Source organism: Bradyrhizobium sp. RP6, from assembly GCF_003837805.1.
Classification (GTDB): Bacteria; Pseudomonadota; Alphaproteobacteria; order Rhizobiales; family Xanthobacteraceae; genus Bradyrhizobium.
In genome coordinates this window covers 166938-223091 of record NZ_RQIT01000001.1, presented here as the reverse complement: position 1 = coordinate 223091, position 56154 = coordinate 166938, and the positions used below count along the sequence as shown (strand labels likewise).

Below are 56154 nucleotides of genomic sequence, written 5' to 3'. Positions count from 1 at the left end.
AGCGCTGCAGCAGCGAGCTCGGGCGATGTTGCCTGACGAAATTGGCGGCGGCTGCATCGACCGATTGGCCGTTCTGCCGGGCAAGATCCTTGACGAACGTCTCGACGCCCTCCGACATGGTCGGGCCCGGCAGCACGGAGTTGACGGTCACACCGGTACCGCGGGTGAGCTGCGCCAGGCCGCGCGCGACGGAAAGTTGGGCCGTCTTGGTCATGCCGTAATGGATCATCTCGACGGGAATGTTGAGCCCGGACTCCGATGAGATGAAGACGATGCGACCCCAGTTGCGCTCGAGCATGCCCTTCATGTACGCGCGCGACAGCCGCACGCCGCTCATCACGTTGACCTCGAAGAAGCGGGTCCAGTCCTCGTCCGGGATATCGAAGAAATCCTTGGGCTCGAAGATGCCGGCATTGTTGATGAGAATGTCGACCTCAGGCAGCGCAGAGACGAGCGCCTTGCAGCCCGAAGCGGTCGAGACGTCGGCGGCGATGCCGCGCGCCTTGGCCCCCGTCCCTTCCAGCTTGCGCACGGCGGCCTCGACCTTGTCCTGACCGCGGCCGTTGATCACGACGCTCGCGCCCGAGCCGGCGAGGCCCTTGGCGATGGCGTAGCCGATGCCGGCGGTCGAGCCGGTCACGAGGACGGTCTTTCCGGAAAGGTCGATGTTCATGCGATGTCTCCATGGATGCAAGTGGAGATATCGGGAGCGGCCTGTGACGCCGCAATCGGTCTCACTGAGCCGTGAGGAAGCGCATCTACAGGGCGAAGCCGCCCCTGCGCATCCAAACAAAAACGGCGCCCGCAAAGGCGCCGTCTTCAATTCATATCCGCTGACTGGCTTACGCCGCCTCGGCTTCCTTTTCCTGCACCGGGCCGGAATCCTGGCCCTTGGCATCGACGTCGCGATCGACGAACTCGATCACGGCCATCGCGGCGTTGTCGCCGTAGCGGAAGCCGGCCTTGATGATGCGGGTGTAGCCGCCCTGACGGTCCTTGTAGCGGGGCGCGAGCACGTCGAACAGCTTCTTGACCTGGTCCTTGTCGCGCATCTCGGAGATCGCCTGGCGGCGCATCGAGAGGCCGCCCTTCTTGCCGAGGGTGACCAGCTTCTCCACGATCGGGCGCAATTCCTTCGCCTTCGGCAGCGTGGTGACGATCTGCTCGTGCTTGATCAGCGCGGCCGCCATGTTTGCGAACATCGCGCGGCGATGCTCGGCCGTGCGGTTGAGCTTGCGATGAACCTTGCCGTGACGCATGTGTGTAGTCCTTCTTCGATTGTGTCGCGGTGGTTCAGCGACTGGTTTTCAGGTGGGCTTCCTGCGTTCGCCCTGGGTCGCGAGTGGCGAATGGTGAGTAGCGAATAGTTCTTCCCTATTCGCCACTCCCTACTCGCCATTCGCTCAGTAATGATCCTCGAAGCGCTTGGCGAGCTCGTCGATGTTCTCCGGCGGCCAGCCCGGCACTTCCATGCCGAGGTGCAGACCCATCTGAGCCAGCACTTCCTTGATCTCGTTCAGCGACTTGCGGCCGAAATTCGGGGTGCGGAGCATTTCCGCTTCGCTCTTCTGCACGAGGTCGCCGATGTAGACGATGTTGTCGTTCTTCAGGCAGTTGGCCGAACGCACCGACAGCTCGAGCTCGTCCACCTTCTTGAGGAAGGCCGGGTTGAAGGCGAGGTCCGGAATGATCTCCTGGGCGACTTCCTTGCGCGGCTCTTCGAAGTTGACGAACACGTTGAGCTGATCCTGCAGGATGCGCGCAGCGTAGGCCACCGAATCGTCCGGCGTGAGCGCGCCGTTGGTCTCGATCGTCATGGTCAGCTTGTCGTAGTCGAGTATCTGGCCCTCGCGGGTGTTCTCGACCTTGTAGGAGACCTTGCGGACCGGCGAGTACAGGCTGTCGACCGGGATCAGACCGATCGGAGCATCTTCGGGACGGTTGCGCTCGGCAGGCACGTAGCCCTTGCCGGTCGATACCGTGAACTCCATGCGGATCTCGGCGCCCTCGTCGAGGGTGCAGATCTGCAGGTCGGGGTTGAGCACGACCACATCGCCGACAGTCTGGATGTCGCCGGCGGTGACGACGCCCGGACCCTGCTTCTTCACGACCATGCGCTTGGGGCCTTCGCCCTGCATCTTGATCGAGATGTCCTTGATGTTGAGCACGATGTCGGTGACGTCCTCACGGACGCCCGCAATCGAGGAGAACTCGTGCAGCACGCCGTCGATGTGCACCGACTGCACCGCCGCGCCCTGGAGCGAGGAGAGCAGGATGCGGCGCAGCGCGTTGCCGAGGGTCTGGCCGAAGCCACGTTCGAGCGGCTCGGCGACGATGGTCGCGAAACGCGAGGGATCGCTGCCGGGCGTGACCTGGAGCTTGTTCGGCCGAATCAGTTCTTGCCAATTTTTCTGGATCGTCACTGTTTCACCCATACAGGCCAGTCAATTTGACAGTTCAAATACTGGCGTTGGAGAAAGGCCGCAGATCATTCCCGCGGCTTCTTAGTAAAGTCGTCGCGGGCGCCGATGCGCCCGCAACTTGGTATCAAACGCGCCGACGCTTACGGGGACGGCAACCGTTGTGCGGAATCGTGGTCACGTCACGGATCGAAGTGACGGTGAAGCCCGCGGCCTGGAGCGCACGGAGCGCCGACTCGCGTCCCGAACCGGGACCAGCGACTTCGACCTCCAGCGTGCGCATGCCGTGCTCCTGCGCCTTCTTGGAGACGTCTTCGGCGGCGACCTGCGCGGCGTAAGGGGTCGATTTGCGCGAGCCCTTGAAGCCCATCGTGCCGGCCGAGGACCAGGCAATCGTGTTGCCCTGCGCGTCGGTGATGGTGATGGTCGTGTTGTTGAACGACGAATTCACATGCGCAACGCCGGAGGCGATGTTCTTGCGTTCACGACGACGAACGCGAGTGGCTTCCTTGCCCATTGGGTCCCTTTCCTGAAGATCTCAAACGCCGCCGTAGTGCCAGCGGCTACACCTGTGGAACGAAAAGCGCGTGGCGAACGGGTCATCCCCTCTTCGCCACACGCCGTGACTGGATTCGAAAACTTATTTCTTCTTGCCGGCGATGGCCTTGGCCGGGCCCTTGCGCGTGCGCGCATTGGTGTGGGTGCGCTGACCGCGCACCGGCAGACCGCGACGATGACGCAGACCGCGATAGCAGCCGAGGTCCATCAGACGCTTGATGTTGATACCGACCTCGCGACGCAGATCGCCCTCGACGAGGTAGTCGCGGTCGATGACTTCGCGGATCTGGAGCACTTCGGCGTCGCTGAGCTGATTGACGCGACGGTCCTCGGGGATCTTCACCTTCTCCATGATCTCGCCGGCGATCTTCGCGCCGATGCCATGGATGTACTGGAGCGCGATCAGCACGCGCTTGTTGGTGGGAATGTTCACGCCGGCAATACGGGCCACGGCCTTCTCTCCTGTCGCCGATCCTCGTCAGGATCGGGCTTTAAGTGCTTGTGTTCTCGGGCAGGTGTTCACAAACGCGAACACGACGCCCACCCCCGGTCTTCCTGGGGCCCGGCATCGTCTGAAACTATCCGACTTGGATGCGGGGCTTATTAGGGGATTCCAGGGGCTTTCGTCAACCGCTGCTAGCGCTTGGCTCGCTTTTTCGTGACCTTTTTTGCCGACTTTTTGGCACCCTTTTTGACGGCCTTCCTGGCGGTCGTTTTGGCTGCCTTTTTGGCCGTTTTCTTGGCCGCCTTCTTCGGGCCCTTCACGGCTTTCTTGACCGTCTTTTTGGCGGCTTTGGCCGATTTGGTCGCCTTTTTGGCTGCCTTCGCCGGTTTTTCGGCAGATTTCTTCGCCGCCTTGGCCTTTTTGGCCGGCGCCGTCTTGGCCGCGCTTCTGGAGTGGGTCTTGGGCTCGACCGCGCCGAGCGCCAGAAGCTGGCGGTGGATGGCGCGGGTGACCTCGTCGATGGCCATCATGCCGTCGATGGTCGAGAGCTTCCGACGCTCGGAATAATAGTGAATCAGCGGTTCCGTCTGGCTGCGATAGCTGGCAAGCCGCTTGGTCAGGACCTCCGGGGTGTCGTCCACCCGAACCTCCTCGCCACGCTCGCGCATCTGGGCGACGCGGGTCTCGACCCTGTTCAGCAACGCGCTCTCGTTGACGCGGAGTTCGATCACGGCGTCGAGCTTGAGATGCTTCTGCTTGAGCAACTCATCCAGCGCCTCGGCCTGCGGCACGGTACGCGGGAAACCATCGAGGATGAAACCGTTCCTGGCGTCCGGCTGGTCGATCCGGTCGGAGATGATTCCGACCACGACCTCGTCCGGCACGAGGCCGCCGCTGGCCATGATCTCCTTGGCCTTCAGCCCGACCGGCGTGCCGGCCGCAACCGCTGCACGCAGCATCTCGCCGGTCGAGAGCTGGACGATGCCATAGCGCTGCACCAAGAGCTGCGCCTGGGTCCCCTTGCCCGACCCCGGCGGTCCCAGAAGTATAATTCTCATCGGCGTACGCCCCCCGGATTGGTGAGCGATACGTCGCGCACCTGCGTTTGAAGATCAAGAACAGTGCAAACCATAATCGGCGCCGCACCGCTACCCATATCATAGGGGAGCGAATGCCCGGACGCCAAGAAGGCCTTTGAAATCAGTGATTGCATCGACGTGGGAGCGTCTCTGCCCATGCGACCGAGCCGCTGACTGATCGGCTCTGCGGCGCCGCACGTTGCTCGTGCGGCGAATCGGCGGCACGTTCGCGCCGCCTCTCGAGCGACTCCGTACTTAGCGGCGGCGGCCCCGGAGCTTGGACTTCCGGATCAGGCCTTCGTACTGGTGCGCCAGCAGATAGCCCTGGACCTGCGCCACCGTGTCCATGGTGACGCTGACGACAATCAGCAGCGAGGTGCCGCCGAAATAGAACGGCACCGACGCGTAGGAGATCAGGATCTCGGGAATCAGACAGACGATCGCCAGATAAATCGCGCCGAGCACCGTAATGCGGGACAGCACGTAGTCGATATATTCCGCCGTGCGCTCGCCCGGACGGATGCCCGGAATGAAGCCGCCGTGCTTCTTCAGATTGTCCGCGGTCTCGGTCGGGTTGAACACGATAGCGGTGTAGAAGAAGGCGAAGAACACGATCAGCGCGAGATACATGATCAGGAACAGCGGACGGCCGTGGCCGAGCTGGGTTGTGATCCACTGAAACCACTCCGGCCCACTGCCCGCGTTGAAGTTCGCAACCGTGGTCGGCAGCAAGAGCAGCGACGACGCGAAGATCGGCGGAATTACGCCCGAGGTGTTGAGCTTGAGCGGCAGATGCGAGGACTGGCCCTCGAACATCTTGTTGCCGACCTGGCGCTTTGGATACTGGATCAAGAGGCGGCGCTGCGCGCGCTCCATGAACACGATGAAGGCGATCACGGCAACGGCCATGATGATGACGACCAGGATCAGGCCGGTCGACATCGCGCCCTGACGGCCGAGCTCGAGCATGTTGGCGAGCGCCGCGGGCAGCTCGGCGACGATGCCGGCGAGAATGATCAGCGAAATGCCGTTGCCGATGCCGCGCGAGGTGATCTGCTCGCCGAGCCACATCAGGAACATGGTGCCCCCGGTCAGCGTGATCGCCGTGGACAGGCGGAAGAACATGCCGGGCTCGCTGACGACGTTGCCGGCGCCTTCGAGGCCTACTGCGATTCCGTAGGACTGGAATGCGGCCAGGATGACCGTCAGATAGCGGGTGTACTGATTCAGCGTCTTGCGGCCGGCCTCGCCTTCCTTCTTCAGCGCTTCCAGCTGTGGCGAGACGGTGGTGAGCAGCTGGATGATGATCGAGGCCGAGATGTACGGCATGATGTTCAACGCGAAGATCGCCATGCGGTGGATACCTCCGCCGGCGAACATGTTGAACATGCCGAGGATGCCCCCCGCCTGGGACCGGAACACCTGCTCCCAGATGTTCGGATCGATACCGGGCAGCGGGATGTAGGTCCCGAGCCGATAAACGAGCAGCGCACCCAGAGTGAACCAGATGCGCTTCTTCAGTTCGTCGGCCTTGGCAAACGCGCCGAAATTGAGATTGGCTGCCAGTTGTTCCGCTGCTGAGACCATCTTGGACTTTCTCCCGCCGCCTGTTGCGCCGTCATGCCCGCGGCCGGGCTAGTTTAGCGGACGCCGGACATTATCTGGGGCTCGGCTTCGATAAGTCCACGTCCCGCATGCGTAAAGGCCCGCAAGCCGCGGGCCAATGACGCAGTTGTTACGCCGCCTCGCCTTCTTCCTTGGCAGGGGCGAGGATCTTCACCGAGCCGCCGGCCTTCTCCACCGCCGCAATTGCGGTCTTGGTGGCGCCATGCACTTCGATGTTGAGCTTGGACTTGAGCTCGCCGCGGCCGAGCAGCCGCAGGCCGCCCTTGGCGCGGCGCAGCACGCCGCCCTTCACCAGGGCCTCGACGTTCACGACGCTGCCGGCGTCGATCTTCTTGGCATCGACCGCTTCCTGGAGCCGGTCGAGATTGATCTCGGCGAACTCGATGCGGAAGATGTTGTTGAAGCCACGCTTGGGCAGACGGCGATGCATCGGCATCTGGCCGCCTTCGAAACCCTTGATGCGCACGCCCGAACGCGCGGTCTGGCCCTTGCCGCCGCGGCCGGACTGCTTGCCCTTGCCGGAACCGATGCCGCGGCCGACGCGCATACGCTTTTTGCGCGAGCCGGCGTTGTCGGCGATATCGCTGAGCTTCATCGCCCTTCTCCTTGTGTCTTGCGCACGATCTTCACCGAAAACCGCTTCCCGCTCTTCGGGATCGTGCGCCTTTGCTTACTTCTCGTCCACGATGCGGACGAGATGGTGAACCTTCTCGATCATGCCGCGCACCGCCGGGGTATCAGGCAGTTCGCTGGTGCGGCCGATCTTGTTGAGCTTGAGCCCGATCAGCGTCGAACGCTGCGAGTGATGGCGGCGGATCGCGCTGCCGGTCTGCTCGAGCTTGATCGTCTTTGCGGCCTTGGCCATGGGAGTCTACTCCGAAGCTTCCGTTAGTCGGCAGCCGCCTCGGCATCGCCACCGATGCGGCGCGACTGCAGAGTGGACACCTTGATGTTGCGGCGGGCTGCGACCGAACGCGGCGAATCCTGATGCTTCAGCGCGTCGAAAGTTGCGCGAACCATGTTGTACGGGTTCGACGAGCCGATCGACTTCGCCACCACGTCCTGGACGCCCAGCGTCTCGAACACGGCGCGCATCGGGCCGCCGGCGATGATGCCGGTACCGGCGGGAGCTGCACGCAGGTAGACACGGCCCGCGCCATGACGGCCGGCGATATCGTGATGGAGCGTGCGGCCCTCGCGCAGCGACACGCGCGTCAGGTTGCGCTTGGCGGACTCGGTCGCCTTGCGGATCGCCTCGGGCACTTCGCGCGCCTTGCCGTGACCGAAGCCGGCACGACCCTTCTGGTCGCCGATCACGACGAGCGCTGCGAAACCGAAGCGCTTGCCGCCCTTGACGACCTTGGCCACGCGGTTGATGTGGACGAGCTTGTCCACGAACTCGCTGTCGCGCTCCTCGCGCTCCCTGCGTTCACGTCCGCCGCCGCGTTGATCGCGTCCACCACGTTGTTCGCGTTCAGCTGCCATGGTTTTTCCAATCCTTCAGAGGCTTACGCCCCAATCTTCAAATTCTGTTAGAAGCTCAGCCCACTCTCACGCGCCGCGTCGGCCAGAGCCTTGACACGCCCGTGATAGAGATAGCTGCCGCGATCAAACACGACTTCCTTGACGCCCTTCTCGGCGGCGCGCTCGGCCAGCAACTTGCCAACCGCCTTCGCCGCATCGATGTCGGCACCGGTCTTGCCGCCGTCGCGCATCGACTTCTCGAGCGACGAGGCGGAGGCCAGTGTCTCGCCTTTCAGGTCGTCGATGACCTGGGCGTAGATGTGCTTCGACGAACGGAACACTGACAGGCGCGGACGGCCGCCGGCGGAACGGCGCAGCTTCAGCCGCACGCTCCGCTTGCGCCGGGCATTCGTAACCTTGGCTTTCGACATGACCGGCTCCGTTACTTCTTCTTGCCTTCCTTGCGGAAGATGAATTCGCCCACATACTTCACACCCTTGCCCTTGTAGGGCTCCGGCGGACGGTAGGAGCGGATCTCGGCGGCGACCTGGCCGACGCGCTGGACGTCGCTGCCCGCCACCGTGATCTCGGTCGGCTTCGGCACCGTGATCGTGATCCCCTCGGGGATCGGATAGATCACGTCGTGGCTGTAGCCGAGCGCGAGCTGCAGGTTCTTGCCCTGCATCGCGGCGCGATAGCCGACGCCGGTGATCTCGAGCTTCTTCTCGAAGCCCTTGGTGACACCCTCGACCAGATTCGCGACCTGGGCGCGAGCGGTACCGTACAGCGCGCGCGCGCGGTTGGTCTCGGCCCGCGGCTTGACCTTGACCTGGCCGTTCTCGAGCTTCACCTCGACGTCGTCATGAACGATGAACTGAAGCTGGCCCTTCGGCCCCTTCATCTTGACGGTCTGCCCATCGACGGTCGCGGTAACGCCCGACGGCACCGGGACAGGCTTTTTGCCAACACGTGACATGGATCGAAAATCCTTCTCAGAACACCGTGAAGAGGACTTCACCGCCCACATTCGCGTCGCGCGCGCTGTGGTCGGCCATGATCCCCTTCGGCGTCGACAACACCGAAATGCCGAGTCCGTTGTTCACCCGCGGCAGGTTCTTCACCGAGGCGTAGACGCGACGCCCGGGCTTGGAAACGCGCTCAATCTCGCGGATGACGGGCTCGCCGTCGAAATACTTCAGCTCGATCTCGATCTCGCTGCGCCCCGAGGAATGCTCGAGCGTGGCGTAACCGCGGATGTAGCCTTCGGTCTTCAGAACCTCGAGCACGTTCTCGCGCATCTTCGAGCCAGGCGTGGAGACCTTGGTCTTCGAACGCATCTGCGCGTTGCGGATACGGGTGATCAGATCGCTGATTGGATCGTGCGTTGACATCTAAACGACCCTCCTTACCAGCTGGACTTCACGAGGCCCGGGACCATGCCCTTGGAGCCAAGGTCGCGCAGCGCGATACGGGACAGCTTGTTCTTGCGGTAGTTCGAGCGCGGGCGGCCCGACAGCTCGCAGCGCAGGCGGATGCGGGTCGCCGACGAATTGCGCGGCATCTCCGCCAGCTTCAGGGTCGCGGCGAACCGCTCCTCCATCGGCAGCGTTTTGTCGGCGATGATCGCCTTCAACCGCTCGCGCTTGGCGGCGGCGTTCTTCACCATCCGCTTGCGCCTGTTGTTCTTCTCGACTGAACTCTTCTTTGCCATGCTTGGCTCCTGGGTATCCGCGTTTGAGAGGCTTTAGGTCAGCGTCTCACTGCCGGAACGGGAAATTGAAAGCGGTCAACAAGGCCCTCGCCTCTTCGTCGGTCTTGGCCGTGGTGCAGACGGTGATGTCCATACCGCGGGCTTCCGTGACCTTGTCGAAGTCGATCTCGGGGAAAATGATGTGCTCCTTGATGCCGAGCGAGTAGTTGCCGCGGCCGTCGAAGCTCTTCGGATTCAGGCCGCGGAAGTCGCGGACGCGCGGCAGCGCGACCGTCACCAGGCGATCGATGAACTCGTACATGCGGGCCTTGCGCAGCGTGACCTTGCAGCCGATCGGCTGGTTCTCACGCAGCTTGAACGTCGCGATAGCGATACGCGAATAGGTCACGATCGCCTTCTGGCCGGCGATCTGGGTCAGCTCGGCAGCAGCGGTCTCGGCCTTCTTGCGGTCGTTGACGGAATCGCCGACGCCCATGTTCAGCACGACCTTGTCCAGGCGCGGAACCTGCATGACGTTCTCGTAACCGAACTTCTCGGTCAGAGCCGTGCGGATCTTCGCATCATATTCCGCGCGCAGGCGCGGCGTGTAAGCGGCCTCAGCCATCGATCTCAGCTCCCGAGCTCTTGGCGATGCGGACCTTCTTGCCGTCCGCCAGAATCTTGAATCCGATGCGGGTCGGCTTTCCGTCCTTGCCGACATACGCGATATTGGACAGTTGGATCGGCGCCTCTTTCGAGATGATGCCGCCCTCCTGGGCCTGCGTCTGCTTCTGGTGACGCTTGACCACATTGATGCCGCGCACGAGCGCGGTGCCGGCGTCGGGACGCACCTCGAACACTTCGCCGGTACGGCCTTTGTCGCGGCCCGTCAGCACGACGACCTTGTCGCCCTTGCGGATCTTCGCAGCCATCACAGCACCTCCGGCGCGAGCGAGATGATCTTCATGTGGTTCTTGGCGCGCAGCTCGCGCGGCACGGGCCCGAAGATACGGGTGCCGACCGGCTCGGACTGGTTGTTGATCAGCACGGCAGCGTTGCGGTCGAAGCGGATGACCGAACCGTCGGCGCGGCGGATGTCCTTGCGGACGCGCACCACGACGGCCTTCATCACGTCGCCCTTCTTCACCTTGCCACGCGGAATGGCTTCCTTGATCGACACGACGATGATGTCGCCGATCGTGGCGTAGCGGCGCTTGGAGCCTCCGAGCACCTTGATACACATGACACGGCGTGCGCCAGAATTGTCGGCCACGTCGAGGTTGGTCTGCATCTGAATCATTGATGCACCTCGTCCTCTTTCTCTTTGCGCCAGCCCAGCCGGCGCTCAACATTTACCTGAAATCGGTCGGCTAGAGCCAACAAATCAGGCGCTTTTCTTGTGTTCGCCCCGGATCACGACCCAGCGCTTCAACTTCGAAATCGGCTTGGTTTCCTCGATCCACACCATGTCGCCCGGCTTGAACTGGTTGCTCTCGTCGTGCGCGTGGTAATTCTTGGAACGGCGGATGGTCTTCTTGTAGATCGGGTGCGTGAAGCGGCGATCAACACGCACCACGATGGTCTTGGCTTGCTTGTCGCTAACGACCACGCCCTGCAAAGTACGTTTCGGCATCTTCGTAAGCCTCTTACTTCTTCTTGGCGCGCGTCTGCGCGGCGACGGTCTTGATCCGGGCGATGTCACGGCGAGCCTCGCGCAGGCGCGAGGTGTTCTCGAGCTGCCCGGTGGCGCGCTGGAAGCGCAGGTTGAAGCGCTCCTTCTTCAGGTTCAGGATGGCGTCATCCTGCTGGTCGGGGCTCATCGCGCGGATGTCTTCGATCTTCATCTGGGCCATGGCCATTACTCCGCAATGCGCTCGACGAAGCGCGTCTTGATCGGCAGCTTGGCTGCCGCCAGGGTCAACGCCTCACGCGCGGTCTGGGTGTTGACGCCGTCAATCTCGAACAGCACCCGGCCCGGCTTGACGCGCGCGACCCACAATTCCGGCGAACCCTTGCCGGAACCCATGCGGACTTCGGCCGGCTTCTTGGACACAGGAACGTCGGGGAACACGCGGATCCAGACGCGGCCGGCGCGCTTCATGTGACGGGTCAGCGCGCGACGGGCGGCTTCGATCTGGCGCGCGGTGACGCGCTCAGGCTCGGTCGCCTTCAGGCCGAACTGGCCGAACGCCAACGTCGCGCCCGAAGACGCAACGCCGTGGATGCGGCCCTTATGCGCCTTCCGGAACTTCGTTTTCTTAGGTTGCATCATGGCTTTAAGCCCTCAAATTCCTGGTGCAGATCAGGCTGCAGCCGTATCGCGGCGCTGACGGCCACCTCGATCGCCACTACCACCGGTCTCGCCTTCGGCCATTCTCTTGTCCTGGGCCATCGGATCGTGCTCGAGGATCTCGCCCTTGAAGATCCAGACCTTGACGCCGCAGGTGCCGAAGGTCGTGAACGCAGTCGCAACGCCGTAGTCGATGTCGGCGCGTAGCGTGTGCAGCGGCACGCGGCCTTCACGGTACCACTCCATGCGCGCGATTTCCGCGCCGCCGAGACGTCCCGAGCAGTTGATGCGGATGCCTTCCGCGCCGAGACGCATCGCCGACTGCACGGCGCGCTTCATGGCACGGCGGAACGCCACGCGGCGCTCGAGCTGCTGCGCGATCGACTCGGCCACCAGCGTCGCGTCGAGTTCCGGCTTGCGGATTTCCACGATGTTGATGACGACGTCGGACGAGGTGATGTCCGCGACCTTCTTGCGCAGCTTGTCGATGTCCGCGCCCTTCTTGCCGATCACCACGCCCGGGCGGGCCGAGTGGATGGTGACGCGGCACTTCTTGTGCGGACGCTCGATCACGATGCGGGCAACGGCCGCCTGCTTGAGCTCCTTGTGCAGGATCTCACGGATCTTGACGTCCTCATGCAGCAGCTTGCCGTACTCCTGCTTACCGGCGAACCAGCGGGAATCCCAGGTCCGGTTGATGCCGAGACGCAGACCGATCGGATTGATCTTTTGACCCATCGTGTTCTCCTGCGCCCTTAAGCGGCTGCTTCGGCTTCGACCTGACGAACGATGATCGTCAGCTGCGAAAATGGTTTGTAGACACGGCCCGAGCGGCCGCGGCCGCGGGCGGCAAAGCGCTTCATCACGAGGCCGTTGCCGACGAAAGCCTGCGCCACGACGAGATCGTCGACGTCGAGGTCATGGTTGTTCTCGGCGTTCGCGATAGCCGATTCCAGACACTTCTTCACATCGACCGCGATCCGCTTGCGCGAGAACTGCAGGTCGGCGAGCGCGGCAGACGCCTTCCGGCCGCGAATGAGCTGGGCGACCAGGTTGAGCTTCTGCGGGCTCACCCGCAGCATCCGGGCGACCGCCTTGGCCTCGTTGTCGGCGAGGCTCCGTTCGCGCTTAGGTTTGCTCATCGTTTAATCCTCAAGCCTTCTTGGCTTTCTTGTCGCCGGAGTGGCCATGGAAGGTCCGGGTCGGCGAGAACTCGCCGAACTTGTGACCGACCATTTCCTCGTTGACGGCCACCGGCACGTGCTTCTGACCGTTGTAGACGCCGAAGGTCAGGCCGACGAATTGCGGCAGGATCGTCGAGCGACGGCTCCAGATCTTGATGACGTCATGACGGCCGGACGCGCGCGCGGCATCTGCCTTCTTGAGCAGAGAACCCTCGACGAACGGGCCTTTCCAGACTGAACGAACCATGTCCGGCGTTCCTTACTTCTTCCGCTTGTGGCGGCTTAGGAGAATGAATTTGTTGGTCGATTTGTTGGTGCGGGTCTTCTTGCCCTTGGTCGGCTTGCCCCACGGAGTGACCGGGTGGCGACCGCCCGAGGTACGACCTTCACCACCGCCGTGCGGATGGTCGATCGGGTTCATCGCGACACCGCGGTTGTGCGGGCGACGGCCCATCCAACGCTTGCGACCGGCCTTGCCGATCGAGGTGTTCATGTGATCCGGGTTCGACACCGCGCCGATCGTGCCGCGGCAACGGCCGTGAACCAGGCGCTGCTCGCCCGAGTTCAGGCGGATGATGACGTAGTCCTGGTCGCGGCCAACGAGCTGGGCATAGGTGCCCGCGGAACGCGCGAGCTGACCGCCCTTCCCGATCTTGACTTCGATGTTGTGGATGATCGTGCCGACCGGCATGTTGCCGAGCGGCATGACGTTGCCGGGCTTCACGTCGACGTAGTTGCCGGCGACGATCGTGTCACCCACGGCCAGGCGCTGCGGCGCCAGGATGTAGGCCTGCTCGCCGTCCTGATACTTGATCAGGGCGATGAAGCCGGTGCGGTTCGGATCATACTCCAGCCGCTCGACGGTCGCGGGGACGTCGATCTTCTCACGCTTGAAGTCGACCGTGCGCAGCGTCTGCTTGTGACCGCCACCGCGAAAGCGCACGGTGATGCGGCCGGTGTTGTTGCGGCCGCCCGAGGACTTCTTGCCCTCGGTGAGCGCCTTGACCGGCTTGCCCTTGTACAGGGCCGAACGATCGACCATGACCAGCTGGCGCTGGCCCGGCGTCGTGGGATTGAATGTCTTCAGTGCCATCGTCGTACGACCTTACAGACCGGTGGTGACGTCGATCCGGTGACCCTCTTCGAGGGTCACGATCGCGCGCTTGCTGTTCGACTGAGAACCGAGATTACCGCGGAAGACCTTGACCTTGCCCTTGCGGACCAGCGTGTTGACGCTCTTGACCTTGACGTCGAACAGCTTCTCGATCGCTTCCTTGATCTGCGGCTTGGTCGCCTTCGCGGCCACCTTGAACAGCACCTTGTTGTGCTCCGAGGCGATCGTCGCCTTTTCGGTCACGACCGGCGACAGGATCACGTCGTAGTGGCGAGGCTCGATGTTCTTCGTCATTTGAAGCGCGCCTCCAGCGCATCGATGGCGGCCTTGGTCAGAACCAGCTTCTGACGGCGCAGGATGTCATAGACGTTGATGCCCTGGATCGGCAGCACGTCCATGTTCGGGATGTTGCGGGCCGCAGCGGCAAAACCGTTGTTGAGCTCGGCGCCGTCGATGATCAGCGCGTTGGTGAGCCCGAGGCCCGAGAAGTGACCGAGCAGCGCCTTGGTCTTGGCGGCCTCGAGCGCGGCCTTCTCGATCACGACGAGATCGCCATCCTTGGCCTTGGCCGAGAGCGCATGCTTCAGAGCGAGCGCGCGGACCTTCTTCGGCAGGTCGGTGGCGTGCGAACGCACCACCGGACCGAAGGCACGACCACCGCCGCGGAACTGCGGCACGCGAGCCGAACCGTGACGAGCACCGCCGGTGCCCTTCTGCTTGTACATCTTCTTGCCGGTGCGCCAGATCTCGGCGCGGCCTTTGGCCTTGTGCGTGCCGGCCTGGCGCTTGTTGAGCTGCCACTGCACGCAGCGCGCGATGATGTCTTCGCGCGGCTCGAGGCCGAAAATGGCGTCGGAGAGCTGGACCGAGCCGGCTTCCTTACCTTCGAGGGTGGTGACCTTCAATTCCATCTCACGCCTCCTGCGCAGCCGGAGCGGCTTCCGCGTCGCCAGCAACCTTGAACTTGCCGGGCTTCGGAGCTTCCTTCGGCAGCGGCTTCTTGACGGCGTCGCGCACGCGGATCCAGCCGCCCTTGGAGCCGGGAACGGCACCTTCGACGAGGATCAGGCCGCGCTCGACATCGGTCTGAACGACGCGAAGGTTGAGCGTGGTGATGCGGTCGACACCCATGTGGCCGGGCATCTTCTTGTTCTTCCAGGTCTTGCCGGGGTCCTGACGGCCACCGGTCGAACCGATCGAGCGGTGCGAGATCGACACACCGTGCGTGGCGCGCAGACCGCCGAAGTTCCAGCGCTTCATGCCGCCGGCGAAGCCCTTACCGACCGAGGTGCCGGTGACGTCGACGAACTGACCGACGACGAAGTGATCCGCCTGGATTTCGGCGCCGACCGGGATCATCGCATCCGCGCTGACCCGGAACTCCTCGACCCGCCGCTTCGGCTCGACCTTGGCGACCGCGAACTGGCCGCGCTCGGCCTTCGGCATGTAAACGGTCTTGCGGCTGCCAGAACCGAGCTGGAGCGCGACGTAACCGTTCTTCTCTTCGGTACGGTGGCCTACGACCTGGCAATTGCCGAGCTTCAGCACGGTCACGGGGATATGTTCGCCGGCCTCCGTGAAGACCCGCGTCATCCCGACCTTTTGTGCGATCACTCCGGAGCGCATCGGCTTGCTTCCTGTTCTTTCTGTCCGCTTTGAGCGAACGGGATCCAAAATCTTAGAGCTTGATCTCGACGTCGACACCGGCGGCCAGGTCGAGCTTCATCAAAGCATCGACGGTCTGCGGGGTCGGATCGACGATGTCGAGCAGGCGCTTGTGTGTGCGCATCTCGAACTGTTCGCGGCTCTTCTTGTCGACGTGGGGCGAACGGTTGACGGTGAACTTCTCGATGCGGGTGGGCAGCGGAATGGGTCCGCGGACCTGCGCGCCGGTGCGCTTCGCCGTGTTCACGATCTCACGGGTCGACGTATCGAGGATACGATGGTCGAACGCCTTGAGACGGATACGAATGTTTTGGCCGTTCATTGCCGTGTCTCTCTTCAGTGGGTGGCGAATAGCGAATAGCGAATGTCACCATTCGCTACTCGCCGTCCCTTTTCTCGTAATTACTCGATGATCGAGGCGACGACGCCGGCGCCGACGGTGCGGCCGCCCTCGCGGATCGCGAAGCGGAGCTTCTCTTCCATCGCGATCGGCACGATCAGGTGCACTTCCATCGCGATGTTGTCGCCCGGCATCACCATCTCGGTGCCTTCCGGCAGGTGCACGACACCGGTCACGTCGGTGGTGCGGAAGTAGAACTGCGGACGGTAGTTGGTGAAGAACGGGGTGTGGCGGCCGCCCTCTTCCTTGGTGAGGATGTAGGCCTCAGCCTTGAACTTGGTGTGCGGCTTGACCGAACCGGGCTTGGCCAGAACCTGGCCGCGCTCGACGTCCTCGCGCTTGGTGCCGCGGAGCAGCGCGCCGATGTTGTCGCCGGCCTGGCCCTGATCGAGCAGCTTGCGGAACATTTCAACGCCGGTGACGGTGGTCTTCTGGGTGGCGCGGAGACCGACGATCTCGATTTCCTCGCCGACCTTGACGACGCCGCGCTCGACACGGCCGGTCACCACGGTGCCGCGGCCCGAGATCGAGAACACGTCTTCAACCGGCATCAGGAACGGCTGGTCGATCGGACGCTCCGGCTGCGGGATGTACTCGTCGACGTTGCGCATCAGCTCGAGGATGGCGTCGTGGCCGAGCTTCTTGTCGGAATCTTCGAGAGCGGCGAGCGCCGAACCCTTGATGATCGGGATCTTGTCGCCGGGGAATTCGTACTTCGACAGCAGCTCGCGGACTTCGAGCTCGACGAGCTCGAGCAGCTCCGGATCGTCGACCATGTCGCACTTGTTGAGGAACACGACCAGCGCGGGCACGCCGACCTGGCGGGCGAGCAGGATGTGCTCGCGGGTCTGCGGCATCGGGCCGTCAGCGGCCGACACGACGAGGATCGCACCGTCCATCTGGGCGGCGCCGGTGATCATGTTCTTCACGTAGTCGGCGTGGCCGGGGCAGTCGACGTGGGCGTAGTGGCGGTTCTGCGTCTCGTACTCGACGTGCGCGGTCGAGATGGTGATGCCGCGGGCCTTCTCTTCAGGCGCCTTGTCGATCTGGTCGTACGCGGTGAACGTCGCACCGCCGGTCTCGGCGAGGATCTTGGTGATCGCCGCGGTCAGCGACGTCTTGCCATGGTCGACGTGACCGATGGTGCCGATGTTGCAGTGCGGCTTGTTACGTTCAAACTTTGCTTTGGCCATTTGACTCTCCGTTCAATCGTCAGCTTGAGACCGACGACAATCAGGCAAACTTCTTCTGGACTTCTGCCGACACGTTGGCCGGCGCTTCTGCGTAGTGGTCGAACTGCATGGTGAAGGTCGCGCGACCCTGGCTCATCGAGCGCAGATTGTTCACGTAACCGAACATGTTCATGAGCGGCACCATCGCGTTGATGACGTTGGCGTTGCCGCGCATGTCCTGACCCTGGATCTGACCGCGCCGGGAATTCAGATCGCCGATGACCGAGCCGGTGTAGTCCTCCGGGGTCACCACTTCGACCTTCATGATCGGCTCGAGCAGGACGGACTTGCCCATCTGCAGCGCTTCGCGGAAGCAGGCGCGCGAGGCGATTTCGAAGGCGAGCGCCGACGAGTCGACGTCGTGATACTTGCCGTCCACGAGCGTCACCTTGACGTCGACCACGGGGAAGCCCGCAACCACGCCGGACGACAGCACGCTCTCCAGACCCTTCTCGACGCCGGGGATGTACTCCTTCGGCACCGCGCCGCCGACGATCTTCGATTCGAACTCGTAGCCCTTGCCGGGCTCGTTCGGCTCGACGATGAACGACACGGCCGCGAACTGGCCAGTACCGCCAGTCTGCTTCTTGTGGGTGTAGCTGTGCTCCACCCGCCTGGTAACGCGCTCACGGAACGCCACCTGCGGCGCACCGATATTGGCGTCGACCTTGTAGGTGCGCTTGAGGATGTCGACCTTGATGTCGAGATGGAGTTCGCCCATGCCCTTGAGGATGGTCTGGCCGGACTCGTGGTCGGTCGACACGCGGAAGGACGGATCCTCCGCAGCGAGCTTGGCCAGCGCCACGCCCAGCTTCTCCTGGTCGGCCTTGGACTTCGGCTCGATCGCGATCTCGATGACCGGCTCGGGGAATTCCATCTTCTCCAGGATCACCTGCTTGTCGGGATCGCACAGCGTGTCGCCGGTGCGCGCTTCCTTCAGGCCGGCCAGCGCGACGATGTCGCCGGCATAGGCTTCCTTGATGTCCTCGCGGTTGTTCGCATGCATCAGGAGCATGCGCCCGATCCGCTCCTTCTTCTCGCGGGTCGAGTTCACGACGCCGGTGCCGCTCTGCAGAATGCCGGAGTAGATGCGGCAGAAGGTGATGGTGCCGACGAACGGGTCGTCCATGATCTTGAACGCGAGCAGCGCCAGGGGCTCCTTGTCGTCCGCCTTGCGCACGACTTCGTTGCCCTTGTCATCGGTGCCCTTGATCGCGGGCACGTCGAGCGGCGACGGCAGATAATCGACGACGGCGTCGAGCAACGGCTGCACGCCCTTGTTCTTGAAGGCCGAGCCGCACAGCACGGGATAGAAGGCGCCGGTCAGCACCGCCTTGCGGATCAGCCTCTTCAGCGTCGCCTCGTCCGGCTCCTTGCCGTCGAGATAGGCGGCCATGGCATCGTCATCGAGCTCGACGGCCGCTTCCACCATCTTCTCGCGGTATTCCTTGGCCTGGTCGACGAGGTCTTCCGGAATGTCGACATAGTCGAACTTGGCGCCGAGCGACTCATCGTTCCAGACCACGCCCTTCATCTTCACGAGGTCAACGAGCCCCTTGAAGTTGTTCTCGGCACCGATCGGAAGCTGGATCGCGACGGGCTTGGCGCCCAGGCGGTCGACGATATCGGACAGACACTTGAAGAAGTCCGCACCGATCTTGTCCATCTTGTTGGCGAAGACGATGCGCGGAACCTTGTACTTGTCGCCCTGGCGCCAGACAGTCTCGGTCTGGGGCTCGACGCCCTGGTTCGAGTCGAGCACACAGACGGCGCCGTCGAGCACACGCAAGCTGCGCTCGACCTCGATGGTGAAGTCGACGTGGCCAGGCGTGTCGATGATGTTCAGGCGCTTGCCGTTCCAGAACGCGGTGGTGGCAGCCGAAGTGATCGTGATGCCACGCTCCTGCTCCTGCTCCATCCAGTCCATCGTCGCGGCACCTTCGTGCACTTCGCCGATCTTGTGGCTCTTGCCGGTGTAATAGAGGATGCGCTCGGTCGTCGTGGTCTTGCCGGCGTCGATATGCGCCATGATACCGAAGTTACGGTAGTCCTCGATGGCATGTTGGCGGGGCATGGGTCGTTCCTTGCGAGTCCGAGTGTGGCGCCGTTACCAGCGGTAGTGCGAGAAGGCGCGGTTGGCTTCCGCCATGCGGTGCACGTCTTCGCGCTTCTTGACGGCGTTCCCCCGGTTATTCGACGCATCCAAGAGCTCCGCCGAGAGCCGCTCGGTCATCGTCTTCTCGTTGCGCTCGCGCGCAGCGGCGATCAGCCAGCGGATGCCCAGGGCCTGACGGCGGGTCGAGCGAACCTCGACCGGAACCTGGTAGGTCGCGCCGCCGACGCGGCGGGAGCGCACCTCGATGGTGGGCATCACGTTCTCAAGCGCCTGCTCGAACACGCCGAGCGGGTTCTGCTTGGTCTTGCTTTCGATGATGCCGAACGCGCCGTAGACGATCCCTTCGGCGACCGACTTCTTGCCGGCGTACATCACCGAGTTCATGAACTTCGTGACGATGATGTTCCCGAACTTCGGATCGGGAAGGACTTCACGCTTTTCAGCAGAATGGCGACGAGACATAGACCTGGTTCCCGCTTACTTCGGACGCTTGGCGCCGTACTTCGAACGACGCTGCTTACGGTTCTTGACGCCCTGGGTATCCAGAACGCCGCGGAGGATGTGGTAGCGCACGCCCGGCAAGTCCTTGACACGGCCGCCGCGGATCATGACCACCGAGTGCTCCTGGAGGTTATGGCCCTCGCCGGGGATGTAGCCGATCACCTCGAAGCCGTTGGTCAGGCGCACCTTGGCGACCTTACGAAGCGCCGAGTTCGGCTTCTTCGGGGTCGTGGTGTAGACGCGGGTGCAAACACCACGCTTCTGCGGCGACTGCTGCAGCGCCGGCACCTTCTTGCGCGACTTCTGCACTTCACGCGGTTGAGCGATCAGCTGGTTGATCGTCGGCATCCTGGCCTTACCCTTTGTTCTGCCGCGGCCCCTTCCGGGTCCGCTGTCTTGCCGCGGCCCGTTGCCGGAACCGCAAATTCTTTCGAGCCACCCGCCCGACGAGGCCGCTTCATGCGGAACAATCCACACAAAGCGAAATTGCGCCAACCGCTCCATTACCGAGCGGAAAGCGCTTCGACGCCACAGAGGACCGCAGTAATGAGGCCATTCGGCGTGAAGCCGCGGCCCGCGCACTGAGGTCATGCATCCGAATTCGATCTCAAGAGAACTTGCTCAAGAGAACTAAAGTCGCACTGGCATTGCCTAGCTATGATCGACAGCGTTTGAGCGGCATTCGTCGAGGTTGGTGCCCGTCTTGCACGATCCCTCGTGGACTTGGTCCTTTGGGATCAACGGGTGGCCCGTTCCGACGCTGGCGATGCTCACCGCCTGTCGTTAAGTGAGGCGCTTTCTATAGGCGAGAATCGGTCCAGTCAAGGCGAAACGAGAGTCAGAAAGCGCTTCATGCGCCTGCAGAAACAAGCCTCTTCGGCGCCTTCACCGCGCCAGCCCGATCGGGGAACAAAGGGCCTGCCCGTCAGCTCCGGCGACATTATACCCGGATTAAATATACTTTTATTGCCAGAATGAAGCTCTTTTCCCAGCTTATGAACGAATCCGCCTTCTGCGCGGGGATCCAGCGCAATCGCCTGTCGTGACGCCAGGTTCGCCAGCGATCTCCGGGCGGCGCGGATCGATCGGCAGAAGTCGATGCCGCCGACCTGAGGAAGCCAATAAATCAGCGGCTCCTCTCCAGCCGAACGATTCTCATCCGGGAATCACTGAGCCGGAGCTGCAATGCACGGCCCCGGGTCACTCCTCGTCCTCTTCGTCATCGAGATCGTCTTCATCGCCTCTGTCGTCGTCGTGAGCCGACGCGCCATGCGGCTGATGGATCTGGTCGTTCCACAGCTTGCGATAGGTGCCGTTCTTGGCGAGCAATGCGGCGTGGGAGCCGCGCTCGATCGCCCTGCCCCCTGAAATCACGATGATCTCGTCCATCTCGACCACCGAGGTCAGACGGTGAGTCGACCAGATCATGGTGCGGCCCTTGGCGATCTTGAGCAGCGTGCGGTTGATCGCGGCCTCCGTGGTCTGGTCGAGCGCCGATGTGGCCTCGTCCAGCAGCAGCACGGACGGGTTACGGATGATTGCGCGCGCGATCGCGATGCGCTGGCGCTGGCCGCCTGACAGCGTGTCTCCACGCTCGCCGACCGGCGTGTCGTATCGCTGCGGCAGGCTCATGATGTAGCGGTGGATCTCGGCCTTCTTGGCCGCCTCCTCCACTTCCTCGTCGGTCGCCCCCTCCTTGCCCAGCCGGATGTTCTCGCGGATCGACATGTTGAACAGCATGTTCTCCTGGAACACCACGGCCATGCTCCGGCGCAGCGAATCCAGCGTCACCTTGCGGACGTCGACGCCATCGATGGTGACGCGGCCTTCGTCGGGCACGTAGAGCCGCAGGATCAGGTTGAGCAGCGTGCTCTTGCCGGAGCCGCTCGGTCCGACGATCGCGATGCGCTTGCCCGCATTGAGCTTGAGACTGAGATTGTCCAGCACCGGGGTCTGACTGCCCTCGTACTGAAAGGTGACGTGATCGAACGTAATGTCGTGGGTGATGCGCGGCAGATCGGGCGCGCCGGGTCGATCGGCGCTCCGCGTCGGCTCGTCGAGCAGTTCCTGGATGTGGCGGATCGCGGCGGCCGAAGAGATCGACACCGGGATGAAATGCATCACATGAGCGATGTTGTAGGAAACCTCCCAGAACGCGCTCTCGAAGGTGACGAAGGTGCCGATGGTAATCTGGCCCTTGGTCGCGAGATACGCGCCGATCGCGAGCACCACGAGGTGCAGGAGGAGCACCGAGATGGTGACCGTCCGCTCCACCATGGTCGAGAGGAACGCGGCCGAGGCGATCTTGTTGCGGGTCTCATCGTTGCGCAAGGTGAAGAAGCCGAACATCTTGCGTTGCAGGCTGAACGCCTTGATCACAGCCTGGGCGGCCACGTTCTCCTGCACCATGCCGAGCAGCGCACTCTCGTTGAGCTTCTGCTCGTAATTGGCCTGCACCGCCTTGGGCGTCAGGATCCGCGGGCCGATCAACGTGATCGGGAACACCAGCAACGCGACCACCGCAAGCTGCCAGTTCAAGAACAACATCAGGATAATGCCTGCGACCAGTTCCAGAAATGGCAGCGCAGCGCTGTTTGCAAAGGTCTTGACCGAGCCTTCGAAAGCCGAGAGGTCGACGGAGAAGCGCGACAGGATCTCGCCGCGCTTGGTGCGCCCGAAATAGGCTGCCGGCAGGTCCTGGACGTGCTCGAACAGGCGCCTGCGGACGTCGGAGATGATGCAGGCGGCAAGCCGCGCGTCCCAGCGCTCGTACCAGACGGCCACGATCGAGGTGAAGATGCCGGCGACCGCAAGCACGCCGAGGATCTTGTACAGCGCCTGGAAATCCTCCTCCCCGAGCGCCTCGTCGATCAGGAACTTGAGGCTGAGCGGCATGATGACGTTGAACAGCGTCTCCACGAAGACGCCGAACGCCACGAATGACAGCATCCGCTTGTAGTTCGTCAGATAAGGTTTGACGAATCCGACGATGGTCGCGAGCGCGCCAGCCGCTTCGCGCGCGGTAAAAACGACGAGGTCCTCGTCCTCATCGTCATCGTCGAGCTCGTCATCCCCCTCGTCTTCGCCGTCCTCGTCATCTTCGAGGTCCGGCCTGGCAGCGGAGGCGAGCTTGTCGTCGAGCTCGGCCGCCTCTTCCGCGGCGAGCTTCTGTTTGTCGGGCGAGTGAGGCTTGGACGCCATGAAACCAACCGATGCTGACGGCCGGCATGACCGCAGAGAATGCAGGAATAGCGGCAACCGCTATTGCACCGATTCTATGCGATCAAGATGAATTCGGCAAAACAATTGGCGAATCCGATGCACGCCGTGCGGCTAATCCTCGTCCTCATCTTCGACCTTGTCGAAGAACGAATAGCGCAAGCTGTCGGCGTCGGCGTACCACTGTCCCGGCCCCTTGTTGGCGGCGAGCGTCGCCTCCCAGAGCGCATCGGTGCAATCCTTGCGGTGCATCGACAGGTCGAAGCCGTTGCCGAAGAACAGTTCGGACCATTCCCACCAGGTGCCGAGTTTCTTGACCCCACGCAGGAGATCGTAGCGATCGATCAACGCGGGCGCCATGTCCGAGGTGATCGAGCCGAACACGAGGCCGGTCTTGACCACGCGGTTGAGCTCGCGGATCGCACGGGCCACCTGCTTCGGGGAAAGATGGCAGAGGCTGGTCTCGAACACGAAGTCGAAGGCACCGTCCTTGAACGGCATGTCCGTGATCGAGCCGAGCTTGTTGTACTTCTTCAGCGCTTTCGGCGTCTTGGCATGGATAGCGCGGTTGTTCTCGATTCCCCATGCATCGATGCCGCGATCGCGCAGCGCGCCGACCAGTTCGCCGCTTGCGGAGCCCGCCACAAGCAGCTTGGCGCCTTCGGCCTTGTTCCAGACGATGCTGATCAGCTTGGCGAGATAGTCGGGATCGGTGAAGTGGCGCCAAGCCTCGTGATAGGGACCGAGGCCGCGGTAGTTCTCGAAGTAATCGCGATCGATCTTGTCGGAGAGCGGCTTGTCCCCCTGCGCGCGCTGCCGGCGCAGACGCATCATCTCGGTGAGGATGATGTCTGTGGCGGCGTCCGAGGAGTCGAGCAGCCCGTTCAGCGTCGAGTCGAACAGGTAGTCGCCGACCACGACGACGCCCGGATGCTCCTTCGGCTCCGGCCGGTGGTTGGTCATGACGTCGCGCACGGGCAAGCCGCCCGGAATCGCATTCACCGACGACAGCCAGCGGTGGATCTTGCCTTCCATGAAATGCAAACGCGCATCGCCGAGAGAAGCGGGCAGCGATTTCAGGGCGGCATCGATTAGCTCCTGATCCGACAGATTGGCAAATGCCAGCGCATCGGATCCGGGAATGAGCCAGTTCAGAACGCCATGCTTGCCGACGTCGTGGCGCGCGCCCTCGTTGTAGACGCAGCAGCCGCCGAAAGCCTCCGACATGAACCAGGCGCCCGGAATCTGCTCGCCCCAGAACGGCTCGTCGAACAGGATTGAGACGCGCAAATAGTGCGCGGGGCGGTCGAAATAGGCAACGTGCTTGACCATCGACTTGCGCAGTTGCTCGCCCTCCCAACTGAGGGTGGCGAGCCAGGAATGCGGCAGGCAGACCAGCACGAGATCGAAGTCTCGGGTCTCCGGCCCCTTGCCGTTCATCATCTTGAGCTGATAGCGGCCGGTCGGCGCCTTGCCGACGGTGAGCACGCGGTGATTGAGCTGGATGTCGGCATTAACCTCCGACTGCAGGCATTCGATCAGCTGCTCGTTGCCGTTCTGGATGGAATAGAGGCCGATATAGCCGTCGACGTCCATGAGATAGTTCTTGAGCGCGTTGAGACCATTGGTGTTGTGGCTCTCGGTCGCGATGTCGGAGCGCGCCATCACCTTGAAGAAGCGCTTTGCCGTCTCGTCCTCGACCTCCTCGTCGAGCACCTGCTCGGCGGTCTTGTAGGCCCAGGGATTCTCGTTGTCGTGCGCGCCGACGCCCTCGTAATATTCGATCGGCGACATCACCTCGGTGCATCGCTTGCGGAATGCCTCGATCGCCGCTGCGGTCTTGGCGCCGTATCTGCGGCGCATGCCCGGCACGTCATTGAGGAGCTCGCCGCCGAACTGCACCTGCTCGGCGTCCATCGGAATGGTCTGGAGGCCGAAATGCTGGATCAGCTCGCGCAGCGGATCCGGTCCCGTCATCGAGTAGTCGTAGATCTCGGCAACCCCGGCTTCGTACATCGCGGGCGCCGAATCGAATTTGCGCGTGGCGATCTTGCCGCCCAGCCGGTCTGAGGCCTCGTAGATGGTGACGCGACAGAGATCGCCGAGCTTACGCTTCAGATACCAGGCGCTCATCAGCCCGCCGGGGCCGCCGCCTACGATTGCAAGATCAAGCATGAGAGTTCCGTGGTCTCCGGCCTGCCCCCTTCACGGGATCACCGGTCTAAGCTCTCCTAGCAGAAGCGCTTTTACGGCTGAAGGAAAGATGAACAAAGGCTGATCCTGCATCGCAGCAAGGAAACAAAGCAGCAAAAAGGCCGGCAAAAAGCCGGCCTTTTCATTGTCCTCGGTATTCCTACGGATGAACGATCATTCCGCAGGCGGCAGCGCAGGAAGCTCGGCTTCCGGCGCGGGCGACACGACGGCCGCCTGCTTCTCGCGCTCGTCCAGGATCAGCTTGTCGCGCTTCATGGCGACTTCGCGGATCTTGGCCATGGAGGCGCCGGTGCCCGCCGGAATCAGCCGGCCAACGATGACGTTCTCCTTGAGGCCTTCGAGCGGATCGATCTTGCCGTTGACCGCCGCCTCGGTGAGGACGCGTGTGGTCTCCTGGAACGATGCCGCCGAGAAAAAGGACCGCGTCTGGAGGCTCGCCTTGGTGATGCCGAGCAGAACCGGCGTTCCCGTGGCGGGCTTCTTGCCCTCTTCCTTGGCCTTCACGTTCAGCGCGTCGAACTCGATCTTGTCGACCTGCTCGCCGGAGATCATGTCCGTATCGCCCTGATCGGTGATTTCCACCTTCTGGAGCATCTGACGGACAATCACCTCGATGTGCTTGTCGTTGATGAGCACGCCCTGCAGCCGGTAGACCTCCTGGATCTCGTTGACCAGATAGGCCGCGAGTTCCTCGATGCCCTTCACCGCAAGGATGTCGTGCGGCGCCGGATTGCCCTCCACGATGAAGTCGCCCTTTTCGACGACGTCGCCGTCCTGAAGGTGGATGTGCTTGCCCTTCGGGATCAGGTACTCGCGCGGCTCGTCGGTCTTGTCCATCGGCTCGATCGAGATTCGGCGCTTGTTCTTGTAGTCGCGCCCGAACCGGATGGTGCCCGCGATTTCGGCGATGATCGCCGCATCCTTCGGCCGCCGAGCCTCGAACAGTTCCGCCACCCGCGGCAGACCGCCGGTGATGTCACGCGTCTTGGCGCTTTCGGTCGAGACACGGGCGAGGATATCGCCTGGCTGTACCTTGGCTCCGATGTCGACCGAGAGAATGGCGTCGACCGACAGCATGTAGCGGGCATCGCCGCCACGGGCGAGCTTGAGCACCTTGCCGTCCTTGCCCTTCACCACGATGGCCGGACGAAGGTCCGAGCCGCCGCGCGTCGAGCGCCAGTCGATGACCACGCGCTTGGCGATACCGGTCGCTTCGTCGAGCGTTTCCGAGATCGACTGCCCCTCGACCAGATCCTCGAAGCCGATGGTTCCTTCGACTTCGGTGAGCAGCGGACGGGTGTAGGGATCCCACTCGACGATACGCTGGCCGCGCTTGACCATGTCGCCCTCGTCCACGTGCAGGCGCGAACCGTACTGGATACGGTGCGTCGCACGCTCGGTGCCGTCGGCATCGACGATCGCGACAACCATGTTGCGCACCATCGCGATCAGGTGACCTTCGCTGTTGCGGGCGATGGCCTTGTTCCTGATCACGATCTTGCCGTCGAAGTTGGCTTCGACGAAAGACTGCTCGTTGAGCTGCGCCGCACCACCGATGTGGAAGGTGCGCATGGTGAGCTGGGTGCCCGGCTCGCCGATCGACTGCGCCGCGATGACGCCGACCGCTTCGCCGTGGTTGACCGGCGTGCCGCGGGCGAGGTCGCGGCCGTAGCACTTGCCGCAGATGCCGTTGACGAGCTCGCAGGTCAGTGCCGAGCGGATCTTCACCTCCTGCACGCCACCCTGCTGAATGGCCTCCAGATGGCTCTCTTCCATCAGCGTATCGCGCTTGATGATCACCTTGCCCGAGCTGTCACGCACGTCTTCGCAGGCCGTGCGTCCGAGGATGCGCGAGCCGAGCGAAGCAACCACGGTGCCGGCATCGACGATGGCGCGCATCTTGATGCCGAGCTTGGTGCCGCAGTCGCTCTGCGTGATGATGCAGTCCTGCGCCACGTCGACGAGACGACGCGTCAGGTAGCCGGAGTTCGCGGTCTTCAACGCGGTGTCCGCGAGGCCCTTGCGGGCGCCGTGGGTCGAGTTGAAGTACTCGAGCACCGAGAGGCCTTCCTTGAAGTTCGAGATGATCGGCGTCTCGATGATCTCGCCCGACGGCTTGGCCATCAGGCCGCGCATGCCGGCGAGCTGGCGCATCTGGGCCGGCGAACCGCGGGCACCGGAGTGAGCCATCATGTAGATCGAGTTGATGTCGGCTTCGGCTCCGCTCGCCGTCTTCTTGGTGGCGGAGATCTCCTTCATCATCGCCTTGGCGATTTCTTCCGTGGCCTTCGACCAGGCGTCGACGACCTTGTTGTACTTCTCGCCATGCGTGATCAGACCATCGTTGTACTGCTGCTCGAAATCCTTCGCCAGCGTACGGGTGGTATCGACGATCTTCCACTTGCCGTGCGGCACGACCATGTCGTCCTTGCCGAACGAGATGCCGGCCTTGAACGCGTTGTAGAAGCCGAGCGCCATGATGCGGTCGCAGAAGATCACCGTCTCCTTCTGTCCGCAGTGACGGTAGACCTGGTCGATGACGCCGGAGATCTCGCGCTTGGTCATCAGCTTGTTGATGATCTCGTACGAAATCCGCGGGTTCTTCGGCAGCAGATTGCCGAGCATGACGCGGCCGGCGGTGGTTTCAATCCAGCGCTTGGAGACCTTGCCGGTCTCGTCCATGCCTTCCCACCGGTACTTGATCTTGGTGTGGAGGTGGATGACCTTCGCGTGCAGCGCGTGCTCGAGCTCGGCCATGTCGCCGAACACCTTGCCCTCGCCGGGCAAGCCTTCGCGCATGATCGAGACGTAGTACAGGCCGAGCACGATGTCCTGCGACGGCACGATGATCGGCTGGCCGTTCGCCGGATGCAGGATGTTGTTGGTCGACATCATCAGGACGCGCGCTTCCAGCTGCGCTTCGAGCGACAGCGGAACGTGCACGGCCATCTGGTCGCCATCGAAGTCGGCGTTGAACGCGGAGCAGACCAGCGGATGAAGCTGAATTGCCTTGCCCTCGATCAGCACGGGCTCGAACGCCTGGATGCCGAGGCGATGCAACGTCGGCGCGCGGTTGAGCAGCACCGGATGCTCGCGGATGACCTCGTCCAGGATGTCCCAGACCTCGGGCCGCTCCTTCTCGACCAGCTTCTTGGCCTGCTTCACGGTGGTGGACAGGCCCTTGGCGTCAAGCCGCGAATAGATGAACGGCTTGAACAGCTCGAGCGCCATCTTCTTCGGCAGGCCGCACTGATGCAGACGCAGCTCGGGACCGACCACGATCACCGAACGGCCCGAATAGTCGACGCGCTTGCCGAGGAGGTTCTGGCGGAAGCGGCCCTGCTTGCCCTTGAGCATGTCGGCGAGCGACTTCAGCGGGCGCTTGTTGGCGCCCGTGATGACGCGGCCGCGGCGGCCGTTGTCGAACAGCGCGTCGACGGCCTCCTGAAGCATGCGCTTCTCGTTGCGGATGATGATGTCGGGCGCGCGCAGCTCCATCAGCCGCTTCAAACGATTGTTGCGGTTGATGACGCGGCGGTAGAGGTCGTTGAGATCCGAGGTCGCAAAGCGGCCGCCGTCGAGCGGCACTAGCGGACGCAGGTCCGGCGGGATCACCGGCACCACGGTCATGATCATCCATTCCGGCTTGTTGCCGGAGTGGCGGAACGCTTCCACGATCTTCAGGCGCTTGGCGAGCTTCTTGTGCTTGATGTCGGAGTCGGTCTCCTGCATCTCGACGCGCAGCGAGGCCTCGAGCTTCTCGAGGTCCATGCCCTTGAGCAGCTCGCGGATCGCTTCGGCGCCGATCATGGCGGTGAAGGAATCCTGGCCGTACTCGTCCTGCGCCTTCAGATACTCGTCTTCCGACAGCAGCTGACGGTCCTTCAGCGCGGTGAGGCCCGGCTCCAGCACGACGTAATATTCGAAGTAGAGGATCCGCTCGAGATCCTTCAGCGTCATGTCGAGCAGGAGGCCGATGCGCGAGGGCAGCGACTTCAGGAACCAGATGTGGGCGACGGGAGCTGCGAGCTCGATATGGCCCATGCGCTCGCGCCGGACGCGCGACAGCGTGACCTCGACCGAGCACTTCTCGCAGATGATGCCCTTGTACTTCATGCGCTTGTACTTGCCGCACAGGCACTCGTAGTCCTTGATCGGCCCGAAGATGCGGGCGCAGAACAGGCCGTCGCGCTCGGGCTTGAAGGTCCGGTAGTTGATGGTCTCCGGCTTCTTGATCTCGCCGTAGGACCAGGACAGAATCTTCTCTGGGGACGCGATCGAGATCCGGATCTGGTCGAAGACCTGCGCCGGCGTCGTCGGATTGAAGAGATTCATAATTTCTTGGTTCATCGTCTTCTCCTCGCGTGCCGGTCGCCTCCGGCCGCAAATTCGAAAATCACTCAAGCGGGGCGCCCTGCCCTCAAGGCTTCAGGCGGGGCGCCGATGCCCGGCCGCGAAGGCCGGGCATGAAAGGTCGAATTACTCGGCCGCTTCCGACGTCGGCGCCGGTCCCATCTTGGAGTTGTGCAGGTCGACGTTGAGGCCGAGCGAGCGCATTTCCTTGACCAGCACGTTGAACGATTCCGGAATACCGGCCTCGAACGTGTCGTCGCCGCGCACGATCGCCTCGTACACCTTGGTACGGCCGGCGACGTCGTCCGACTTCACAGTCAGCATCTCCTGGAGCGTGTACGCCGCGCCGTAAGCCTCGAGCGCCCACACCTCCATTTCGCCGAAGCGCTGGCCGCCGAACTGCGCCTTGCCGCCCAGCGGCTGCTGGGTGACGAGCGAGTACGGACCGATCGAACGCGCATGGATCTTGTCGTCGACCAGATGGTGCAGCTTGAGCATGTAGATGTAGCCCACCGTCACCTTGCGATCGAACGGATCGCCGGTGCGGCCGTCATAGACGGTCGACTGCCCCGAAGCGTCGAGACCGGCAAGCTTCAGCATCTCCTCGATGTCGGCTTCCTTGGCACCGTCGAACACCGGCGTCGCGATCGGCACGCCGCGGCTGAGGTTATGGCCGAGTTCAAGCAGCTCGTTGTCGTTGAGCGACTTGATCGTCTCGTCCTCGCCGTAGACCTTCTTCAAGGTTTCCTTCAACGGCTTGATGTCCTGCTTCGACAGGTACGCATCGACCGTCTGGCCGATACGCTTGCCGAGACCGGCGCAGGCCCAGCCGAGATGGGTCTCGAGGATCTGTCCGACGTTCATGCGCGAGGGCACGCCGAGCGGATTGAGCACGATGTCGGCATGCGTACCGTCTTCGAGGAACGGCATGTCCTCGATCGGCACGATCTTCGACACCACGCCCTTGTTGCCGTGGCGGCCGGCCATCTTGTCGCCGGGCTGGATCTTGCGCTTCACCGCGACGAAGACCTTGACCATCTTCATCACGCCGGGCGGCAATTCGTCGCCGCGCTGAAGCTTCTCGACCTTGTCGAGGAAGCGCTGTTCCAGCCCCTTCTTCGACTCGTCGTACTGCTTCCGCATGGCCTCGATCTCGGCCATCAGCTTGTCGTTCGGCGAAGCGAACAGCCACCACTGCGACTTCGGGTACTCCTCGAGCACCGCACGGGTGATCTTGGTGTCCTTCTTGAAGCCTTTCGGACCCGCAATGCCCTGCCGACCCTCGAGGAGTTCGGCGAGACGGTTGTAGACGTTGCGGTCCAGGATCGCCTGCTCGTCGTCGCGGTCCTTGGCAAGGCGCTCGATCTCTTCCCGCTCAATCGCCAGCGCACGCTCGTCCTTGTCGACGCCGTGACGGTTGAACACGCGCACTTCCACGATCGTACCCTGCACGCCGGGAGGAACGCGCAGCGAGGTGTCGCGGACATCGGAGGCCTTCTCGCCGAAGATGGCGCGCAGGAGCTTCTCTTCCGGCGTCATCGGACTTTCGCCCTTCGGCGTGATCTTGCCGACCAGGATGTCGCCGGCGCGCACTTCCGCGCCGATATAGACGATACCGGCTTCGTCGAGGTTCTTCAGCGCTTCTTCCGAAACGTTCGGAATGTCGCGGGTGATTTCCTCAGGTCCGAGCTTGGTGTCGCGGGCCATCACCTCGAACTCCTCGATGTGGATCGAGGTGAAGACGTCTTCCTTCACGATCCGCTCGGAGAGCAGGATCGAGTCTTCGAAGTTGTAGCCGTTCCACGGCATGAACGCGACCAGCACGTTGCGGCCGAGCGCGAGCTCGCCGAGATCGGTCGACGGACCGTCAGCGATGATGTCGCCCTTCTTGACGATGTCGCCGACCTTCACCAGCGGACGCTGGTTGATGCAGGTCGACTGGTTGGAGCGCTGGTACTTCATCAGACGATAGATATCGACGCCCGACTTGGTCGGATCGAGATCTTCCGTCGCACGGATGACGACGCGGGTGGCGTCGATCTGGTCGATCACGCCCGAGCGGCGTGCCGCGATCGCGGCACCCGAGTCACGGGCAACGACGCCCTCCATGCCGGTACCGACGAACGGCGCCTCGGCGCGAACCAGCGGCACCGCCTGACGCTGCATGTTCGAGCCCATCAGCGCGCGGTTGGCGTCGTCGTTCTCGAGGAACGGAATCAGCGCCGCGGCGACCGAAACGAGCTGCTTCGGCGACACGTCCATGTAGTCGACCTTGTCGGGCGTCATCGGCACGACGTCGCGGGTCCCGCTCGAGCGGCAGACCACGAGGTCTTCGGTGAAGCGACCCTTGGCGTCGACCGGCACGTTGGCCTGGGCCACCGAGTAGCGCCCCTCTTCCATCGCCGACAGGTACACGACCTCGTCGGTGACGCGGCCATCCTTGACCTTGCGATACGGCGTTTCGACGAAGCCGTACTTGTTCACGCGCGCGAAGGTCGCAAGCGAGTTGATCAGGCCGATGTTCGGACCTTCCGGCGTCTCGATGGGGCAGATGCGGCCGTAATGCGTCGGATGCACGTCGCGCACCTCGAAGCCGGCGCGCTCGCGGGTCAGGCCGCCCGGTCCGAGCGCCGACAGGCGCCGCTTGTGGGTGATCTCCGACAGCGGGTTGGTCTGGTCCATGAACTGCGACAGCTGCGAGGAGCCGAAGAACTCGCGCACGGCGGCGGCCGCCGGCTTGGCGTTGATCAGATCCTGCGGCATCACCGTGTCGATATCGACCGAGGACATCCGCTCCTTGATCGCGCGCTCCATGCGCAGCAGGCCGATGCGGTACTGGTTCTCCATGAGCTCGCCGACCGAACGCACACGGCGGTTGCCGAGATGGTCGATGTCGTCGATCTCGCCCTTGCCGTCGCGCAGATCCACCAGCGTCTTGATGACGGAGAGGATGTCTTCCTTGCGCAGCGTGCGCTGGGTGTCGGGCGCATCGAGGTCGAGGCGCATGTTCATCTTGACGCGACCAACCGCGGAGAGATCGTAGCGTTCGGCGTCGAAGAACAGCGACTGGAACATGGCCTGCGCCGATTCCAGCGTCGGCGGCTCGCCCGGACGCATCACGCGGTAAATGTCGAACAGCGCATCCTCACGCGTCATGTTCTTGTCGGCCGACAGCGTGTTGCGGATGTAAGGGCCGACATTGACGTGGTCGATGTCGAGCAGCGGCAGCTCCTTGTAACCCTGCTCGTTGAGCGCCTTCATCAGCTTGTCGGTGATTTCCTCACCGGCCTCGGCGTGGATCTCACCGGTCTTCGGGTTGACGAGATCCTCGGCGACGTAGTTGCCGACCAGTTCCTCGTCAGCCATGCGCAGCGCCTTCAGCCCCTTCTCCTGGAGCTGGCGGGCCGCGCGGACGGTGAGCTTCTTGCCGGCCTCGAGCACGACCTTGCCGGTGTCGGCGTCGATCAAATCGTTGACCGTCGAGTAGCCGCGGAAACGGTTGGCGTCGAACGGAACGCGCCAGCCTTCCTTGGTCCGCTTGTAGAGAATCTTCTTGTAGAATGTGGACAGGATCGCCTCGCCGTCGAGGCCGAGGGCGAACATCAGCGACGTCACCGGAATCTTGCGGCGACGATCGATACGCGCATAGACGATGTCCTTGGCGTCAAACTCGATGTCGAGCCATGAGCCGCGATACGGAATGACACGGGCGGCGAACAGCAGCTTGCCCGAGGAATGGGTCTTGCCCTTGTCGTGGTCGAAGAACACGCCGGGCGACCGGTGCATCTGCGAGACGATGACGCGCTCGGTGCCGTTGACGATGAAGGTGCCGTTCATCGTCATGAGCGGGATGTCGCCCATGTAGACGTCCTGCTCCTTGATGTCCTTCACCGACTTGGCGCCGGTTTCCTCGTCGATATCGAACACGATGAGGCGCAGCGTCACCTTGAGGGGCGCAGCAAAGGTCATGCCGCGCTGGCGGCACTCGTCGACGTCGTATTTGGGCTGCTCGAACTCGTAGCGGACGAACTCCAACATCGAGGTGCCCGAAAAATCGGAGATCGGAAACACCGAGCGGAACACTGCCTGCAGACCTTCGTCGAGACGGCCACCCTGGGGTTCGTCGACCATCAGGAACTGGTCATAGGACGCCTTCTGAACCTCGATGAGGTTCGGCATCTCGGCAACTTCCTTGATGTGTCCGAAGAACTTGCGAACGCGTTTGCGACCGGTGAATGTCTGCTGCGCCATCGTGGCCTCTCATTTTCGTCGCCCGCTCTGGGCGCGCCGTCCGGAACGCGGCTGCCACCGCTCTCCGGGTTGAATTTTCGAACCCGTCTTGGGGCCGGAGACGCAGTTTCAGGCGAGAATGTCCTGATTCCGTTCTTCGGACCTTCAAAACGCAAAACGACGCGCGGGGCGCAAGAGCGCGCCCGCCCGTCACAACGATCGTCTTCACGGACTGAAAAAGCCCGAAATAGCCTGCTCTCCCAACGGCTTACAGGGAAATCCGACATCCCTGCCCACCGCGCTTTCGTGCTGCCGACCCGATATGGGGCGACAATAGTGTAGATTCGAGGGTTAGGCCCTCAAATCCCCACACTTTTTCGTGTTCGGCCTGCGTCGGGACGTTCCGTCGCACGCCTTTTGCATCTGGCCCACCCTCTTGAGGAGCGGACCGGGATCCCGGACCTCGTCGATGCGCGGCCGGGATCCCGCCAGCAAGCGTTGCTTACTTGAGCTCGACCTTGGCGCCGGCCTTCTCGATCTGCGCCTTGATCTTCTCGGCTTCTTCCTTGTTCACGCCTTCCTTCAGCGGCTTCGGAGCACCCTCGACGAGGTCCTTTGCTTCCTTCAGGCCGAGACCGGTGATGGCGCGGACTTCCTTGATGACCTCGATCTTCTTGTCGCCGGCGCTGGCGAGAACGACCGTGAACTCGGTCTTCTCTTCCGCCGGAGCGGCGGCAGCGCCACCAGCAGCGGGGCCGGCCACGGCGACAGCCGCGGCAGCCGAAACGCCCCACTTCTCTTCGAGGAGCTTCGCGAGTTCGGCAGCTTCGAGCACGGTGAGGCTCGAGAGGTCGTCAACGATCTTCTGCAAGTCAGCCATTGTTCAGTTCCCTTGAGTGTAAGTCTGGTTCGGGTTTGAGTTTTGCGAAGGGCGTCAGGCCGCTTCGCCCTTTGAGGCATGAGCCTGGATGACGCGCGCGAGCTTGCCCGCGGGCGCGTTGGCGAGCTGGGCCAGCTTGGTCGCCGGGGCCACGATGAGGCCGACGATCTTGCCGCGCAGTTCGTCAAGCGACGGCAGCGAGGCAAGCGCCTTCACGCCGTCGACATTCAGGACGGTCTTACCCATCGAGCCGCCGATGATGACGAACTTTTCGTTCGCCTTGGCGAATTCGATGACGACCTTCGGCGCCGCTACCGGATCGTTGGAAGTCGCGATCACGGTCGGCCCCTTCAACATGGGGCCGATGGCAACGACGTCGGTGCCTTCAAGAGCAATTTTGGCGAGACGGTTCTTCGAGACCTTCACCGAGGCGCCAGCCTGCTTCATCTGCGTGCGCAGCTTCTGCATCTGGGCGACGGTGAGGCCGGAATATTGAGCAACGATCGCGACGCTCGTGGTCTTGAAGACCTCGTTGAGCTGTTCGACCGCCTCTTTTTTTGCCGCTCGTTCCACAGCAAGCTCTCTCCGGTTGGCGGTCATCGCGAGAAGCGGGACCGCCGGGTTGCACCCATCGTCCCGCCCGAACCTGAACCTCCGGGCCAAAAACCCATCGGACACGCCGGGCAAGACGACAATTCAAAGCCTGCCCTCCGGGAGTCCCCTTGGAGACCCACGGCGTGTCGAGGTCCGAACCAGACCCGTTTCGCGAACCCAACCGTTAAGCTGGGCGCGAAGTGAAATCCGGTCTTCACCCGTCTATGCAGGCCATGCGATTAAGCCGTTGAGAAATCGAAATTTCCCGCAGGCGCCTGCAGTCTTGGACAGGACGAGGCCAGCCGGCGAACCGTCCGACCTCTGCCCACACCCCATCCAACCGACGGTCTTTCCTTCCTTTCCGGGCAAATCCTTGCGGACGTCCTGAAAAGGAATGATCTCCTGTCATGCCGGTTTTTCGGAATGCGTGCACGAACGCGCCAGCCGAGGCCGGTACGTTCGGAGGCGGTTCTTTAACCGCTCCGCGCCTGCTTGCCAAGAGCAAAATTCACACCAGTTCCAGTCGATTGCCGGCCAGGCTTGATCTCGGCCAACAAGGCCCGATTCAGGCCGATTTGACGGCGTAAGGAAGCGGCTTGCCCTCGAAGAACGCGGTCAAGTTCGCCAGGACGCAGTTCTGCATGGCAACGTGCGAATCCAGGGTGTGGCCGCCGATATGCGGAGCGAATACCACGTTCGGCAGCGCCGTCAGCGCATCAGGGGTGTGCGGCTCCGTCGCAAAGACGTCGAGGCCGGCGCCGGCTATGGCGTTGTCAGCGAGCGCCGCGACCAGGGCTTTCTCGTCTACGACTGAGCCGCGGGAGACGTTGACGACATAGCCGTCCGCGCCGAGGCGCCGAAGAATATCAGCATTGACGACATGCTGGGTCTCGGCCCCTGCCCGGACCGCGATCATGAGCACGCTGCACCAGTCGGCCAGCGCCTCCAGAGACGGAAAATATCGATAGGGCAGGTCGTATTGGGTGCGGCTGAAATAGCCGACCTCGGTCTCGAAAGCCGCGCAGCGCGCGGCGATCTTGCGGCCGATCTCGCCCATGCCGTAGACGCCGATGCGGCGGCCGGGCATGCCGGCCTGGGGCCGCATCATCGCCGACTGTTTTGACGCCGCCCAGTCGCCACTGCGGACATATTGGTCGGCGGCCAGGAGCCGCCGCGTCGCCGCGAGCATCAGAGTCATCGCGATGTCGGCGACCGAGGCCGCATTGGCGCCCGGACTGTGGCCGATGGCGATATTGCGCGCGGCGGCCGCCTTCAGGTCGACGCCGTCATAACCGGTGCCGTAGCAGACGATGGCGCCGAGCTTTGGAAACAGGTCCATCGCCTCCGCGCCGAGCGGGGTGCCGCCCGCCGTCAGCATCGCGCGGATGCCGCCGAGCTCATCCGCCGAAAACACCTCCCGCGCCGGCTTGCCAGCGGTGTCGAGCAGCTCGAACCGCTCGGCAAAACGCGCCATCATCGTTTTCGGAAAACGCGAGTAGATCAGGACCTTGTCAGCCATTGTTCTTGTTTCCGGTCAACGCCGCCACAAACGACGAGGGGCGGAATCGGTTGCCCAATTCCGCCCCACGCCTCATGTCATTTCGAAATCTCAGCCGAGAATGGTGCCCGGCTCGACCTTCACGCCGGGGCCCATCGTCGAGGACACCGCAACGCGCTGGATGTAGGTGCCCTTGGAACCGGCCGGCTTCGCCTTGGAGACAGCATCGGCGAGAGCCTTGATGTTCTCGACCAGCTTCTCCTCGGAGAACGAGGCCTTGCCGACGCCGGCTTGCAGGATGCCTGCCTTCTCGACGCGGAACTCGACTGAGCCGCCCTTGGCACCCTTCACCGCACCGGTGACGTCCATGGTAACGGTGCCGATCTTGGGGTTCGGCATCAGGCCGCGCGGGCCGAGCACCTTACCCAACCGGCCGACCAGCGGCATCATGTCGGGGGTAGCGATGCAGCGGTCGAAATCGATCGAGCCGTTCTGCACCTTCTCGACCAGGTCCTCGGCGCCGACGACGTCGGCACCCGCGGCCTTGGCCTCATCGGCCTTGGCGCCGCGGGCGAACACGCCGACGCGGAGCGTACGGCCGGTGCCGTTCGGCAGGGTCACGACACCGCGGACCATCTGGTCTGCATGACGCGGATCGACGCCGAGATTGATCGCGACCTCGATGGTCTCGTCGAACTTCGCCTTGGCGCGTTCCTTGACCATCTTGATGGCGTCCGCGAGCGGGTAAAGCTTTTCGCGGTCAATGCCTTCGCGGGCTTTGTTCAAACGCTTTCCGATTGCCATGACCGCTTACCCCGCAACTTCCAGACCCATCGAACGGGCCGAGCCCTCGACCATCTTCATGGCCGATTCGATGGTGTCGCAATTCAGATCCTTCATCTTCTTCTCGGCGATCTCGCGCACCTGCGCCTTGGTCACCTTGCCGGCCTTGTCACGGCCCGGCGCCTTCGAGCCGGACTGGATCTTGGCGGCCTGCTTGAGGAAGTAGGACATCGGCGGCGTCTTCATCTCGAAGGTGAAGGAACGGTCCGCATAGATGGTGATGATCACCGGGATCGGGGTGTTCTTCTCTTCCTTCTGGGTCTGGGCGTTGAACGCCTTGCAGAACTCCATAATGTTGAGACCGCGCTGACCAAGCGCGGGACCGATCGGGGGCGAAGGATTCGCCGCACCGGCCGGGACCTGAAGCTTCAGGTATCCGGTCACTTTCTTTGCCATGTATCACTCCTGTTGTGCCGGCATGCCGCCGGCGGTTCAGGTTCGTGGTCGGGATCGATGTGCGGCTGGCAACCGCCCTCGTCCTCCCACGGCCTCTCCTGGAGACGTCCCCGCCTCCACTCCTCCCGTCATGCCCGGACTTGATCCGGGCATCCATCACTCTTCGCAAAAGCATTCTTGCGAAGCAGATGGATTGCCGGGTCAAGCCCGGCAATGACAGCTCGAGTCAGACCTTCTCGACCTGACCGAATTCCAGCTCGACAGGCGTCGCGCGGCCGAAGATCGACACCGCGACCTTCACGCGCGAGCGCGCCTCGTCGATTTCCTCGACCACACCCGAGAACGAGGCGAACGGGCCGTCGGCCACGCGGACATTCTCGCCGATCTCGAAAGACACCGACGCCTTCGGGCGTTCCACGCCCTCCTGCACCTGGTGCAGGATGCGCATGGCCTCTGCTTCCGAGATCGGCATCGGCTTGTTTTCCGCGCCGAGGAAGCCCGTCACCTTCGGCGTGTTCTTGATCAGGTGGAACGCCTCGTCGGTCAGCTTCATCTTCACCAGCACATAGCCCGGGAAGAACTTGCGCTCGGCATCGATCTTGCGGCCGCGGCGCACCTCCGTGACCTTCTCGGTCGGAACCAGCACCAGCTCGAACAGTTCCTCGAGCCCGCGCTGCTTGGCCTGCTCGCGGATCGATTCGGCGACCTTCTTCTCGAAGTTCGAGTAGGCGTGAACGATGTACCAGCGCTTGTCGGACACTTGAGCGGTTGCTGTTGCCATCAGTGAATGCCCAGGAGGAAGGTGATGAGGACACGGATGATCTGGTCGGCGGCGAAGAAGAAGATCGAGGCGACGGCGACCATGACGAAGACCATGATCGTGGTGATCGTGGTCTCACGACGGGTCGGCCAGGTGACTTTGGCGGTCTCCGAGCGCACTTCTTGCAAGAACTTGAACGGGCTGACTGCCATCGTTTGATGTCCAACGTCCGTCGACAGACGCGAATGAATTTCGGGGATCCGAACAGCCGCCGTTGGCCCAGCCCTCTGTCTCGAAGGATGAGCCGGAAATCGGGCTCGATTGTTCGGGGATTTCAAAGCCGCGCCGGAGATCCGCGTCTAACGGGCCGGCTGCGAGTGCGGGGTAGATACTGCGGATGGGGCCAAAGGTCAAGGTATCGGAGCTGATACGGGCAAGCCGGCGTGCTTGGCGCCCGTGCCCAGTCCAAGGGGATCAAGGGTCTATTTTCCCCGTCCCAGCGGAGGCGAGATCAGCGTCCGCCCGGGTCCTCCCCGGCCAGCCCGCCGCCCGGGTCAGTCGGCCCGGTCGACCATGGAAACACCCGGGAGCGGCACCACGAATTTTCCACCCTCAGCGAAATAGCGGGCGTGCTTGGCCCGGATCGGATCGACATAGCGCCAGGCGAAGACCACGACGAACGCAGGCTTGCGCTCGTAAAGGGCGGCCGGGGGCAGGATCGGAATGTCGTAGCCCGGGCCCGCCATCACGTTTCCCTTCTTGGGGTCGTCGTCCACCAGGAAGTCGATCTTGTTCTCCAGGCCGAACTGCGGCAGCAGCGTCGTAGTGCCGACCGAGACACCGTAGCCGGCGACCAGCTCCCCCCGCGCATGGGCGGCATCGGCCATGGCGACCAGTTCGTCGCGGATGGCCGCGATCCTCTTCACATAGGGCGCGTAATAGGCCGGCTGATCGACGCCGAGCCGGTCTTCCTCGGCGATGAACTTCGCGACCTCCGCGGACGGCTTCTTCGCACCGCCGGCGCGCTGGACCGTCACGCGGATCGAGCCGCCCTTGGTCCAGATGTGCTGGACGTCAATCACTTCCATGCCGAGCCGCGCAAAGAAGCGCGTCAACGGCTTGATGTTAAAATACGATAGATGCTCATGATAGACGGTGTCGAGCAGGTTCTTCTCGGTGACATCGACGCCGTACTGCGTCTCGAAGACGAACAATCCGTCCGGCGCGAGTACGTCGCGAACCCCGATCACCAGCGGATCGAGATTGTCGACATTGGCGATCATGTTGTTGGCGATCACGACGCTCGCCGCACCATGGCTCTGCAGGATGCGGCGCCCGATGGCATCGGTGAAGAAATCGCCGATGGTCTCGATCCCGGCTTCCGTCGCACGCCGCGCAATGTCGACGGCGGGATCGACGCCGAGCACCCGCATGCCACGCTCCTTGAAGAAGCCGAGCAGCGATCCGTCGTTGCTTCCGAGCTCGACGACCAGCGAGCCCGGAGCGACGCCGAAGCGACTGACGACGTCGTTGGCATAGCCTGCGAAATGCTCCCGCAGGCCGAGCGAGAGCGAGGTGGTATAGACGTAGTTGCGGTACTGGATCTCCGGATTGCCGACATGGAGAATCTGGAGGTGGCCGCAGTCCCTGCACAGATGCAGCGCCATCGGTACCGCAGCCCGGAAAACAGGATCGTCGACGCTGGCGTTCGGCACCTGGAAGTTCGGCGTGCCGATGGGCATGCCTGCCATCGGGACGACCAGCTCCTGCTTGTCCGAATGGCAGAGGCGGCAAGTATGGCGGACGTAGAACAGGTTTTTCATCGTGGAACCGAAATGTGAGATACGCGAGCGAGTGAGACAATCCCACCCTGTGAAGACCAGATCGGCAACGGGCTCAAGCAGGTCATGAGTGGCTCGAAACTTCGGTGCCCTGCCCCAGCGCGAAGCCTGGCCCCTCCTCCGCCGCCTTGGCGGCTCTGTCCGCGGAATACGACCCGCGCTCCGGACTGGCCAGCCAGATCACGCCGCCGAGGAGCCCGATGATCACGCTGATGGCACCCAGCAGAAGCGAAACCGACAGCGCCTCCTCGGACGGCACACCTGCCAGACCAAGGCAGGCGACCATCGCCCCCTCACGCACGCCCCAGCCGCTGATCGAGATCGGAACGGCCGTCAACAACACGACCGGCGGGATCAAGATGCCCGCGTCCAGCACGGAAAGCTGCGCTCCGACGCCGCGCGCCAAGGCGTAGCAGGCCGCTGCCGTCACCAGATGGATGAGGAGCGCAGATCCGAACAGCAAACCGCGGCGCTCGGATTGCAGCAGAAGAAACCTGACGAGCGTTCCGAACCGGACGAAGCTTGCGATCGCGGGAAGCGCAATGAGGCGTTTCGGCAGACGGTCGAGCGTCAACAGGACCACGGTGCCAGCGACGCCCGCCAGCGTCAGTCCGCCGATGGCCAGGATCGCGGCCGGATTGGACACGCGTGACAGCAGAAACGGCAATCCGGCCACCATCAGCACGATCAGCCCGATCAACGCCGTGAAGCGGTCTGCCGCAACGCCCTTGACCGCCGCCGACCACTGCACGCCACGTTGGCGGAGCAGCCACATCCGCACCGCGTCCCCGCCGACCGACGAGGGCAACACCTGATTGAACCAGAGGCTGATCATGAGGATTCGCCAGCCGGCGAACCAGTCCAGCGACACGCCGAGCGCGCGCATGATCAGCTCCCACCGGCCGTTGAGGACGAATGTCTGAAAGAAGATCAGCGCCAGGGCGACGACGAACAGGACGGGATCGACGGAGACGAGACGAGTTCGCAATTGCCCCAGGTCGAGACCACGCGCGATGTAGACCAGCACCGCGACCGACAGCAGCAGCTTCACCGAAAACAGGGCCGCATGCTTGAATCGCGACTGCATCGGATGCCCGCCTCAGGCCGCCGGATATTCCGCACGACCGATGACGAGGTCGATTGCGGCCATCATCCAGAACTGGTGCGTGGTCTCGACAATGTTGTAGCTGCGGCTGTCGACCCAGAAATTAACGTCACCGAGATTGCGCAGCGGATTCTCCGCATTCATGCCCGACAGGGTGATCACGTCGAGCTTCATCCTGCGCGCCTGCGCAACCGCATTCAGAATGTTCTTCGAACGTCCCGACGAGCTGATCGCGACGAGGCAATCGCCGGCGCGGGCATTCAGGCGCACTGCGTGCGCGATCCAGTCCTCGAAGCCGTAATCGTTGGCTAGGCACGACATCATGCTCGCATCGCTGAAGCAGAGTGCAGGCACCGACGCATTCTTCGCCAGATCGATCGCCAGATGCGAGGCGATGCCGGCCGAGCCACCATTACCGATGAAAATGACGCGACCGCCCTGCTCTCGCGTGCGCAACCAGGACGCGCGCGTGGCAGAGATCCTGGCAAAAATACCGTCGTCGATCGCCGTCGCGCGATGCAGGCGTCCCACGTAGTCGTCGAGAAAGGCCTTGTGGTCGGGATCGACGGACTCGGCGGGCATGGGCTGGCGGCTCGATTGCAACATGTCCGGGTGATACCGACTATTACCATGGATTGCAAAGGTATAATACTTGCAAAGTTTGGGAGCGGCTGATAGTCGGCTTTCGGGTTTCACTCAACATTGGCGAGCCTGTTTCGCTGGGCATTCGCGTCACGGATGTTCCCCATGAAATGTATTGTTACTGGCGGCGCCGGCTTCATCGGAAGTCACCTCGTCGATCGGCTGCTCGATGACGGCAACGAGGTCATTGCGCTCGATAATTTCGTTATCGGACGCGCCGAAAATTTGGCCGCGCGCGCCAGTTCGAGGCAGTTGAAGGTCGTACGGGCGGACGTCACCGACCTCGACGCGATCAAACCGTATTTCCACGGTGTCGATTGGGTCTTCCATCTCGCGGCACTGGCTGACATCGTTCCCTCGATCGAGTCCCCGATCCCGTATCACCGCGCCAACGTCGACGGAACGGTCAACGTTCTCGAGGCTGCGCGGCATGCGGGTGTCAGCCGCTTCATCTATGCGGCCTCATCGTCCTGCTACGGTATTCCCGACGCCTATCCGACGCCGGAGAGCGCCGAGATCCGGCCGATGTATCCCTACGCGCTCACAAAGAATCTCGGCGAACAGTGCGTCATGCACTGGTGTCAGGTCTACAAGCTGCCCGCTGTCGCGCTGCGCCTGTTCAACGTGTTCGGACCGCGCCATCGCACCACCGGCACCTACGGTGCCGTGTTCGGCGTGTTCATGGCGCAGAAGCTCGCGGGCAAGCCCTTCACTGTGGTCGGCGATGGCGAGCAGACCCGCGACTTCACCTTCGTCAGCGATGTCGCCGATGCCTTCGTGACCGCCGCGCGCTCCGATGTCTCGCACGAAATATTCAACGTCGGTTCGGACAACACCTACAGCGTCAACCGGCTGGTCGAGCTTCTCGGCGGCGCCAAGGTCCACATTCCCAAGCGTCCCGGCGAGCCCGACTGCACCTACGCCGACATCACCAAGATCAAGCGGGTTCTGAAATGGACGCCGAAGGTGAAGTTCGAGGACGGCGTCGCGACGATGCTGACGTCGATGGACCAGTACAGGGACGCGCCCCTGTGGACTGTGGACAAGATCGCCGACGCCACCAAGGACTGGTTCAAATATCTCGGTGACGGCGGCGATGCGGCGTCCGGCACTCCGCAGAAGGCGGGCCGTTGAACAGACTCGTTCGACCTCGACGTCCGCGCCGCCGACCAATCATTTCCGGGCCGGCCAGACCGACCTGCGCTTTGGATAATTCACATGGATAATGCTCCGACCGACAAGCCGACTGTCCATCCGGCACCGCACCAGAAGATCAAGACGATCGAGGAACTGGGCGAGATCGCGCGGGCCGCTCAGGCCGAGGGCCGGAGCGTTGCGCTCTGCCACGGCGTGTTCGATCTCGTGCATCTCGGCCACGTCCGGCACATCCTGGCGGCACGCAACGAGGCCGATGTGGTCATCGTGACCGTCACGGCGGACCGCTTCGTCAACAAAGGCCCGGGACGGCCGATCTTTCCGGAGAACATGCGTGCCGAGATGCTCGCCGCGCTCGGCACCGTCGATTGGGTCGGCATCAACCGGACATCGAGCGCCGAGCCGATCCTCGATACCGTGCGCCCCGACATCTACGTGAAGGGCTCCGACTACGAGAATCCCGAAGATGACGTCACCGGCAAGATCGCTGTCGAGCGGGAGGTCGTCGAACGCCATGGCGGCCGCATCGTCTTCACGCGCGACGTGACCTTCAGCTCGTCGTCGCTGATGAACCGCTATTTCGACATCTACGATCCTCCTCTGCGCGATTACCTCCAGAAGGTACGCGAAGGCGGTGGCGCCGAGCGCCTGCTGAAGCTGATCGACAAGATTCAGGACATGCATGTCGTGCTGGTCGGCGATACCATCATCGACGAATACCAGTACGTCACGGCGCTCGGAAAGGCCTCGAAGGAGAACATTGTCGCCACTCTGTTCAAGAACGGCGAGCAATTTGCCGGCGGCGTCATTGCCGCAGCCAATCACGTGGCGAGCTTCTGCAAGTCGGTGGAGATCGTCACGACACTGGGTGGCAACGACTACCCTGAAGAGTTCATCCGCGCGCATGTCCGCCCGAATGTCACGCTCACCCCGATCCGCATTCAGGGTCGCCCGACCACCCGCAAATTGCGGTACGTCGAGATGGGCTATCTGCACAAGCTGTTCGAAGTCTACACCATGGACGACACGCCGCTCGACGAAGCCGAGCGCAAGGAGATCGACCGTGTCACCGCCGAGCGCGTGCGCGGCGGTGACGTGGTCATCGTCACCGATTTCGGTCACGGCATGATCGCACCCAGCACGATCGACACGCTGATCGCGAACTCCAAATTCCTGGCGGTCAACGCCCAGAGCAACAGCGGAAACCACGGCTACAATCTGATCACGAAGTATCCGCGCGCCGACTACGTCTGCATCGACGCGCCGGAAGCGCGCCTGGCGGCCACCGACAAGTTCAACGACATCGCGTCGGTGATTCAGGACCGCCTGCACCGCAAGATCGATTGCGACAACATGATCATCACGCACGGCTCCTTCGGCTGCTACCCCTTCTCGTCGAAGACCGGCGTCGCGCGCGTGCCCGCCTTCACCAAGACCGTCGTGGATACCGTCGGTGCCGGCGATGCCTTCCTGACGATCACCGCGCCGCTGGTGGCAGCCGGCGGCAACATCGAAGACGTCGCCTTCATCGGCAACGCGGCGGGCGCGATCAAGGTGGGCATCGTCGGCCACCGCAGCTCGGTCGAAAAGGCGCCGCTGGTCAAATTTGTCACCGCGTTGTTGAAGTGACGCGAACGGGGAAATCTGGAGAACGACAGTGATTGGTCAGAAATGGAACGTGATGGTTACCGGCGGCGCCGGCTATGTCGGCAGCGTGCTGGTTCCCCGATTGCTGGCGGCGGGCCACAAGGTCACCGTGCTCGACCTGTTCATGTATGGCGAGGACGTGTTCAACGGGGTCCGCGACAATCCCAATCTGCGCCTGATCAAGGGCGACATCCGCGACGAGGCCGCGATCAACGAGGCCTTGCGCGGCAATGATGCTGTGATCCACCTCGCATGCATCTCCAACGACCCCTCGTTCGAGCTGGATCCGGCGCTCGGCAAGTCCATCAACTACGACTGCTTCCGTCCGATGGTGCGGGCCGCGAAGAAGGCCGGCATCAAGCGCTTCATCTATGCCTCCTCCTCGAGCGTCTATGGCATCAAGGACGAGGCCGAGGTGACCGAGGAGCTGTCCTGTGAGCCGCTCACGGACTACTCGAGGTTCAAGGCGATGTGCGAGACCGACCTTGCCGAGGAAGCCGCATCCGGCTTCGTCACCTGCACGGTTCGCCCGGCCACCGTCTGCGGCTACGCACCGCGGCAGCGGCTCGACGTCGTCGTCAACATCCTGACCAATCTCGCGGTCAACACCGGCCGCATCCGCGTATTCGGCGGAACGCAGAAGCGGCCCAACCTGCACATCGAGGACATGTCCGCGGCCTATCTGTTCCTGCTCCAGCAGGATGACGCGAAGATCGACGGCAAGACCTATAACATCGGCTACGAGAACCACTCGCTGATGAAGATCGCCGACATCGTCAAATCGGTGGTCGGAAGCAATGTCGACGTGGCCGTCGAGCCGACCGATGATCTCCGTTCCTATCACGTCTCCTCGGAGAAGATCCGCCGCGAGCTCGGATTTGCGCCGACGCACACGATCGAACAGGCCGTGTCCGGTCTCGTCGACGCCTTCAAGGCCGGCCGCCTGCCGAACTCGCTCAACGACCCCAGGTATTTCAACATCAAGATGATGCAGAACATCAGCCTGAAGTGAGCGGCGTGCGGATCGGCATCGACTTCGACAACACGATCATCTGCTACGACAAGGTCTTTGCCGCCGTCGCGCGGCAGCGTGGGCTGGTGCCGGAGGGCTGGGACGGGCTGAAGACCGAGGTGCGGGATTATCTGCGGTCCCGCGCGGACGGCGAGCTTGCCTGGCAAGGACTGCAAGGCTTCGTCTATGGCAAGGGAATTGGCGGCGCCGAGATCTATCCTGGAGTCCGCCAGTTTCTCGCAACGTGTCGCAAGGCCGGCGCGAGCGTCTATATCGTCAGCCACAAGACGCAGTTCGGCCATCAGGATCCCAACCGTGTCGACTTACGCGAAGCCGCGCGCGGCTGGTTGAGGGATGCGGGTCTCATCGACGCCGCCGGTGCGGCGCTGGCCATAGGCAATATCTACTTCGAGGACACGCTGGCGGCCAAGGTCGAGCGGCTTGCGAGCCTGCAGCTCGACATCTTCATTGACGATCTCGTCGATGTCTTCGAGCAGCCGCATTTTCCGAAGACGACGCGATCGATCCTGTTCACGCAGTCGCGGCCTCCCCATCCTGATCATTGCGAGCCGATTGCGACCTGGGCCGATATCCACCGCGGAGTGTTCGCGCAATGAGCGAGCCGGACATCAGCGTTCAGGACGCGGTCTCGATCGGCAGCCGCCTCTCTGGCGCGCGGGTCGCGTCCGCCCAGCCGGCGCGGTCCGGCGGCAACAACCGGGTGTTTCGGCTGGAGATGGCGGACGGACCGCCCCTCGCTCTCAAGCACTATCCGTCCGATGGACGTGATCGCCTGGGACAGGAATACGACGCGCTCTCGTTTCTGTCGCACCACGGCATCATCTCGACGCCGCGGCCGATCGCGAAAGATCCGGCTGCGTTCTGCGCGTTGTATCAATGGTTCGACGGTGATGCGGCGGTCCTGCATCCCCGGGACGATGATGCCGACCAGCTGGCCGATTTCCTGATCGAGTTGCAAAAGCTGCGCAACGCGGGCGGCGCGCGGAATTTGCGGAACGCATCAGCCAGCATCTTTTCGCCCGAGGAAGCCATCGCGCAGTACGAGCAGCGCCTTGACGGACTACGTCGCGCATCGCATGACCATCCGGACCTGCGCGCGTTCATGGACGGCAGCCTGGTTCCCAGCACCGCCATCGCGATCCGGCAGCTCCGTCGACGCTATGCGGAACTGGGCCTGGATCCCGCGGCGGACCTCGCACCAGCCCATCGCGCATTGAGCCCGTCGGATTTCGGGCTGCACAACGCGCTGCGCGCCGACGACGGCAGACTGCGATTTATCGACTTCGAATATTTCGGCTGGGACGATCCGGTCAAGCTCGTGTCCGACACCGCGATCCATCCCGGCAGCGATCTGCCCGAGGCCGGCGCGAACCGATTGATCGGACGGCTTTCGCACGCCTTCGAAGCTGGGGATGACGCGTTTGCGATCCGCCGTGACGTACTGTATCCTGTGTTCGGGGCGATTTGGTGCCTGATTGTCCTGAATGCCTATTTGCCGGAAAGCCGCTCCCGGCGCGCTCTGGCTGCGCAAGGTGGCGATCTGACGGTCCGCCTTGCCGGCCAGCTCGACAAAGCCCGCCGGCTCCATCAAACGATTTGCCAACGTGATCCAGATCTCACCCCACGCTGAAGCCGCTCTCACCTGCCCGCTGGACGAGCGCAGCCTTTATTTGCGCCGCCTGGTCCTCGGTTCTGTCCGCTCGGCCGGACGCGGACATGTCGGTCCGGCCCTGTCGCTGATCGAGATGGTTCGCGTGCTCTATGACGATGTCTTGCGGATCGATCCGAAGAATCCGCGCGATCCCAATCGCGACCGCGCGATCCTCAGCAAGGGACATGGTTGTCTGGCGCTCTATGCGCTCTTGGCCGATCGCGGCTTCTTCCCTCTGTCGGAGCTGGACGGCTTCTGCGGCACCGACAGCATCCTGGGCGGACATCCCGAATACGGCATGGTGCCGGGGGTCGAGGCCTCGACCGGCGCGCTCGGCCATGGCCTGTCGATCGGTGTCGGCCTCGCGCTTGCCGCGCGCATGCGCGAGCGCAGCTACCGGACCTTCGTGCTGCTCGGCGACGGCGAGATCAACGAAGGATCGGTGTGGGAAGCCGCCATGGGCGCGGCCAAGCACGGGCTCGACAACCTGATCGCGCTGATCGACTACAACAAGCTCCAGAGCTACGGGCCGACCGACTACGTCCTGCCGCTGGAGCCGCTTGCGGACAAATGGCGCAGCTTCGGCTTTGCCGTGCAGGAGCTCAACGGCCACGACGTCGGTGCCCTGCGCACCGTCCTGAAGCAGGTCCCGGCCGTTCCGGGCAAACCTACCGCGATCATCTGCCATACCGTCAAGGGCAAGGGTCTGCCGGCTGCGGAATCCAACGCCGATTGGCATCACAAGAACAAGCTGACCGATAGCGAGCTCGACGCCATCCGCGTCGCCGTCGGCGATTTTTGATCGGCTCCCCATGCGCAACACCGCCATGAACATGGTCCACAAGCTCGCCGCGCGCGACGAGCGTGTGCTTTACATCGGCTCCGATCCCGGCGCGGGCACCTTGCGCGCGATGAGCAAGGAGTTTCCCAAGCGCCATCTGATCGAGGGTATCTCGGAAGCGCACATCATCGGCATGTCGGCCGGTCTCGCGATGGAGGGCTTCGTGCCCTACGTCAACACCATCGCGACCTTTCTCACCCGGCGCTGCTACGAACAGGTAGCCGTCGACCTCTGCCTGCACAATCTGCCGGTGCGGCTGATCGCCAATGGCGGCGGACTCGTCTACGCGCCGCTCGGGCCCACTCACCAGGCGATCGAAGACATCGCCATCATGCGGGCGCTGCCGAACATGACGGTGATCTGCCCGTGCGACGCCGACGAGGCGGCGCGCATGATGGAGCAGACGCCCGACTGGAAAGGTCCGATCTACATCCGGCTCGGAAAGGGGGGCGACGCCATCGTCTCCAAGGCCGAGCACGGCTTTGAGATCGGCAAGGCCATCCTGATGCGGCCGCCGGGCGAGGTGCTCATGGTGACCACCGGCATCATGCTCCAGCGCGCCCTCGCTGCGGCCGACCTGCTGGCCGCGCAAGGCATTCGCGCCGGCATCCTGCACATGCACACCGTGAAACCGCTCGACACCGCGGCGCTGCTGCAGGCGGTCCGCGGCACCAGACTCGTGACGACGCTGGAGGAGCACGTGCCCTCCGGCGGTCTCGGCAGCGCGGTCGCAGAGGCGTTGATCGACAAGCTCGGCTCCGGCCTCCCTGCGATGCTGCGTCTGTCGCTGCCGGACCGCTTCATGCACAATTACGGCTCGCAGGACTCGCTGTTGAAGAAGCATGGCCTTTCCGCTGGCGCCATCGCGACCTCGATCGAGCATGCGCTCGCCGCCTCGCACACCTCCTCTCCTCAACTTCATTCCACCTGACGGGTCACATGTACGACGTTCGATATTCATATCTACTCGAGCAATTCGCCGACCCCGCTCCGATCCTGGCCGAGATCGGCCGGCTGGTGGCGACCGGCGACTTCACCCTTGGCAAGCCCGTCGCCGAATTCGAGAAGCGCTTTGCCGAGCTGATCGGCGTGCGTCACGCCATCGGCGTTGGATCGGGCACCGACGCGCTCAAGCTGCCGCTCAAGGCACTCGGCATCGGCCATGGCGACGAGGTCATCACCGCGGCCAACACGTTCATCGCCACGGTCGGCGCGATCGCGGAGACCGGCGCGACGCCCGTGCTGGTCGATTGCGACGATTCCTTCTGCATGAACGTCGACTACGTCGAAGCCGCGATCACCAAGAAAACCAAGGCGATCATGCCGGTCCAGCTGACCGGCGAGGTCACCGACATGGGCAAGCTGATGGCGATCGCCCAGCGCCACAACATCCCCGTGGTCGAGGATGCCTGCCAGGGCATCCTGTCGGAGTTCGCGGGAAAGCGCTCCGGCACCCACGGCATCGCCGCCGGCTTCTCCCTGCATCCGCTCAAGAACCTCAACGTCTGGGGCGATGCCGGCATCGTCGTCACCAATGACGACGGCATGAACGAGAAGCTCCGGCTGATCCGCAACCACGGCATGAAGAACCGCGACGAGATCTCGATCCTCGGCTGCAACTCGCGGCTCGATTCCCTACAGGCCGTGGTCGGCAACTGGCTGATCGGTCAGACCAGCGAAATCACGCGCCGCAGAATCGAAAATGCGGCCTATTACGATGCGGGGCTTGCCGGCCTGCCCGGCCTTCGCATCCCGCCGCGCCGGCCCAACGTGAAGCACGTCTACCATCTCTACATGGTGTTCGCCGAACGACGCGACGAGCTCTACAAATACTGCCTGGACAACGGCATCGAGGCCAAGATCCACTATCCGATCCCGCTGTATCAGCAAGAAGGCCTCAAGCATCTCGGCTACGCGCCCGGCACCTTCCCGGTCACCGACCGCCACGCGAAGGAAGTCATCAGCTTCCCGGTGGACCAGCATCTGACGCGCGCCCAGCAGGACCGCGTCATCGAGACCGTCCGGAAGTTCTGCCATGGACGCTGACACCGCCCGCCGGCGCATCGGTTACGTCAATCTTCCCGCGCAATTCGAGGAAGAGCGCGGCGAGATCATGCAGGCGGTGGAGGGCGTGTTCCAGCGCGGCGATTTCATCGGCGGGGCTGCGGTTGCAAAGCTCGAGGAGGAATTGTCCGCCTATCTAGGCTCGCCGCATGTCGTGACGCTGAATTCCGGCACCGACGCGCTGATCCTCGCCATGCGGGCGCTCAACATCGGCCCCGGCGACGAGGTCATCACCCCGCCGAATTCGTTCGTGGCATCGACCGCCGCGATCATCGCGGTCGGCGCCGCGCCGGTGTTTGCGGACGTGCTGCCGGACCAGAACATCGATCCTGCCGCGGTCGAGGCTGCCGTCACTTCGCGCACCAAGGCAATCATGCCGGTGCATCTGACCGGGCGCATGGCCGACATGACCCCGCTGATGGCGATCGCGAACAAGCACGCGCTCGCCGTGATCGAGGACAGCGCCCAGGCGATCGGCTCGACCTATGACGGCCGGATGAGTGGCACCATCGGCACGTTCGGCTGCTTCTCCGCCCACCCCTTGAAGAATCTCAACGCCGCGGGCGATGCCGGTTTCCTCGTCACCGCCGACGCCGATCTCGCCGCGCGAGTCCGCCGGCTGCGCAATCACGGCCTCATCAACCGCAGCGACGTCCAGGAATGGGGGATCGTGTCCCGGCTCGACACGCTTCAGGCCGAGGTGCTGCGCATTCGGCTGCGCCACCTGCCTTCGGTGATCGAACGCCGGCGGCGCAACGCCGCCCAATATCGCGCCGAGCTCGCCGGCCTGCCCCTGTTCATTCCGCCCTGCCGCAACGTCGAGTTCAACACCTTCCACACCTTCGTCGTGCAGACCGACCGTCGCAACGATTTTCAGAAGTATCTTGCCGACAAGGGCATCGAGACCGCGATCCACTATCCGGTCCCGATCCACCTGCAGCCGGCAGCGGCGCATCTGGGTCATGGCCGCGGGGCGTTCCCGGTGACGGAACGGCAGGCGGACCAGATCCTCACGCTTCCCATCAACCAGTTCCTGTCGGTCGCCGACATCAGCTATATTTGCGCGACCGCCCGGGAGTATTTTGCATGACGGACACGGACTTCCTGCACGCTGACGAGCAGGCGCTGGCGCAGCGCTTCATCGACGATGGCTTCGTCACTACCCCGGCCGACGATCGGACCGGGCTCGACCGGATCCAGCGTCGTGCCGCCGAGCTCGCGGCGGACTATCTGAAGCTGCCGCACAGCAACGATCCCTACGCGATGCTGGACACGATCCACACGCGGGTGACCGTGGATGATCTCAACGGCCTGCGGCTGCACGTCTTCAACGGCCTCAACGCCGAGCCCTGGTTCCGCCCGACCTATTTCCGCCTGGCGCGCTCGACGATCGAGACCATCGTCGGCAACGAACTCTGCATGCAGCGCCGCGTCAATCTCAGCATCCAGCTCCCCGGAGACAGCTCGTCGCTGCTCGCAACTCACTCCGACGTATGGTCGGGCGACTCGCCGTTCGAAGTCGTGGTGTGGGTGCCGCTGGTCGATGTCCGCCGCACCAAATCGATGTATCTGCTGCCGCCGTCCCTCAACGGTGAGATGCAGGACCGCATGGCGGCCTTACGCAGCGCCGAAGAGCTGTACAAGACCATCAAGCCGCACGCGACCTTCATCGAGATCCCCTACGGTCACGTGATGCTGTTCAACCAGACCCTGATGCACGGCAATCGCGTCAACGAGGAAGCCGGAACTCGCTGGAGCATGAACTGCCGCTTCAAGAGCATCATGTCGCCCTACGCGGACAAGCGCTTCGGCGAGTTCTTCGAGCCGATTCTGCTGCGGCCGGCGACGCGGGTCGGCATGCAGTACAAGCTGCCGGGAGGCTTCCATGGCTGAGAGAACCGGCCATCGCGGCTATATCGGCGCCAGGCCGCTGAACGGCAGCCGCACCCCGCAGCACGTCCAGAACATCGTGATCCGCGACTATGCGCGGCGCAAGAACCTGCACTATCTGTTGAGCGCCGCCGAGCACACCATGCCCGGCAGCTACATGGTGCTCGAGGACATCCTGGACGAGCTGCCGCGGCTGCGTGGTCTGATTCTCTACAGCATTTTCATGCTGCCGCCCGACGAGGCACGGCGGCGGCAGATCTATGACCGCGTGCTGCGCGAGGGCTGCGACCTCCACGCAGCAGTCGAGGAGATCACGCTCTCGTCGCAGAAAGACATCCAGGCCGTCGAGGACATTCTGCTCGTCAATAAGTTCGCGACGATCCTTTGACGATGCCGCGGATCGGTTGGCCCCCATGACCGCGATCAACCTGCTCCAGCCGATGCACGCATCGACAAGGCGGAACTACGTCCAGCGCGTGGTCGAGCATGACAAGGCGGAATCCGCCACCGTCGCGCGGCAATGGGGACGCGACTACTGGGATGGCGACCGGCGCTACGGCTATGGCGGCTATCGCTATGACGGTCGGTGGCGGCCGCTGGCCCAGACCCTCATCGATCGCTACGGCATCAAGCCCGGCATGAGCGTTCTCGACGTCGGCTGCGGCAAGGGCTACCTGCTCTACGAGTTCACCCAGCTCGTCCCCGACCTCAGAATAGCCGGCATTGACATCTCCGACTACGGCATCGCCAATGCCAAGGAAGAGGTGCGGCCGCTGTTGACTGTCGGCAGCGCCGTCGAGCTCCCCTATCCCGATCACAGCTTCGATCTCGTGGTGTCGCTCGGCGTGCTGCACAATCTTCCGCTCGAGGACGTGTTCCGCGCCGTGCCCGAGATCGAGCGCGTCGGACGCGGCGCCTCGAAATATCTGATGGTCGAGTCCTTCCGCAACGAGCGCGAGAAGGCCAATCTGCTTTACTGGCAGCTCACCTGCCTGAGCTTCCACGGTCCGGAAACATGGGCCTGGATCTACGACAGATGCGGATACCGGGGCGACCATGGGTTCATTTTCTTCGAATGAAGTAGGCCAGCGCCGGCCGACCTCGTTGCGCGCGCAAAATGCGGAGGTGTTCTATTCGGACGACGCCATCGTCACGGCGGACGACGCCACGATCGCGGAGCTGAAGCGTATCGCCGCCGGCAACCCACGTCTGCGCAGTCGGCTGTGCACGCATCCCGATCCCTCCTCTGGCCTGCACGAGATGCTGATTGTGCATCATCGCGAGGCCTATGTGCGGCCCCACAAGCACTTTGGCAAACCTGAATCGTTTCACCTGATCGAGGGTACTGCGCAGGTCGTGATCTTCGAGGACGACGGCCGAATTCGCGACGTGCTCGAGATGGCACCCTACGGCCAAGGCGCCCTCTGCTATTACCGGATGCCCGAGAAGGTCTTCCATTCGATCCTGATCACCTCGGAGTGGCTGGTGTTTCACGAAACCACCGCCGGCCCGTTCGATCCGTCCCGCACCGCATTTCCCGACTGGGCGCCCGATGGCAGCGACGCTGCCGCGGTCCAGGACTACGTTACAAAGATCAGTGCGCTCGCTGCAGAACATCGAGGCGGCTGAGACAAGGCCTGGGGACGATGGACGAGTCTGCCAATTCCGATAAATTCTGCATGACGGCGACAGAAGCCGCGGCTCTCCGACGGCGACCGGGCATCGGATTTGTCTACGCGGGCCTCGCTCTTGCTGCCATTGCAAGCGCGCCAGCGCTGCTCGCGCGTGAGGTCTTCGGCGACGACTGGACCGTCTATTACATCTATTGGACCGAAGGCTCAGCCGGCGTCGCCCGCGTGCTGTGGGAGTCGGCACACGCCGGCTTCGCGATTCCCATGACGCTGTTCGTCTGGCTCCTGAACGATACTCCCGACGTCGCCGCACGCTTCGCTGGACTCGCTTGCCACCTTGTGAACGGCGTATTGCTCTATTCCGTCCTATCGCGGTCAGCTCTAACAAGAATGATCGCGGCACTTGTTACCGCCCTGTTCTTGCTCAGCCCGTTCTATGCAATTCGCCTGACTCAAAATGCGGTCTATGATTTCTTCCTGCTCTTCTATCTGCTGTCTTATGAGCTGTCCTATTCGAAGGTCCGCGCGCTTCGATGGGCCGCGCCATTTAGTCTGCTTTTCTCGTTGTCGCTCGAGACTCTGATCGCTCTCGAACCGCTCCGCGTCGTGCTTGCGTGGTCTAGCTCCGAACATTGGAGGCAGAAGCTCACGCGTCTTGTGCCGTTCTGGCTGGCTGTTGCAGCCATGATCGTTCTGCGACTGACAATTCTGGGGAAGAGCGGTCACTACGCCGGACAATATAGTTTCGCGAACGATTTCACGATCATAGGCAATGCGCTGTATGCTCATCTCATGGCTTTCCCGCGCGGCCTGAGCTACGCCTACTCTCACGGGTTCGCGCTGCTGGGGCGTCCCGTTTCCGCGGTACTGACATTGGCCGCGATCACCGTGTGTGCTCTGTTCTCTTCGACCGCATTATGGACCCCCTGGGTACTGAACAGCCGCTCGACCAGGAATGCGACATTTGTGCTGCTGATGTTGGGAGCCGCGATCGCCCTCATTGGCGCGCTGCCCTACGCACTTACCGGAATTTATGGCGACGTGACGCGGGGCGAGTCGAGGCTGCTCTTTCCCTCGCAGTTTGGCGTCTTGATCCTGATGGCGACTGTTGTACAGGCAATTCCGGGATTGCGCGTACGCGCTGGGGTCGCGGGGGGCTTGATCGCGATCTGCGCATTCTCGTTGGCTCACGATTCCAAATGGTTGCTCTACGACGGGTTATTCAGTAGCGACATGCTGCGGCAAGTTCGAGCAGCTTTGCTCGCGGATCCCGAGCCCAAGGTGGTGAAGCTCCAGGTCGAGAATTCGCACGTGTTCTCGTTCCGCTCACGATGCCTTGGCGCCAATGATATGAACGTGGCGCAGATGATCTTGCGCGACGAAAATCGCGAGCGGTCGTTCGTCTATACTGATTATTGCGGGGATTTCACCGATCCTCATTTCGTCGTGAACGGCAACTGCCCGGTCTCCTATCTCGAGACCTTTCCTTGTCCGCCCCGCCGCGAGACCTGGCGTTATCGCGCCGCACCGGGACTTCCGCGGCCCGACGACATTGGCTTCGTCGCGTTGCTGACAGCGGTCCTCGGAAACAACCTCTCGGCCACGGAAGGCCGCGGTGAACTGATGCAACTGAAGGACGGAGAGCCCGCGCCTTTGGCGAGAGCCGAGTATCGGCCACCTTGCAACCGGTCCGGCGTCCGTGCGTCGGCCTGGTTGCTGGCTCTCCCCGCTCCCGCATGTGAAAGTGCCGCCTCTGGAGGTCGCTAGACCACGCTTCACCATGATTGAGCCGGCACGCGCGTACCGGACTTTTGGTCCGAAAGAACAGGCATGCCGTCAGCCATGGAGAGTTCCAGCGCCCATCATTCCAGACGCGAACATGC

60 protein-coding genes (1 of these 60 cut by a window edge) are annotated in these 56154 nt (G+C 63.1%); 14 read left to right on the top strand and 46 right to left on the bottom strand.

The window, feature by feature from the left end:
• From EHH60_RS01200 to EHH60_RS00970, 46 genes are all read right to left on the bottom strand, one after another.
• Positions 1–673 carry the 5' portion of an SDR family NAD(P)-dependent oxidoreductase gene (locus EHH60_RS01200; protein ID WP_124157684.1) on the bottom strand. The gene continues 116 nt to the left of window position 1, outside the view, so the window shows 673 of its 789 coding nt (coding positions 1–673); the start codon lies at positions 671–673; its stop codon lies beyond the left edge, outside the window.
• Between the two features lie 169 nt (positions 674–842).
• Positions 843–1259 carry a 50S ribosomal protein L17 gene (rplQ, locus tag EHH60_RS01195; protein WP_035680050.1) on the bottom strand — a complete coding sequence of 139 codons (417 nt, stop codon included), beginning with the start codon at positions 1257–1259 and terminating at the stop codon, positions 843–845.
• 144 nt (positions 1260–1403) lie between these two features.
• Positions 1404–2435 carry a DNA-directed RNA polymerase subunit alpha gene (locus EHH60_RS01190; protein ID WP_124157683.1) on the bottom strand — a complete coding sequence of 344 codons (1032 nt, stop codon included), beginning with the start codon at positions 2433–2435 and terminating at the stop codon, positions 1404–1406.
• 112 nt (positions 2436–2547) lie between these two features.
• Entirely contained in the window at positions 2548–2937 is a 390-nt protein-coding gene (gene rpsK, locus EHH60_RS01185) for a 30S ribosomal protein S11 (RefSeq protein ID WP_007603045.1), read from the bottom strand.
• Between the two features lie 123 nt (positions 2938–3060).
• Positions 3061–3429 carry a 30S ribosomal protein S13 gene (gene rpsM, locus EHH60_RS01180; protein ID WP_035709590.1) on the bottom strand — a complete coding sequence of 123 codons (369 nt, stop codon included), beginning with the start codon at positions 3427–3429 and terminating at the stop codon, positions 3061–3063.
• A gap of 185 nt (positions 3430–3614) precedes the next feature.
• Positions 3615–4481 (bottom strand): adenylate kinase, encoded by an 867-nt coding sequence (locus tag EHH60_RS01175; RefSeq protein ID WP_124157682.1) that lies wholly within the window; start codon positions 4479–4481, stop codon positions 3615–3617.
• Between the two features lie 276 nt (positions 4482–4757).
• A complete protein-coding gene (gene secY, locus EHH60_RS01165) occupies positions 4758–6089 on the bottom strand; it encodes a preprotein translocase subunit SecY (protein ID WP_027574066.1) in 1332 nt (443 codons plus the stop codon).
• A gap of 148 nt (positions 6090–6237) precedes the next feature.
• The gene (rplO, locus tag EHH60_RS01160; protein WP_028177974.1) at positions 6238–6723 is read right to left on the bottom strand and encodes a 50S ribosomal protein L15; all 486 of its coding nucleotides are present in this window, start codon (positions 6721–6723) and stop codon (positions 6238–6240) included.
• A 75-nt stretch (positions 6724–6798) separates the two neighbouring features.
• A complete protein-coding gene (rpmD, locus tag EHH60_RS01155) occupies positions 6799–6993 on the bottom strand; it encodes a 50S ribosomal protein L30 (RefSeq protein WP_011088137.1) in 195 nt (64 codons plus the stop codon).
• Between the two features lie 23 nt (positions 6994–7016).
• On the bottom strand, positions 7017–7613 hold the full coding sequence (gene rpsE / locus EHH60_RS01150; RefSeq protein WP_014494507.1) for a 30S ribosomal protein S5: 597 nt from the start codon (positions 7611–7613) through the stop codon (positions 7017–7019).
• A gap of 47 nt (positions 7614–7660) precedes the next feature.
• Positions 7661–8023: a 50S ribosomal protein L18 gene (gene rplR, locus EHH60_RS01145; RefSeq protein ID WP_024342458.1), complete on the bottom strand. Its 363-nt coding sequence runs from the start codon at positions 8021–8023 to the stop codon at positions 7661–7663.
• A gap of 11 nt (positions 8024–8034) precedes the next feature.
• Entirely contained in the window at positions 8035–8568 is a 534-nt protein-coding gene (gene rplF, locus EHH60_RS01140) for a 50S ribosomal protein L6 (RefSeq protein ID WP_124157681.1), read from the bottom strand.
• Between the two features lie 16 nt (positions 8569–8584).
• Entirely contained in the window at positions 8585–8983 is a 399-nt protein-coding gene (rpsH, locus tag EHH60_RS01135) for a 30S ribosomal protein S8 (RefSeq protein ID WP_027554158.1), read from the bottom strand.
• 14 nt (positions 8984–8997) lie between these two features.
• The gene (gene rpsN / locus EHH60_RS01130; RefSeq protein WP_024342455.1) at positions 8998–9303 is read right to left on the bottom strand and encodes a 30S ribosomal protein S14; all 306 of its coding nucleotides are present in this window, start codon (positions 9301–9303) and stop codon (positions 8998–9000) included.
• Between the two features lie 46 nt (positions 9304–9349).
• Entirely contained in the window at positions 9350–9907 is a 558-nt protein-coding gene (gene rplE / locus EHH60_RS01125) for a 50S ribosomal protein L5 (RefSeq protein ID WP_018647250.1), read from the bottom strand.
• Complete coding sequence (gene rplX / locus EHH60_RS01120; RefSeq protein ID WP_028177970.1) at positions 9900–10214, bottom strand: 50S ribosomal protein L24; 315 nt, start codon at positions 10212–10214, stop codon at positions 9900–9902. Before rplX ends, rplE begins: the two co-directional genes overlap by 8 nt.
• Positions 10214–10582, bottom strand: coding sequence for a 50S ribosomal protein L14 (rplN, locus tag EHH60_RS01115; RefSeq protein ID WP_007603030.1), 369 nt, complete (start codon positions 10580–10582; stop codon positions 10214–10216). The genes rplX and rplN overlap by 1 nt, the downstream gene beginning before the upstream one ends.
• Positions 10583–10666: 84 nt before the next feature.
• Positions 10667–10915, bottom strand: a complete 249-nt coding sequence (gene rpsQ, locus EHH60_RS01110; protein WP_024342452.1) for a 30S ribosomal protein S17 — start codon at positions 10913–10915, stop codon at positions 10667–10669.
• A gap of 13 nt (positions 10916–10928) precedes the next feature.
• Positions 10929–11135, bottom strand: coding sequence for a 50S ribosomal protein L29 (gene rpmC / locus EHH60_RS01105; protein WP_011088144.1), 207 nt, complete (start codon positions 11133–11135; stop codon positions 10929–10931).
• Positions 11136–11140: 5 nt separating this feature from the next.
• Entirely contained in the window at positions 11141–11554 is a 414-nt protein-coding gene (gene rplP, locus EHH60_RS01100) for a 50S ribosomal protein L16 (RefSeq protein ID WP_008136349.1), read from the bottom strand.
• A gap of 30 nt (positions 11555–11584) precedes the next feature.
• A complete protein-coding gene (gene rpsC / locus EHH60_RS01095) occupies positions 11585–12310 on the bottom strand; it encodes a 30S ribosomal protein S3 (RefSeq protein WP_014494500.1) in 726 nt (241 codons plus the stop codon).
• 17 nt (positions 12311–12327) lie between these two features.
• Positions 12328–12714, bottom strand: coding sequence for a 50S ribosomal protein L22 (gene rplV / locus EHH60_RS01090; RefSeq protein ID WP_008549264.1), 387 nt, complete (start codon positions 12712–12714; stop codon positions 12328–12330).
• A gap of 10 nt (positions 12715–12724) precedes the next feature.
• Positions 12725–13003, bottom strand: coding sequence for a 30S ribosomal protein S19 (gene rpsS / locus EHH60_RS01085; protein ID WP_008136357.1), 279 nt, complete (start codon positions 13001–13003; stop codon positions 12725–12727).
• Between the two features lie 12 nt (positions 13004–13015).
• Positions 13016–13849 (bottom strand): 50S ribosomal protein L2, encoded by an 834-nt coding sequence (gene rplB, locus EHH60_RS01080; protein ID WP_092294147.1) that lies wholly within the window; start codon positions 13847–13849, stop codon positions 13016–13018.
• Between the two features lie 12 nt (positions 13850–13861).
• Positions 13862–14164 (bottom strand): 50S ribosomal protein L23, encoded by a 303-nt coding sequence (locus tag EHH60_RS01075; RefSeq protein ID WP_124157680.1) that lies wholly within the window; start codon positions 14162–14164, stop codon positions 13862–13864.
• Entirely contained in the window at positions 14161–14781 is a 621-nt protein-coding gene (gene rplD, locus EHH60_RS01070; RefSeq protein ID WP_018647243.1) for a 50S ribosomal protein L4, read from the bottom strand. Before rplD ends, EHH60_RS01075 begins: the two co-directional genes overlap by 4 nt.
• Before the next feature lies 1 nt (position 14782).
• A complete protein-coding gene (gene rplC, locus EHH60_RS01065; RefSeq protein ID WP_024342448.1) occupies positions 14783–15496 on the bottom strand; it encodes a 50S ribosomal protein L3 in 714 nt (237 codons plus the stop codon).
• Between the two features lie 52 nt (positions 15497–15548).
• On the bottom strand, positions 15549–15857 hold the full coding sequence (gene rpsJ, locus EHH60_RS01060; protein ID WP_002712302.1) for a 30S ribosomal protein S10: 309 nt from the start codon (positions 15855–15857) through the stop codon (positions 15549–15551).
• A gap of 80 nt (positions 15858–15937) precedes the next feature.
• Positions 15938–17128, bottom strand: coding sequence for an elongation factor Tu (tuf, locus tag EHH60_RS01055; protein ID WP_028177965.1), 1191 nt, complete (start codon positions 17126–17128; stop codon positions 15938–15940).
• Positions 17129–17168: 40 nt separating this feature from the next.
• Positions 17169–19241: an elongation factor G gene (fusA, locus tag EHH60_RS01050; protein WP_124157679.1), complete on the bottom strand. Its 2073-nt coding sequence runs from the start codon at positions 19239–19241 to the stop codon at positions 17169–17171.
• 33 nt (positions 19242–19274) lie between these two features.
• Positions 19275–19745 carry a 30S ribosomal protein S7 gene (rpsG, locus tag EHH60_RS01045; protein ID WP_018647239.1) on the bottom strand — a complete coding sequence of 157 codons (471 nt, stop codon included), beginning with the start codon at positions 19743–19745 and terminating at the stop codon, positions 19275–19277.
• A gap of 15 nt (positions 19746–19760) precedes the next feature.
• The gene (rpsL, locus tag EHH60_RS01040; RefSeq protein WP_007603006.1) at positions 19761–20132 is read right to left on the bottom strand and encodes a 30S ribosomal protein S12; all 372 of its coding nucleotides are present in this window, start codon (positions 20130–20132) and stop codon (positions 19761–19763) included.
• Positions 20133–20984: 852 nt separating this feature from the next.
• Positions 20985–22985, bottom strand: a complete 2001-nt coding sequence (locus EHH60_RS01035; RefSeq protein WP_124157678.1) for an ABC transporter ATP-binding protein — start codon at positions 22983–22985, stop codon at positions 20985–20987.
• Between the two features lie 132 nt (positions 22986–23117).
• Positions 23118–25178: an FAD-dependent oxidoreductase gene (locus tag EHH60_RS01030; protein WP_124157677.1), complete on the bottom strand. Its 2061-nt coding sequence runs from the start codon at positions 25176–25178 to the stop codon at positions 23118–23120.
• 192 nt (positions 25179–25370) lie between these two features.
• Entirely contained in the window at positions 25371–29567 is a 4197-nt protein-coding gene (gene rpoC / locus EHH60_RS01025) for a DNA-directed RNA polymerase subunit beta' (RefSeq protein ID WP_124157676.1), read from the bottom strand.
• A 129-nt stretch (positions 29568–29696) separates the two neighbouring features.
• Positions 29697–33821 (bottom strand): DNA-directed RNA polymerase subunit beta, encoded by a 4125-nt coding sequence (gene rpoB / locus EHH60_RS01020; protein ID WP_124157675.1) that lies wholly within the window; start codon positions 33819–33821, stop codon positions 29697–29699.
• Positions 33822–34302: 481 nt separating this feature from the next.
• Entirely contained in the window at positions 34303–34680 is a 378-nt protein-coding gene (rplL, locus tag EHH60_RS01015) for a 50S ribosomal protein L7/L12 (protein ID WP_124157674.1), read from the bottom strand.
• A 54-nt stretch (positions 34681–34734) separates the two neighbouring features.
• Entirely contained in the window at positions 34735–35253 is a 519-nt protein-coding gene (gene rplJ, locus EHH60_RS01010) for a 50S ribosomal protein L10 (RefSeq protein WP_124157673.1), read from the bottom strand.
• Positions 35254–35839: 586 nt separating this feature from the next.
• Positions 35840–36793, bottom strand: coding sequence for a 2-hydroxyacid dehydrogenase (locus EHH60_RS01005; protein WP_124157672.1), 954 nt, complete (start codon positions 36791–36793; stop codon positions 35840–35842).
• Between the two features lie 90 nt (positions 36794–36883).
• Positions 36884–37576: a 50S ribosomal protein L1 gene (gene rplA / locus EHH60_RS01000; protein ID WP_018647230.1), complete on the bottom strand. Its 693-nt coding sequence runs from the start codon at positions 37574–37576 to the stop codon at positions 36884–36886.
• 6 nt (positions 37577–37582) lie between these two features.
• Positions 37583–38011, bottom strand: coding sequence for a 50S ribosomal protein L11 (gene rplK, locus EHH60_RS00995; RefSeq protein ID WP_011088164.1), 429 nt, complete (start codon positions 38009–38011; stop codon positions 37583–37585).
• Between the two features lie 226 nt (positions 38012–38237).
• Entirely contained in the window at positions 38238–38792 is a 555-nt protein-coding gene (gene nusG / locus EHH60_RS00990) for a transcription termination/antitermination protein NusG (RefSeq protein WP_018647229.1), read from the bottom strand.
• Complete coding sequence (gene secE / locus EHH60_RS00985) at positions 38792–38983, bottom strand: preprotein translocase subunit SecE (protein WP_007602984.1); 192 nt, start codon at positions 38981–38983, stop codon at positions 38792–38794. The genes nusG and secE overlap by 1 nt, the downstream gene beginning before the upstream one ends.
• Positions 38984–39325: 342 nt before the next feature.
• Entirely contained in the window at positions 39326–40594 is a 1269-nt protein-coding gene (locus EHH60_RS00980) for a class I SAM-dependent methyltransferase (RefSeq protein WP_124157671.1), read from the bottom strand.
• An 82-nt stretch (positions 40595–40676) separates the two neighbouring features.
• On the bottom strand, positions 40677–41663 hold the full coding sequence (locus tag EHH60_RS00975; protein ID WP_245454366.1) for a lysylphosphatidylglycerol synthase transmembrane domain-containing protein: 987 nt from the start codon (positions 41661–41663) through the stop codon (positions 40677–40679).
• 48 nt (positions 41664–41711) lie between these two features.
• Positions 41712–42299 carry an SIS domain-containing protein gene (locus EHH60_RS00970; protein ID WP_245454365.1) on the bottom strand — a complete coding sequence of 196 codons (588 nt, stop codon included), beginning with the start codon at positions 42297–42299 and terminating at the stop codon, positions 41712–41714.
• Between the two features lie 165 nt (positions 42300–42464).
• Between EHH60_RS00970 and EHH60_RS00965 the strand changes: the two genes are divergently transcribed.
• The 14 genes from EHH60_RS00965 (at position 42465) to EHH60_RS00900 (ending at position 56038) form a co-directional block, all read left to right on the top strand.
• Complete coding sequence (locus EHH60_RS00965; RefSeq protein WP_124157668.1) at positions 42465–43493, top strand: SDR family oxidoreductase; 1029 nt, start codon at positions 42465–42467, stop codon at positions 43491–43493.
• An 84-nt stretch (positions 43494–43577) separates the two neighbouring features.
• On the top strand, positions 43578–45143 hold the full coding sequence (locus EHH60_RS00960; protein ID WP_124157667.1) for a PfkB family carbohydrate kinase: 1566 nt from the start codon (positions 43578–43580) through the stop codon (positions 45141–45143).
• A 28-nt stretch (positions 45144–45171) separates the two neighbouring features.
• The gene (locus EHH60_RS00955; RefSeq protein WP_124157666.1) at positions 45172–46173 is read left to right on the top strand and encodes an NAD-dependent epimerase/dehydratase family protein; all 1002 of its coding nucleotides are present in this window, start codon (positions 45172–45174) and stop codon (positions 46171–46173) included.
• Between the two features lie 5 nt (positions 46174–46178).
• Positions 46179–46790, top strand: a complete 612-nt coding sequence (locus tag EHH60_RS00950) for a hypothetical protein (RefSeq protein WP_245454364.1) — start codon at positions 46179–46181, stop codon at positions 46788–46790.
• Positions 46787–47824, top strand: coding sequence for a phosphotransferase (locus EHH60_RS00945; protein WP_199751247.1), 1038 nt, complete (start codon positions 46787–46789; stop codon positions 47822–47824). Before EHH60_RS00950 ends, EHH60_RS00945 begins: the two co-directional genes overlap by 4 nt.
• Positions 47799–48647, top strand: coding sequence for a transketolase (locus EHH60_RS00940; RefSeq protein WP_124157664.1), 849 nt, complete (start codon positions 47799–47801; stop codon positions 48645–48647). The genes EHH60_RS00945 and EHH60_RS00940 overlap by 26 nt, the downstream gene beginning before the upstream one ends.
• 10 nt (positions 48648–48657) lie before the next feature.
• Positions 48658–49617 (top strand): transketolase family protein, encoded by a 960-nt coding sequence (locus EHH60_RS00935; protein WP_124157663.1) that lies wholly within the window; start codon positions 48658–48660, stop codon positions 49615–49617.
• A gap of 8 nt (positions 49618–49625) precedes the next feature.
• On the top strand, positions 49626–50732 hold the full coding sequence (locus EHH60_RS00930; RefSeq protein WP_124157662.1) for a DegT/DnrJ/EryC1/StrS family aminotransferase: 1107 nt from the start codon (positions 49626–49628) through the stop codon (positions 50730–50732).
• Positions 50722–51840, top strand: a complete 1119-nt coding sequence (locus EHH60_RS00925) for a DegT/DnrJ/EryC1/StrS family aminotransferase (protein ID WP_124157661.1) — start codon at positions 50722–50724, stop codon at positions 51838–51840. The genes EHH60_RS00930 and EHH60_RS00925 overlap by 11 nt, the downstream gene beginning before the upstream one ends.
• On the top strand, positions 51837–52643 hold the full coding sequence (locus tag EHH60_RS00920; RefSeq protein ID WP_124157660.1) for a sporadic carbohydrate cluster 2OG-Fe(II) oxygenase: 807 nt from the start codon (positions 51837–51839) through the stop codon (positions 52641–52643). The genes EHH60_RS00925 and EHH60_RS00920 overlap by 4 nt, the downstream gene beginning before the upstream one ends.
• Positions 52636–53028 carry an LIC12192 family sporadic carbohydrate cluster protein gene (locus EHH60_RS00915; RefSeq protein WP_124157659.1) on the top strand — a complete coding sequence of 131 codons (393 nt, stop codon included), beginning with the start codon at positions 52636–52638 and terminating at the stop codon, positions 53026–53028. The genes EHH60_RS00920 and EHH60_RS00915 overlap by 8 nt, the downstream gene beginning before the upstream one ends.
• A gap of 25 nt (positions 53029–53053) precedes the next feature.
• Positions 53054–53719, top strand: coding sequence for a class I SAM-dependent methyltransferase (locus tag EHH60_RS00910; protein WP_124157658.1), 666 nt, complete (start codon positions 53054–53056; stop codon positions 53717–53719).
• On the top strand, positions 53697–54269 hold the full coding sequence (locus EHH60_RS00905; protein WP_124157657.1) for a WbuC family cupin fold metalloprotein: 573 nt from the start codon (positions 53697–53699) through the stop codon (positions 54267–54269). The genes EHH60_RS00910 and EHH60_RS00905 overlap by 23 nt, the downstream gene beginning before the upstream one ends.
• Before the next feature lie 17 nt (positions 54270–54286).
• Positions 54287–56038, top strand: a complete 1752-nt coding sequence (locus EHH60_RS00900; protein ID WP_124157656.1) for a hypothetical protein — start codon at positions 54287–54289, stop codon at positions 56036–56038.
• Positions 56039–56154 lie beyond the last annotated feature (116 nt).

What these genes read in the sequence shown, in the direction of transcription:
- rplQ (WP_035680050.1), bottom strand. Translation starts at nt 1,259, where the DNA reads ATGCGTCACGGCAAGGTTCATCGCAAGCTCAACCGCACGGCCGAGCAT.
- EHH60_RS01190 (WP_124157683.1), bottom strand. Translation starts at nt 2,435, where the DNA reads ATGGGTGAAACAGTGACGATCCAGAAAAATTGGCAAGAACTGATTCGG.
- rpsK (WP_007603045.1), bottom strand. Translation starts at nt 2,937, where the DNA reads ATGGGCAAGGAAGCCACTCGCGTTCGTCGTCGTGAACGCAAGAACATC.
- EHH60_RS01175 (WP_124157682.1), bottom strand. Translation starts at nt 4,481, where the DNA reads ATGAGAATTATACTTCTGGGACCGCCGGGGTCGGGCAAGGGGACCCAG.
- secY (WP_027574066.1), bottom strand. Translation starts at nt 6,089, where the DNA reads ATGGTCTCAGCAGCGGAACAACTGGCAGCCAATCTCAATTTCGGCGCG.
- rplO (WP_028177974.1), bottom strand. Translation starts at nt 6,723, where the DNA reads ATGAAGCTCAGCGATATCGCCGACAACGCCGGCTCGCGCAAAAAGCGT.
- rpmD (WP_011088137.1), bottom strand. Translation starts at nt 6,993, where the DNA reads ATGGCCAAGGCCGCAAAGACGATCAAGCTCGAGCAGACCGGCAGCGCG.
- rpsE (WP_014494507.1), bottom strand. Translation starts at nt 7,613, where the DNA reads ATGGCAGCTGAACGCGAACAACGTGGTGGACGCGATCAACGCGGCGGC.
- rplR (WP_024342458.1), bottom strand. Translation starts at nt 8,023, where the DNA reads ATGTCGAAAGCCAAGGTTACGAATGCCCGGCGCAAGCGGAGCGTGCGG.
- rplF (WP_124157681.1), bottom strand. Translation starts at nt 8,568, where the DNA reads ATGTCACGTGTTGGCAAAAAGCCTGTCCCGGTGCCGTCGGGCGTTACC.
- rpsH (WP_027554158.1), bottom strand. Translation starts at nt 8,983, where the DNA reads ATGTCAACGCACGATCCAATCAGCGATCTGATCACCCGTATCCGCAAC.
- rpsN (WP_024342455.1), bottom strand. Translation starts at nt 9,303, where the DNA reads ATGGCAAAGAAGAGTTCAGTCGAGAAGAACAACAGGCGCAAGCGGATG.
- rplE (WP_018647250.1), bottom strand. Translation starts at nt 9,907, where the DNA reads ATGGCTGAGGCCGCTTACACGCCGCGCCTGCGCGCGGAATATGATGCG.
- rplX (WP_028177970.1), bottom strand. Translation starts at nt 10,214, where the DNA reads ATGGCTGCGAAGATCCGCAAGGGCGACAAGGTCGTCGTGCTGACGGGC.
- rplN (WP_007603030.1), bottom strand. Translation starts at nt 10,582, where the DNA reads ATGATTCAGATGCAGACCAACCTCGACGTGGCCGACAATTCTGGCGCA.
- rpsQ (WP_024342452.1), bottom strand. Translation starts at nt 10,915, where the DNA reads ATGCCGAAACGTACTTTGCAGGGCGTGGTCGTTAGCGACAAGCAAGCC.
- rpmC (WP_011088144.1), bottom strand. Translation starts at nt 11,135, where the DNA reads ATGGCCCAGATGAAGATCGAAGACATCCGCGCGATGAGCCCCGACCAG.
- rplP (WP_008136349.1), bottom strand. Translation starts at nt 11,554, where the DNA reads ATGATGCAACCTAAGAAAACGAAGTTCCGGAAGGCGCATAAGGGCCGC.
- rpsC (WP_014494500.1), bottom strand. Translation starts at nt 12,310, where the DNA reads ATGGGTCAAAAGATCAATCCGATCGGTCTGCGTCTCGGCATCAACCGG.
- rplV (WP_008549264.1), bottom strand. Translation starts at nt 12,714, where the DNA reads ATGAGCAAACCTAAGCGCGAACGGAGCCTCGCCGACAACGAGGCCAAG.
- rpsS (WP_008136357.1), bottom strand. Translation starts at nt 13,003, where the DNA reads ATGGTTCGTTCAGTCTGGAAAGGCCCGTTCGTCGAGGGTTCTCTGCTC.
- rplB (WP_092294147.1), bottom strand. Translation starts at nt 13,849, where the DNA reads ATGGCACTGAAGACATTCAATCCCACGACGCCGGGCCAGCGCCAGCTG.
- EHH60_RS01075 (WP_124157680.1), bottom strand. Translation starts at nt 14,164, where the DNA reads ATGACGAAGAACATCGAGCCTCGCCACTACGACGTGATCCTGTCGCCG.
- rplD (WP_018647243.1), bottom strand. Translation starts at nt 14,781, where the DNA reads ATGGAATTGAAGGTCACCACCCTCGAAGGTAAGGAAGCCGGCTCGGTC.
- rplC (WP_024342448.1), bottom strand. Translation starts at nt 15,496, where the DNA reads ATGCGCTCCGGAGTGATCGCACAAAAGGTCGGGATGACGCGGGTCTTC.
- rpsJ (WP_002712302.1), bottom strand. Translation starts at nt 15,857, where the DNA reads ATGAACGGCCAAAACATTCGTATCCGTCTCAAGGCGTTCGACCATCGT.
- tuf (WP_028177965.1), bottom strand. Translation starts at nt 17,128, where the DNA reads ATGGCCAAAGCAAAGTTTGAACGTAACAAGCCGCACTGCAACATCGGC.
- fusA (WP_124157679.1), bottom strand. Translation starts at nt 19,241, where the DNA reads ATGCCCCGCCAACATGCCATCGAGGACTACCGTAACTTCGGTATCATG.
- rpsG (WP_018647239.1), bottom strand. Translation starts at nt 19,745, where the DNA reads ATGTCTCGTCGCCATTCTGCTGAAAAGCGTGAAGTCCTTCCCGATCCG.
- rpsL (WP_007603006.1), bottom strand. Translation starts at nt 20,132, where the DNA reads ATGCCGACGATCAACCAGCTGATCGCTCAACCGCGTGAAGTGCAGAAG.
- EHH60_RS01035 (WP_124157678.1), bottom strand. Translation starts at nt 22,985, where the DNA reads ATGGCGTCCAAGCCTCACTCGCCCGACAAACAGAAGCTCGCCGCGGAA.
- EHH60_RS01030 (WP_124157677.1), bottom strand. Translation starts at nt 25,178, where the DNA reads ATGCTTGATCTTGCAATCGTAGGCGGCGGCCCCGGCGGGCTGATGAGC.
- rpoC (WP_124157676.1), bottom strand. Translation starts at nt 29,567, where the DNA reads ATGAACCAAGAAATTATGAATCTCTTCAATCCGACGACGCCGGCGCAG.
- rpoB (WP_124157675.1), bottom strand. Translation starts at nt 33,821, where the DNA reads ATGGCGCAGCAGACATTCACCGGTCGCAAACGCGTTCGCAAGTTCTTC.
- rplL (WP_124157674.1), bottom strand. Translation starts at nt 34,680, where the DNA reads ATGGCTGACTTGCAGAAGATCGTTGACGACCTCTCGAGCCTCACCGTG.
- EHH60_RS01005 (WP_124157672.1), bottom strand. Translation starts at nt 36,793, where the DNA reads ATGGCTGACAAGGTCCTGATCTACTCGCGTTTTCCGAAAACGATGATG.
- rplA (WP_018647230.1), bottom strand. Translation starts at nt 37,576, where the DNA reads ATGGCAATCGGAAAGCGTTTGAACAAAGCCCGCGAAGGCATTGACCGC.
- rplK (WP_011088164.1), bottom strand. Translation starts at nt 38,011, where the DNA reads ATGGCAAAGAAAGTGACCGGATACCTGAAGCTTCAGGTCCCGGCCGGT.
- nusG (WP_018647229.1), bottom strand. Translation starts at nt 38,792, where the DNA reads ATGGCAACAGCAACCGCTCAAGTGTCCGACAAGCGCTGGTACATCGTT.
- secE (WP_007602984.1), bottom strand. Translation starts at nt 38,983, where the DNA reads ATGGCAGTCAGCCCGTTCAAGTTCTTGCAAGAAGTGCGCTCGGAGACC.
- EHH60_RS00980 (WP_124157671.1), bottom strand. Translation starts at nt 40,594, where the DNA reads ATGAAAAACCTGTTCTACGTCCGCCATACTTGCCGCCTCTGCCATTCG.
- EHH60_RS00970 (WP_245454365.1), bottom strand. Translation starts at nt 42,299, where the DNA reads ATGCCCGCCGAGTCCGTCGATCCCGACCACAAGGCCTTTCTCGACGAC.
- EHH60_RS00965 (WP_124157668.1), top strand. Translation starts at nt 42,465, where the DNA reads ATGAAATGTATTGTTACTGGCGGCGCCGGCTTCATCGGAAGTCACCTC.
- EHH60_RS00960 (WP_124157667.1), top strand. Translation starts at nt 43,578, where the DNA reads ATGGATAATGCTCCGACCGACAAGCCGACTGTCCATCCGGCACCGCAC.
- EHH60_RS00945 (WP_199751247.1), top strand. Translation starts at nt 46,787, where the DNA reads ATGAGCGAGCCGGACATCAGCGTTCAGGACGCGGTCTCGATCGGCAGC.
- EHH60_RS00935 (WP_124157663.1), top strand. Translation starts at nt 48,658, where the DNA reads ATGCGCAACACCGCCATGAACATGGTCCACAAGCTCGCCGCGCGCGAC.
- EHH60_RS00930 (WP_124157662.1), top strand. Translation starts at nt 49,626, where the DNA reads ATGTACGACGTTCGATATTCATATCTACTCGAGCAATTCGCCGACCCC.
- EHH60_RS00925 (WP_124157661.1), top strand. Translation starts at nt 50,722, where the DNA reads ATGGACGCTGACACCGCCCGCCGGCGCATCGGTTACGTCAATCTTCCC.
- EHH60_RS00920 (WP_124157660.1), top strand. Translation starts at nt 51,837, where the DNA reads ATGACGGACACGGACTTCCTGCACGCTGACGAGCAGGCGCTGGCGCAG.
- EHH60_RS00915 (WP_124157659.1), top strand. Translation starts at nt 52,636, where the DNA reads ATGGCTGAGAGAACCGGCCATCGCGGCTATATCGGCGCCAGGCCGCTG.
- EHH60_RS00910 (WP_124157658.1), top strand. Translation starts at nt 53,054, where the DNA reads ATGACCGCGATCAACCTGCTCCAGCCGATGCACGCATCGACAAGGCGG.
- EHH60_RS00905 (WP_124157657.1), top strand. Translation starts at nt 53,697, where the DNA reads ATGGGTTCATTTTCTTCGAATGAAGTAGGCCAGCGCCGGCCGACCTCG.
- EHH60_RS00900 (WP_124157656.1), top strand. Translation starts at nt 54,287, where the DNA reads ATGGACGAGTCTGCCAATTCCGATAAATTCTGCATGACGGCGACAGAA.